This window comes from Streptomyces sp. x-19 (assembly GCF_046549115.1).
Lineage (GTDB): Bacteria > Actinomycetota > Actinomycetes > Streptomycetales > Streptomycetaceae > Streptomyces > Streptomyces albulus_C.
In genome coordinates this window covers 56,363-112,507 of the sequence record NZ_JAJPWK010000012.1, presented here as the reverse complement: position 1 = coordinate 112,507, position 56,145 = coordinate 56,363, and the positions used below count along the sequence as shown (strand labels likewise).

52 protein-coding genes and 7 tRNA genes (2 of these 59 only partly in view) are annotated in these 56,145 nt (G+C 71.9%); 16 read left to right on the top strand and 43 right to left on the bottom strand.

The features are described from left to right. The 7 genes from aroC to ACLJT4_RS25290 form a co-directional block, all read right to left on the bottom strand. Positions 1–442, bottom strand: partial view of a chorismate synthase gene (aroC, locus tag ACLJT4_RS25320; protein WP_233659718.1) — the 5' end (the start) only. 743 nt of this gene lie to the left of the window's left edge; only the first 442 of its 1,185 coding nucleotides appear in the window; its start codon is at positions 440–442; its stop codon lies beyond the left edge, outside the window. A 134-nt stretch (positions 443–576) separates the two neighbouring features. After that, positions 577–1,413 carry a shikimate dehydrogenase gene (locus ACLJT4_RS25315; RefSeq protein ID WP_411125465.1) on the bottom strand — a complete coding sequence of 279 codons (837 nt, stop codon included), beginning with the start codon at positions 1,411–1,413 and terminating at the stop codon, positions 577–579. 10 nt (positions 1,414–1,423) lie between these two features. After that, positions 1,424–3,292 (bottom strand): endolytic transglycosylase MltG, encoded by a 1,869-nt coding sequence (mltG, locus tag ACLJT4_RS25310; RefSeq protein ID WP_411125463.1) that lies wholly within the window; start codon positions 3,290–3,292, stop codon positions 1,424–1,426. 126 nt (positions 3,293–3,418) lie between these two features. Continuing rightward, positions 3,419–3,883: a Holliday junction resolvase RuvX gene (gene ruvX, locus ACLJT4_RS25305; RefSeq protein ID WP_016574290.1), complete on the bottom strand. Its 465-nt coding sequence runs from the start codon at positions 3,881–3,883 to the stop codon at positions 3,419–3,421. Positions 3,884–3,897: 14 nt separating this feature from the next. Continuing rightward, positions 3,898–6,567 carry an alanine--tRNA ligase gene (gene alaS, locus ACLJT4_RS25300; RefSeq protein WP_411125461.1) on the bottom strand — a complete coding sequence of 890 codons (2,670 nt, stop codon included), beginning with the start codon at positions 6,565–6,567 and terminating at the stop codon, positions 3,898–3,900. Beyond that, entirely contained in the window at positions 6,567–6,902 is a 336-nt protein-coding gene (locus ACLJT4_RS25295) for a DUF6167 family protein (protein WP_016574288.1), read from the bottom strand. Before ACLJT4_RS25295 ends, alaS begins: the two co-directional genes overlap by 1 nt. Before the next feature lie 8 nt (positions 6,903–6,910). After that, positions 6,911–7,342, bottom strand: coding sequence for a DUF948 domain-containing protein (locus ACLJT4_RS25290; RefSeq protein WP_411125458.1), 432 nt, complete (start codon positions 7,340–7,342; stop codon positions 6,911–6,913). 172 nt (positions 7,343–7,514) lie between these two features. Here ACLJT4_RS25290 and ACLJT4_RS25285 point away from each other — a divergent pair, with 172 nt between their 5' ends. Beyond that, complete coding sequence (locus tag ACLJT4_RS25285; protein ID WP_411125456.1) at positions 7,515–9,704, top strand: ATP-binding protein; 2,190 nt, start codon at positions 7,515–7,517, stop codon at positions 9,702–9,704. 21 nt (positions 9,705–9,725) lie between these two features. Here the strand turns inward: ACLJT4_RS25285 and rpsD are convergent, their stop codons facing one another. Beyond that, the gene (rpsD, locus tag ACLJT4_RS25280; protein ID WP_233659712.1) at positions 9,726–10,337 is read right to left on the bottom strand and encodes a 30S ribosomal protein S4; all 612 of its coding nucleotides are present in this window, start codon (positions 10,335–10,337) and stop codon (positions 9,726–9,728) included. Positions 10,338–10,519: 182 nt separating this feature from the next. On the opposite strand from rpsD, the gene ACLJT4_RS25275 reads away from it, so the two are divergent. Further along, complete coding sequence (locus ACLJT4_RS25275) at positions 10,520–11,272, top strand: DUF2470 domain-containing protein (RefSeq protein WP_411125648.1); 753 nt, start codon at positions 10,520–10,522, stop codon at positions 11,270–11,272. Between the two features lie 34 nt (positions 11,273–11,306). Here ACLJT4_RS25275 and ACLJT4_RS25270 read toward each other — a convergent pair whose 3' ends face one another. From ACLJT4_RS25270 to ACLJT4_RS25255, 4 genes are all read right to left on the bottom strand, one after another. Further along, complete coding sequence (locus ACLJT4_RS25270) at positions 11,307–12,665, bottom strand: replication-associated recombination protein A (protein WP_411125454.1); 1,359 nt, start codon at positions 12,663–12,665, stop codon at positions 11,307–11,309. A gap of 112 nt (positions 12,666–12,777) precedes the next feature. After that, positions 12,778–13,419, bottom strand: coding sequence for a vitamin K epoxide reductase family protein (locus ACLJT4_RS25265; protein WP_411125452.1), 642 nt, complete (start codon positions 13,417–13,419; stop codon positions 12,778–12,780). 196 nt (positions 13,420–13,615) lie between these two features. After that, positions 13,616–14,878, bottom strand: coding sequence for a histidine--tRNA ligase (gene hisS / locus ACLJT4_RS25260; protein WP_411125450.1), 1,263 nt, complete (start codon positions 14,876–14,878; stop codon positions 13,616–13,618). A 12-nt stretch (positions 14,879–14,890) separates the two neighbouring features. Continuing rightward, positions 14,891–15,607, bottom strand: a complete 717-nt coding sequence (locus ACLJT4_RS25255) for an MBL fold metallo-hydrolase (protein WP_044373799.1) — start codon at positions 15,605–15,607, stop codon at positions 14,891–14,893. Positions 15,608–15,768: 161 nt separating this feature from the next. Here ACLJT4_RS25255 and ACLJT4_RS25250 point away from each other — a divergent pair, with 161 nt between their 5' ends. Both ACLJT4_RS25250 and ACLJT4_RS25245 read left to right on the top strand, forming a co-directional pair. After that, positions 15,769–16,599, top strand: coding sequence for a peptidylprolyl isomerase (locus ACLJT4_RS25250; RefSeq protein WP_411125447.1), 831 nt, complete (start codon positions 15,769–15,771; stop codon positions 16,597–16,599). Positions 16,600–16,841: 242 nt separating this feature from the next. Further along, positions 16,842–18,071 (top strand): DUF349 domain-containing protein, encoded by a 1,230-nt coding sequence (locus tag ACLJT4_RS25245; protein ID WP_411125445.1) that lies wholly within the window; start codon positions 16,842–16,844, stop codon positions 18,069–18,071. A 102-nt stretch (positions 18,072–18,173) separates the two neighbouring features. Here the strand turns inward: ACLJT4_RS25245 and ACLJT4_RS25240 are convergent, their stop codons facing one another. The 15 genes from ACLJT4_RS25240 to pgsA form a co-directional block, all read right to left on the bottom strand. Beyond that, complete coding sequence (locus ACLJT4_RS25240; RefSeq protein WP_411125443.1) at positions 18,174–20,714, bottom strand: RelA/SpoT family protein; 2,541 nt, start codon at positions 20,712–20,714, stop codon at positions 18,174–18,176. A gap of 185 nt (positions 20,715–20,899) precedes the next feature. Next, a complete protein-coding gene (locus tag ACLJT4_RS25235) occupies positions 20,900–21,448 on the bottom strand; it encodes an adenine phosphoribosyltransferase (protein WP_020931183.1) in 549 nt (182 codons plus the stop codon). Beyond that, positions 21,445–22,578, bottom strand: coding sequence for a protein translocase subunit SecF (gene secF, locus ACLJT4_RS25230; protein ID WP_411125441.1), 1,134 nt, complete (start codon positions 22,576–22,578; stop codon positions 21,445–21,447). Before secF ends, ACLJT4_RS25235 begins: the two co-directional genes overlap by 4 nt. Position 22,579: 1 nt before the next feature. Then, on the bottom strand, positions 22,580–24,316 hold the full coding sequence (gene secD / locus ACLJT4_RS25225; protein WP_411125439.1) for a protein translocase subunit SecD: 1,737 nt from the start codon (positions 24,314–24,316) through the stop codon (positions 22,580–22,582). A gap of 154 nt (positions 24,317–24,470) precedes the next feature. Continuing rightward, positions 24,471–25,052: a preprotein translocase subunit YajC gene (gene yajC / locus ACLJT4_RS25220; RefSeq protein ID WP_411125437.1), complete on the bottom strand. Its 582-nt coding sequence runs from the start codon at positions 25,050–25,052 to the stop codon at positions 24,471–24,473. A gap of 161 nt (positions 25,053–25,213) precedes the next feature. Then, positions 25,214–26,302, bottom strand: coding sequence for a Holliday junction branch migration DNA helicase RuvB (gene ruvB, locus ACLJT4_RS25215; protein ID WP_016575945.1), 1,089 nt, complete (start codon positions 26,300–26,302; stop codon positions 25,214–25,216). Between the two features lie 79 nt (positions 26,303–26,381). Then, entirely contained in the window at positions 26,382–27,002 is a 621-nt protein-coding gene (gene ruvA, locus ACLJT4_RS25210) for a Holliday junction branch migration protein RuvA (RefSeq protein WP_411125435.1), read from the bottom strand. After that, complete coding sequence (ruvC, locus tag ACLJT4_RS25205) at positions 26,999–27,550, bottom strand: crossover junction endodeoxyribonuclease RuvC (protein WP_411125433.1); 552 nt, start codon at positions 27,548–27,550, stop codon at positions 26,999–27,001. The genes ruvA and ruvC overlap by 4 nt, the downstream gene beginning before the upstream one ends. Positions 27,551–27,685: 135 nt before the next feature. Further along, the gene (locus tag ACLJT4_RS25200) at positions 27,686–28,438 is read right to left on the bottom strand and encodes a YebC/PmpR family DNA-binding transcriptional regulator (protein WP_016574126.1); all 753 of its coding nucleotides are present in this window, start codon (positions 28,436–28,438) and stop codon (positions 27,686–27,688) included. Between the two features lie 97 nt (positions 28,439–28,535). Further along, positions 28,536–29,147, bottom strand: coding sequence for a pyridoxal 5'-phosphate synthase glutaminase subunit PdxT (pdxT, locus tag ACLJT4_RS25195; protein WP_411125430.1), 612 nt, complete (start codon positions 29,145–29,147; stop codon positions 28,536–28,538). A gap of 14 nt (positions 29,148–29,161) precedes the next feature. Next, the gene (gene pdxS, locus ACLJT4_RS25190; RefSeq protein WP_016574128.1) at positions 29,162–30,073 is read right to left on the bottom strand and encodes a pyridoxal 5'-phosphate synthase lyase subunit PdxS; all 912 of its coding nucleotides are present in this window, start codon (positions 30,071–30,073) and stop codon (positions 29,162–29,164) included. Between the two features lie 147 nt (positions 30,074–30,220). Beyond that, positions 30,221–30,766, bottom strand: coding sequence for a hypothetical protein (locus ACLJT4_RS25185; protein ID WP_411125428.1), 546 nt, complete (start codon positions 30,764–30,766; stop codon positions 30,221–30,223). Positions 30,767–31,408: 642 nt separating this feature from the next. Further along, entirely contained in the window at positions 31,409–32,548 is a 1,140-nt protein-coding gene (locus ACLJT4_RS25180; protein WP_411125426.1) for a glycosyltransferase family 4 protein, read from the bottom strand. Further along, a complete protein-coding gene (locus tag ACLJT4_RS25175; protein WP_411125424.1) occupies positions 32,545–33,483 on the bottom strand; it encodes a phosphatidylinositol mannoside acyltransferase in 939 nt (312 codons plus the stop codon). Before ACLJT4_RS25175 ends, ACLJT4_RS25180 begins: the two co-directional genes overlap by 4 nt. Continuing rightward, positions 33,483–34,136 carry a phosphatidylinositol phosphate synthase gene (gene pgsA, locus ACLJT4_RS25170; RefSeq protein WP_016574755.1) on the bottom strand — a complete coding sequence of 218 codons (654 nt, stop codon included), beginning with the start codon at positions 34,134–34,136 and terminating at the stop codon, positions 33,483–33,485. Before pgsA ends, ACLJT4_RS25175 begins: the two co-directional genes overlap by 1 nt. Before the next feature lie 267 nt (positions 34,137–34,403). Here pgsA and ACLJT4_RS25165 point away from each other — a divergent pair, with 267 nt between their 5' ends. Both ACLJT4_RS25165 and ACLJT4_RS25160 read left to right on the top strand, forming a co-directional pair. Continuing rightward, entirely contained in the window at positions 34,404–36,602 is a 2,199-nt protein-coding gene (locus tag ACLJT4_RS25165; RefSeq protein ID WP_411125421.1) for an elongation factor G-like protein EF-G2, read from the top strand. Positions 36,603–36,787: 185 nt separating this feature from the next. Then, entirely contained in the window at positions 36,788–38,446 is a 1,659-nt protein-coding gene (locus ACLJT4_RS25160) for a hypothetical protein (RefSeq protein ID WP_016574753.1), read from the top strand. Between the two features lie 102 nt (positions 38,447–38,548). Here the strand turns inward: ACLJT4_RS25160 and ACLJT4_RS25155 are convergent, their stop codons facing one another. From ACLJT4_RS25155 to ACLJT4_RS25130, 6 genes are all read right to left on the bottom strand, one after another. Further along, entirely contained in the window at positions 38,549–39,748 is a 1,200-nt protein-coding gene (locus ACLJT4_RS25155; RefSeq protein WP_411125419.1) for a hypothetical protein, read from the bottom strand. Next, entirely contained in the window at positions 39,748–40,557 is an 810-nt protein-coding gene (locus tag ACLJT4_RS25150) for a polysaccharide deacetylase family protein (protein WP_411125417.1), read from the bottom strand. Before ACLJT4_RS25150 ends, ACLJT4_RS25155 begins: the two co-directional genes overlap by 1 nt. 92 nt (positions 40,558–40,649) lie before the next feature. After that, positions 40,650–41,207, bottom strand: coding sequence for an HIT family protein (locus ACLJT4_RS25145; protein ID WP_016579182.1), 558 nt, complete (start codon positions 41,205–41,207; stop codon positions 40,650–40,652). Between the two features lie 77 nt (positions 41,208–41,284). After that, positions 41,285–43,264, bottom strand: coding sequence for a threonine--tRNA ligase (gene thrS / locus ACLJT4_RS25140; RefSeq protein ID WP_411125415.1), 1,980 nt, complete (start codon positions 43,262–43,264; stop codon positions 41,285–41,287). 101 nt (positions 43,265–43,365) lie between these two features. Next, a complete protein-coding gene (locus ACLJT4_RS25135) occupies positions 43,366–44,577 on the bottom strand; it encodes a hypothetical protein (RefSeq protein WP_411125413.1) in 1,212 nt (403 codons plus the stop codon). After that, positions 44,577–45,164: a DUF4365 domain-containing protein gene (locus ACLJT4_RS25130; RefSeq protein ID WP_037633201.1), complete on the bottom strand. Its 588-nt coding sequence runs from the start codon at positions 45,162–45,164 to the stop codon at positions 44,577–44,579. The genes ACLJT4_RS25135 and ACLJT4_RS25130 overlap by 1 nt, the downstream gene beginning before the upstream one ends. Before the next feature lie 227 nt (positions 45,165–45,391). Here ACLJT4_RS25130 and ACLJT4_RS25125 point away from each other — a divergent pair, with 227 nt between their 5' ends. Further along, entirely contained in the window at positions 45,392–46,117 is a 726-nt protein-coding gene (locus ACLJT4_RS25125; protein ID WP_411125411.1) for an exonuclease domain-containing protein, read from the top strand. 137 nt (positions 46,118–46,254) lie between these two features. Here the strand turns inward: ACLJT4_RS25125 and ACLJT4_RS25120 are convergent. The 3 genes from ACLJT4_RS25120 to ACLJT4_RS25110 all read right to left on the bottom strand — a co-directional run bounded on the left by ACLJT4_RS25120 (position 46,255) and on the right by ACLJT4_RS25110 (position 47,037). Then, a tRNA-Val gene (locus ACLJT4_RS25120) sits at positions 46,255–46,326 on the bottom strand. Positions 46,327–46,408: 82 nt separating this feature from the next. Then, the gene (locus ACLJT4_RS25115) at positions 46,409–46,879 is read right to left on the bottom strand and encodes an SRPBCC family protein (protein ID WP_016575875.1); all 471 of its coding nucleotides are present in this window, start codon (positions 46,877–46,879) and stop codon (positions 46,409–46,411) included. A gap of 86 nt (positions 46,880–46,965) precedes the next feature. Then, positions 46,966–47,037 (bottom strand) — tRNA-Val (locus tag ACLJT4_RS25110). A gap of 371 nt (positions 47,038–47,408) precedes the next feature. On the opposite strand from ACLJT4_RS25110, the gene ACLJT4_RS25105 reads away from it, so the two are divergent. Together ACLJT4_RS25105 and ACLJT4_RS25100 are read left to right on the top strand one after the other, a co-directional pair. Then, the gene (locus ACLJT4_RS25105) at positions 47,409–47,822 is read left to right on the top strand and encodes an SsgA family sporulation/cell division regulator (RefSeq protein ID WP_003959770.1); all 414 of its coding nucleotides are present in this window, start codon (positions 47,409–47,411) and stop codon (positions 47,820–47,822) included. Between the two features lie 224 nt (positions 47,823–48,046). Continuing rightward, positions 48,047–48,613, top strand: coding sequence for a CGNR zinc finger domain-containing protein (locus ACLJT4_RS25100; protein ID WP_038518300.1), 567 nt, complete (start codon positions 48,047–48,049; stop codon positions 48,611–48,613). A gap of 62 nt (positions 48,614–48,675) precedes the next feature. Here ACLJT4_RS25100 and ACLJT4_RS25095 read toward each other — a convergent pair whose 3' ends face one another. Together ACLJT4_RS25095 and ACLJT4_RS25090 are read right to left on the bottom strand one after the other, a co-directional pair. Then, positions 48,676–48,831, bottom strand: a complete 156-nt coding sequence (locus ACLJT4_RS25095; protein ID WP_016575873.1) for a hypothetical protein — start codon at positions 48,829–48,831, stop codon at positions 48,676–48,678. Positions 48,832–48,899: 68 nt separating this feature from the next. Next, a complete protein-coding gene (locus ACLJT4_RS25090) occupies positions 48,900–49,346 on the bottom strand; it encodes a hypothetical protein (RefSeq protein ID WP_411125408.1) in 447 nt (148 codons plus the stop codon). A 173-nt stretch (positions 49,347–49,519) separates the two neighbouring features. On the opposite strand from ACLJT4_RS25090, the gene ACLJT4_RS25085 reads away from it, so the two are divergent. Continuing rightward, positions 49,520–50,080 carry a DsbA family protein gene (locus tag ACLJT4_RS25085; protein WP_411125406.1) on the top strand — a complete coding sequence of 187 codons (561 nt, stop codon included), beginning with the start codon at positions 49,520–49,522 and terminating at the stop codon, positions 50,078–50,080. A gap of 62 nt (positions 50,081–50,142) precedes the next feature. On the opposite strand, the gene ACLJT4_RS25080 is transcribed toward ACLJT4_RS25085, so the two are convergent. Genes ACLJT4_RS25080 through ACLJT4_RS25070 form a run of 3 tightly spaced genes read right to left on the bottom strand, consistent with a single transcriptional unit; the run spans position 50,143 to position 52,903 of the window. Beyond that, the gene (locus tag ACLJT4_RS25080; RefSeq protein WP_411125404.1) at positions 50,143–50,973 is read right to left on the bottom strand and encodes a GNAT family N-acetyltransferase; all 831 of its coding nucleotides are present in this window, start codon (positions 50,971–50,973) and stop codon (positions 50,143–50,145) included. Positions 50,974–51,011: 38 nt separating this feature from the next. Further along, positions 51,012–51,836, bottom strand: coding sequence for an aminotransferase class IV (locus tag ACLJT4_RS25075; protein WP_411125402.1), 825 nt, complete (start codon positions 51,834–51,836; stop codon positions 51,012–51,014). After that, the gene (locus ACLJT4_RS25070; protein ID WP_411125400.1) at positions 51,833–52,903 is read right to left on the bottom strand and encodes a chorismate-binding protein; all 1,071 of its coding nucleotides are present in this window, start codon (positions 52,901–52,903) and stop codon (positions 51,833–51,835) included. The genes ACLJT4_RS25075 and ACLJT4_RS25070 overlap by 4 nt, the downstream gene beginning before the upstream one ends. Before the next feature lie 177 nt (positions 52,904–53,080). On the opposite strand from ACLJT4_RS25070, the gene ACLJT4_RS25065 reads away from it, so the two are divergent. The 5 genes from ACLJT4_RS25065 to ACLJT4_RS25045 all read left to right on the top strand — a co-directional run bounded on the left by ACLJT4_RS25065 (position 53,081) and on the right by ACLJT4_RS25045 (position 53,545). Continuing rightward, a tRNA-Gly gene (locus ACLJT4_RS25065) sits at positions 53,081–53,153 on the top strand. Between the two features lie 38 nt (positions 53,154–53,191). Beyond that, a tRNA-Cys gene (locus ACLJT4_RS25060) sits at positions 53,192–53,265 on the top strand. A gap of 1 nt (position 53,266) precedes the next feature. Beyond that, positions 53,267–53,338, top strand: a tRNA-Val gene (locus tag ACLJT4_RS25055). Between the two features lie 24 nt (positions 53,339–53,362). Beyond that, a tRNA-Val gene (locus ACLJT4_RS25050) sits at positions 53,363–53,434 on the top strand. 39 nt (positions 53,435–53,473) lie between these two features. Continuing rightward, a tRNA-Val gene (locus tag ACLJT4_RS25045) sits at positions 53,474–53,545 on the top strand. A 232-nt stretch (positions 53,546–53,777) separates the two neighbouring features. Here ACLJT4_RS25045 and ACLJT4_RS25040 read toward each other — a convergent pair. Beyond that, entirely contained in the window at positions 53,778–53,987 is a 210-nt protein-coding gene (locus ACLJT4_RS25040) for a hypothetical protein (protein ID WP_016577615.1), read from the bottom strand. A 607-nt stretch (positions 53,988–54,594) separates the two neighbouring features. Between ACLJT4_RS25040 and ACLJT4_RS25035 the strand changes: the two genes are divergently transcribed. Further along, positions 54,595–55,953: a protein kinase domain-containing protein gene (locus ACLJT4_RS25035; protein ID WP_411125398.1), complete on the top strand. Its 1,359-nt coding sequence runs from the start codon at positions 54,595–54,597 to the stop codon at positions 55,951–55,953. 42 nt (positions 55,954–55,995) lie between these two features. On the opposite strand, the gene ACLJT4_RS25030 is transcribed toward ACLJT4_RS25035, so the two are convergent. Next, on the bottom strand, positions 55,996–56,145 hold the 3' end of the coding sequence (locus tag ACLJT4_RS25030; RefSeq protein ID WP_411125396.1) for a TrmH family RNA methyltransferase. It continues 666 nt past the right edge of the window; the window shows 150 of its 816 coding nt (coding positions 667–816); its start codon lies off the right edge, out of view — the gene reads right to left on this strand; the stop codon is at positions 55,996–55,998.

The following is a 56,145-nucleotide window of genomic DNA, read 5'->3' as shown; positions in this document are numbered from 1 at the left end:
CGACCCGGGCCGCGGTCTCGCGGGCGGAGGCACGCTCCAGGATCGGGCGGGCCTCGTCGAAGCCGTACTTCTGCATGCCAGCGAGGTCGGCGTGGCCGGGGCGGGGGCGGGTCAGCGGGGCGTTGCGGGCCAGCTCGGCCAGCTCCGCCTCGTCCACCGGGTCGGCGGCCATGACCTGTTCCCACTTGGGCCACTCGGTGTTGCCGACCATGATCGCCACGGGGGAACCCAACGAACGGCCGTGCCGCACACCGCCGAGGAAGGTGACCTCGTCCCGCTCGAACTTCATCCGGGCACCGCGGCCATAGCCGAGCCGGCGGCGGGCCAGGGCGTCCGCCACCATCTCCGTGGTGATCGGCACGTCGGCGGGAAGGCCCTCCAACGTCGCCACGAGTGCGGGGCCGTGCGACTCCCCCGCCGTCAGCCAGCGCAACCTGCTCAACGGTGCTCCTCAGTACTGCTCACGTGCTGCTCATCCGCGTACGGTCTCCTCTGATCCTCCCACGTCGCGCGGGTCGCGCGGCGCGCCGTCCAGGGTGCGGACCACGGGGACCACCCAGCGGGCGGAGGGGCCGCTCAGCGAGCCGCGAGGGCCGCCTCGCCGGCCCGACGCATCGCGGCCAGCGGCGCCGGCGCCCGCCCGGTCATCTGCTCGACCTGGAGGACGGCCTGGTGGACCAGGAGGTCCAGGCCGCCGACGACGGCGCCGCCGCGGTCGGCCCAGGCGGTGGCCAGCGCGGTCGGCCAGGGCTCGTAGAGCACGTCGAAGAGGGTGCCGGGCCGGTCGGGGACGGCGGCGGCGAGCGGGTCGGTGCTGCCCGCCGGGGTGGTCGCGATGACCAGCGGCGCCGTGAAGGCCGCGGCGGCCTCGTCCCAGGGGGCGGTGCGGACCGGGACCCCCAGGCGCTCGCCCCAGCCGCGCATCTCGTCGGCGCGCGCGGCGCTGCGGACGTACGCGGTGACCTCGCCGGTGCAGATCCGGGCGAGCGCGGCCAACGCCGAGGAGGCGGTGGCGCCGGCGCCGAGCACGGCGGCCCGCTCGACCTGCTGGACGCCGCGTTCGCGCAGCGCCGCGAGCATGCCCGGGATGTCGGTGTTGTCCCCGCGCAGGCGCCCGTCGGGGGTGAACACGACGGTGTTGACCGCCTCGACGGAGGCCGCGGTGGGGGTGATCTCGTCCAGCAACGGGATCACCGCGCGCTTGAGCGGCATGGTCAGCGACAGGCCGGCCCATTCCGAACCGAGCCCGTCCAGGAATCCGGGGAGCCCCGATTCGTCGACCTCGTGACGGCCGTACTCCCAGCCGCTCAGCCCGAGTTCGTCATAGGCGGCGCGGTGCAGCACCGGCGAGAGGGAGTGCGCGATGGGCGATCCGAGGACCGCCGCCTTCTTGTGCTCAGGACTGTGGGACACCGGCTGGCCTTCAGTTTCCGTTCTGCTTCTGCTCTTGCTGCCGCTTGTTGAATTCCTGGACGAGCTTCTCGTGGTCGGCGTAGTTGGTGGTGAAGTCCGTCTTCTTGCCGTCCACCGAGATGAAGTAGAGCCACTTATCGGAGTTGTCCGGGTTGATCGTGGCCTTGAGCGCGTCCGCGCCGGGATTTCCGATCGGACCGGGCGGGAGTCCCCGGTAGAAGTACGTGTTGTAGGGATCGTCGTAGTGCCGGATCTCCTGCGTACTGATGTTGATCTTGCTCTGGTTCTTGAGGTAGTTGAACGTCGAGTCGAATTCCAGCTTCTGGTTCGTGGCCGTGTTGGTCGGAGCCAATCGGTTGTAGACGACGGCCGCCATCTTCCGGAAGTCATCGTGCGTCATGCCCTCGGCCTGGGTGAGGCTGGCGACGGTGATGAGCTGCAGCGGAGAATCCAGATGGAATTTCTTGGCGCTCGATTCGAGATCGTACTTCTGGTATTCCTGAGTGGCCCGCGAGATCATTTGCCGGAGCACGTCGGCGGGTTTTGCGTGCTCGCCGACGCTGTATGTCGAGGGGTAGAGGAAGCCCTCCAGCGGGTCCTTGATCTTCGGGGAGGCATCGGCCCAGGAAGGCAGGCCGAGGTTCTTCGCCTGGTTGTGCGCGATCTCCTTGGTGGTGCCCGCCGCGAGCTTGAGCTTCTTGTCGATCAGCGTGTAGACGGCGCCGGCCCGCAGCCCCTCTTGGATCGTCAGACCGTTGCGACTGCGCGGATCCGACATCATGGCCACGGCCGAGGCCGCGGACATCTGCTTGCGCAGCGAGTACGAACCGGGCTGGAGGAGCTTGTCCTTCTTGCTGTCGACCGCCGCTTCGGAGAACGCGTCGGCGCTCTTGACCACGCCCTCGCGCTTCAGGATCAGGCCCATCTGCAAGATGGTGGAGCCGTCGGGGATCTCGACCTGCACGGCCCCGCTGCCCTCGCCCTCGTAGTCGGGGGGCGAGGTGAAGTGGCGCATGATGAAGTCGTAGCCGAAGTACCCGACGCCGCCGACGACACCGGCCAGCGCCAGGGTCACGACCAGGCAGGCGCTACCGCTGCGGCGCTTGTTCTTCTTGTTCTTGCCCTTCCGCCCCCGGCGCTCACGGCCCGACCGGCCGCCGTCCTCGTCGTCGTAGCCGTCGTCCTCGGCGTCCGGTTCGTCGGCGAAGAACGGGTGGTCCGGTTCCCGCTTGCGCGGCTCCGGTCCGTCGGCGTCCGGCGTCGCCCGCCAGTCGTCGCCCTCGGCGGCCGGCTCCTCGAAGGGCGCCCCGGCCGGCGGGTGCTGGTGCGGGACGGACCCCGGCGGGTAGTCGCCCGGACGTTGCGGGTGCGAAGGCTGCCCGTACTGCTGCTGGTGCGGGTCGGCCAGCGCCTGCTCCGCCATCCCGTGGTGCTGCGGGGCCGGCGGCTGGGCCGGCATCTGCTGGGTCTCCTGGAGGCCGTAGCCGTCCGGCGCGCCGTAGTAGTCGTGCCCCTGACCCGCGTAGTTCTGGCCGGTCTGGTGCGGGGCGGGGTACTCCTGGCCCGGCTGGAGGTACGGGTCGGCCGGCTGCTGCTGCCCGTAGGGATCGTACGGGTCGTACGCCGGCTGGCCGCCCGCGTGCTGGTTGCCGTCCCAGGCGCCGTGGCCCGCGGGGTACTGCTGCTGGTGCGGGTACTGCTGCGGGGGGTGCTGGTCGTGCTGCGGGTGCTGGGGGTACTGCTGTTGGGGATACCCGGTGGGCTGCTGTCCGCCCCACTGCGGCTGCTGCTCCTGGCCTCCGTACGGACCACGGTCTCCGTAGAGCGGGTCGTCGGGATGCCACGGTTCGGAGCCGTAGCCCCGGCCATACTCGGTCATCGATCCCCTAGAGCCGAGAGGCGGGGCGCACCGTCCGGGTGGCGCCTGTCGTACCGATCCGCCTCTACTTGCACGCGCGGCTGTTCGAACCGCCGCCACAACGCGCGGAACGTTACCGTACCGCGATCAGGTGACCACTTCGACGTGCTCCCCGGGCGGTCGCCCGGACGTGCGTTCGGTTTCCAGTGCGCTCTGGAGGATGACCACCGCGGCGGCCTGGTCCACCACCGAACGGCCCTTCTTGCTGCGGACGCCGGAGGCCCGCAGCCCGTGGGTCGCGGTGACCGTCGACATCCGCTCGTCGACCAGCCGAACCCCCACGGGGGCGACGTTCCGGGCGAGTTCCTGGGCGAAGGCCCGGACCTTGGCCGCGGCCGGCCCCTCTCCCCCACTGAGGGAGCGGGGCAGACCAACCACCACTTCGAGCGGCTCGTACTCCTCGACGATCGCCTTGAGCCGTCGGTGCGCCGCCGGGACGTCCCGCCCCGGCACGGTCTCGACGGGGGTGGCGAGGACCCCGTCGGGGTCGCACGAGGCGACCCCGATCCGGGCGTCCCCGACATCCACGGCGATGCGGCGGCCGCGTCGCATCTCGCTCACGGGCGTCAGGCCGCCTCGGCCACGAGGCGCTCGACGGCCCCGATGGCCTCGGGCACCGCGGCGGCGTTCTGACCGCCGCCCTGGGCGACGTCGGGCTTGCCGCCGCCGCCACCGCCGAGCGTCTTGGCGGCGGTGCGGACCAGGTCGCCGGCCTTGATGCCGCGCTCGCGGGCGGCCTCGTTGGTGGCGATGACGGTCAGCGGGCGGCCGTTGGCCACGGTGAAGAGGGCCACGACCACGGCGCGGTCGCCCTGAATCCGGCCGCGCACGTCGAGGACCAGCTTGCGCAGGTCGTCGGCGGAGGTGCCGTCCTGGACCTGGGCGGCGACCAGGGCCACCCCGCGGACGTCCTTGGCGCCCTCGGCCAGGCCGGCCGCGGCCTGCAGCACCTTCTCCGCGCGGAACTTCTCGATCTCCTTCTCGGCGTCCTTCAGCTTGGCCAGGACTCCGGAGATCTTCTCGGGCAGCTCCTCCGGACGGCCCTTGACCAGCTCGGTGAGCTGCGAGACGACGGTGTGCTCACGGGCCAGGAAGCGGTACGCGTCGACGCCGACCAGCGCCTCGACGCGGCGCACGCCGGAGCCGATGGAGGATTCGCCGAGCAGCTTCACCAGGCCCAGCTGGGCGGTGTTGTGGACGTGCGTGCCGCCGCACAGCTCCTTGGAGAAGTCGCCGATGGTGACCACGCGGACCCGCTCGCCGTACTTCTCGCCGAACTCGGCGATGGCGCCCTGCTTCTTGGCGTCGTCCATGCTCATGACCTCGGCGTGCACGTCGAGTTCACGGGCCAGGACGTCGTTGATCTTCTGCTCGACGTCGGTGAGGACCGAGCCGGGCACGGCCGCCGGCGAACCGAAGTCGAAGCGGAAGCGGCCCGGGGAGTTCTCCGAACCGGCCTGGGCGGCGGTCGGGCCCAGGGCGTCGCGCAGCGCCTGGTGGGTGAGGTGGGTGGCGCTGTGGGCCCGGGCGATGGCCCGGCGGCGCTGGACGTCGATGACGGCGTACGCGGCGGAACCGAGCACCACCTCGCCGACCTGCACCACACCCTTGTGGACGATGACGCCGGGGACCGGCTGCTGGACGTCGCGCACCTCGACGACGGCGCCGCTGTCCAGCTTGATCCGGCCGGTGTCGGCGAGCTGGCCGCCGCCCTCGGCGTAGAACGGGGTGCGGTCCAGCACGACCTCGACCTCGTCGCCCTCGTGGGCGGCCGGCGCGGAGACGCCGTTGACCACGAGGCCGACGACGGCGGACTCGCCCTCGGTGTCGGTGTAGCCGGTGAAGACCGAGGAGCCGGAGCTGTCGGCGATCTCGCGGTACGCCGACATGTCGGCGTGGCCGTGCTTCTTGGCCAGGGCGTCGGCCTTGGCGCGGTCCCGCTGCTCCTTCATCAGGCGGCGGAAGCCGTCCTCGTCCACCGACAGGCCCTGCTCGGCGGCCATTTCGAGGGTGAGGTCGATCGGGAAGCCCCAGGTGTCGTGGAGCAGGAACGCCTTGTCGCCGGCGAGCACCGTGCCGCCGCCGGCCTTGGTCTCGGTCACCGCGGTGTCGAGGATGTTGGTGCCGGCCTTGAGCGTCTTGAGGAAGGCGGCCTCCTCGGCGAGGGCGACCGTCTCGATCCGCTTGCGGTCCTGCAGGAGCTCCGGGTACTGCTGTCCCATCGTCCGGATGACCACGTCGAGCAGGTCGCCGACGACCAGGCCGGTGGCGCCCAGCAGGCGCATGTTGCGGATGGCCCGGCGCATGATGCGGCGCAGGACGTACCCGCGGCCCTCGTTGCCGGGGGTGACGCCGTCGCCGATGAGCATCGTCGAGGTGCGCATGTGGTCGGCGACCACGCGCAGCGAGACGTCGGAGTCGGTGGCGGCACCGTAGCGGACGCCGGTGAGCTCACCGGCCTTGTCGATGACCACCCGGAGGGTGTCGGTCTCGTACATGTTGCGCACGCCCTGAAGGATCATGGCGAGGCGTTCCAGGCCGAGGCCGGTGTCGATGTTCTTCGACGGCAGCTCGCCGAGGATCTCGAAGTCCTCCTTGCCGAGGCCCGCGCCGCGCTCGTACTGCATGAAGACCAGGTTCCAGATCTCCACGTAGCGCTCGTCGTTGACGGCCGGGCCGCCCTCGACGCCGAACTCGGGGCCCCGGTCGTAGTTGATCTCCGAGCACGGGCCGCAGGGGCCCGGGACGCCCATGGACCAGTAGTTCTCCTTCTTGCCCAGTCGCTGGATGCGCTCCTTGGGCACCCCGACGACCTCGTGCCAGATCCGCTCGGCCTCGTCGTCTTCCAGGTAGACGGTGATCCAGAGCTTCTCGGGCTCCAGGCCGTAACCGCCGTCCGCCACGGGAGACGTCAGCAGCTCCCAGGCGTGCTTGATCGCGCCTTCCTTGAAGTAGTCCCCGAAGGAGAAGTTGCCGCACATCTGGAAGAACGTGCCGTGCCGGGTGGTCTTGCCGACCTCTTCGATGTCCGGCGTGCGCACGCACTTCTGGACGCTGGTGGCGGTCTTGAACGGGGGCTTGACCTCGCCGAGGAAGTACGGCTTGAAGGGGACCATGCCCGCCGGGACCAGGAGCAGCGTCGGGTCGTCCGCGATGAGCGACGCCGACGGCACGACGGTGTGCCCGCGCTCTTCGAAGAAGCGCAGCCAGCGGCGGCGGATTTCAGCCGACTCCATCAGTGGTCCTCATTTCCGGTCGGTCCGGTCAGTCCGGGGGTTCTCGTGGTTCGGTACGACGTGTGGAGCACCGCGCGGCGCGGTGCGGGCAGCTCGGGCGCCTCGACGGGCTCCGCGAGCCCGAGGGCGTCGTGCAGTTGCTCTTCACGGTCCGCCATTCCGGCCCGTACGTCCAATGCAAATTGACGCAACCGGTTTCCGGTCTCGACGGCCTTGTCCGCGGCCTGCGCGGCGAGGCTGTCGGGCTGCAGCTTGCGCAGCTTTTGGTGGACCTTGTTGGTGGCCCACACCCCGGCGGCGGCGCCGGTGGTGAACCAGAATGCGCGGCGGAACATCGCGGTGATCAGTCCTTGGAGCGACGGGAGCGGCGCCGGCCGCGGCGGGCGCCGGGCAGGGTGCGGCCGACGACGGTGCGGTTCGGCTCGGGCAGGCCCTTCTTGCCGATCGCCCGTCGCACGCCGTAGCCGAACGCCGCGACCTTGACCAGCGGTCCGCCGAAGGCGGTGGAGACGGTCGAGGAGAGCGCGGAGGCGTTGGCGGTGACCTCTTGCACGTCGGCGGCGATGGCGTCGACGCGGGCGAGCTGGGTGTGCGCGGAGCGGACGGTCGCGGACGCGTCGGCCAGGAGCGGAACCGCCTGCTCGGACACCTCGGTCACCATCTTCGTGGTCGCCTTGAGGGTCTGTGCGAGCCTCACCAGCACGAGGGCGAGGAACGACACGAGGATCGCCCAGAAGACGGCCACGAGGATCCCGGCCACCTCTCCACCGGACACGCTGGCACCACACTCCGACTGGTCTGCTCTGGTCTGGTCTCGTCCTGCTCGAACGGCAACCTTGACCTTATCGCGCCGTGACTGTCCGTCCGTACCGTGCTCCCGGTCCGGGCCGGGGCACCGGAAGGGGTGATTGTACGGTCTGCATCGCCACGAGTACGCTCCGTGTGCCATGCGACGCCTCACGCGCCCTGGCCCCGCCGCCCGCCGTTCCGCCCCGCGCCCGCGGGCCCGCGGGAACCTCCCCGCCGAGTTGAACCGCTTCGTCGGCCGCGCGGACGAACTCACCGCGCTCGACCGGCACCTGTCCGCCGGCCGGCTCGTCACCCTCATCGGCGTGGGCGGCGTGGGCAAGTCCCGGCTCGCCCGACACAGCGCAGCGATCTTGCAGGATCGCTTCTGCGACGGAGTGTGGCTGGTCGAGGTGTCCACGCTGCACGAGGCGCACCTGCTGGACCACGCGGTCGCCGAGGCCCTGGCGCTGGCCGATCACTCCGGCCGCCCGGTGCGCACGGCGCTCGGCGCCCACCTCGCCGACCGCGAGGCGCTGCTCGTCCTCGACGGCTACGAGCACCTGGTCGACGACTGCGCCGAGTTGACCGCCGAATTGCTGCGGCGCGCCCCCGGGCTGCGGGTGCTGGCCGCCGGTCGCCGCCCGCTGGAGCTGCCGGGCGAGCAGACGCTGTCGGTGCCCCCGATGGGCGGGTCGGACGCCGCCGCGCTGTTCGCCGACCGGGCCGCCGCCGTGCTGCCCGGCTTCGCCGTGGGGCCCGCCAACGAGCCGGCGGTCAGCGAGTTGTGCCGCCGCCTGGACGGCATCCCGTTGGCGCTGGAACTGGCCGCCGGGCGACTGCGGGCGCTCTCCCTGGAGCAGGTGCTGCACCGGCTCGACGACCGCTTCCGACTGCTGGTCGGCACCGCCCGCGGGACGCCGGCGCGCCACCGGACGCTGCGTACCGCGATCGGCTGGAGCCACGAGCTGTGCACGCCCGCCGAACGGTTGCTGTGGACGCGACTGTCGGTGTTCGCCGGGCAGTTCGACCTGGAGGCGGCCGAGTACGTCTGCTCGGGTCCGGAGCTTCCGGCCGACGAACTCCTCGACGTCATCGGGGAGTTGGTCGCCCAGTCGGTGCTGGTCCGGGAGGAGGCCGCGGCCGGGGTGCGCTACCGGATGCTGGACACCGTGCGGGCCTACGGCGCGGACTGGCTGGCGGCTGCGGGGGGCGGCGAACGGCTGCGCCACCGGCACCGCGACTGGTACCTGGGGCTGGCGACCTGGTGCGAGCTGGACTGGTTCAGCCCCCGGCAGGCCGAGATCGCGGCCCGGATCGACGCCGACCTGCCGAATCTGCGGGTGGCGCTGGAGCACAGCCTGGAGAGCCCCCGGGACACCCACCTCGGCCAGTACCTGGCCGGCACGCTGTGGTTCTACTGGGTGGGCTGCGGGCGCCTGTCCGAAGGCCGGTACTGGCTGGATCGGGCGCTGGAGCTGGACGGCGGCCACGACGACGCCCGGCTGAAGGCGTTGTGGGTGGCCGGTTACGTGGCGGTGCTCCAGGGGGACACCGTGAGGGCGCTGGGGATGCTCCAGGAGTGCCGCGAGGAGGCCGAGCGGACCGGCAACGCCACGGCCGCCGCGTACGCGCTGCACCGCACCGGCTGCCTTGCGCTGGTCTGCGACGACATGCCGCGCGCCGAGACGCTGCTGCGCGGGGCCCTGCACCGCTACCGGGAGATCGGCGAGCTCAACAGCAACGTGCTGATGGGGCAGGTCGAGCTGGCGATGGCGGTGGCCTTCCAGGGCGAGCTGGACGACGCGGTGCGGTTGTGCGAGGACGTCCGGGAGGTGTGCACGGACCACGGGGAGCGCTGGACCCTGGCGTACGCCCTGTTCGTGCTGGGGTACGCGGCGTGGTCGCGCGGGGAGGGCGCTCGGGCCCGCGAGCTGCTGGCGGAGGCGCTGGTGATCGACCATTCCTTCCACGACCTGCTGGGCGCGGTGCTGGCGATCGAGCTGCTGGCCCTGGTGACGCTGGGCGAGGGCGACGCGGCGGAGGCCGCGGTGCTCCAGGGCGCGGCGGGCCGGCTCTGGGGCTCGGTGGGGCTGCCGCTGTTCGGCTCGCGGCACTTCAACCAGCCGCACGCGCTGTGCGAACGGCAGGCCCGGGAGCGACTGGGCGCGGCGCGCTACGAGCGCTGCCGGCGGGCCGGCGGACAGCTGGACCTGGACGCGGCGGTGGCGCGGATCCTCAAGCCGGCGGACGACGTCCCGGGACCGCGCGGGCGGCTGCGGATCATCGCGCCCGCTCCGCACCGGCCCGCCGCCTCCCCGTCCGCGAGCGGAGGGGAGCCGGCGGGCTGAGCGGTGCGCCTGCCGAGTGGATCAGCGGGCGTAGTACTCGACGACGAGCTGCTCGTCGCAGATCACCGGGATCTCCTTGCGGTTGGGGTCCCGGTCCAGGCGGAACGCCAGCGCCTGGAGGTTGACCTCCAGGTAGCGCGGGGTCTCGCCGTCGGGGGCGTAGCCACCCTCGCGGGCCACCTGGAAGGGGTGCTTGTCGCGGCTGCGCTCGCGGACCATCACCACGTCGCCGGGGCGGACGCGGAACGACGGCTTGTCGACCTTGCGGTCGTTGACCGAGATGTGGCCGTGGACCACCATCTGGCGGGCCTGGTAGATGGTCCGGGCCAGGCCCGAACGCAGGACGAGCGCGTCCAGACGGCGCTCAAGCTCGACGATCAGGGCCTCGCCCGTCTTGCCATCGACCTTCCGAGCGCGGTCGTAGGCACGGGCCATCTGGCGCTCGCTGATGTCGTACTGAGCGCGCAGACGCTGCTTCTCCAGCAGTCGGACCTTGTAGTCACTGCTCTGCTTGCGGCCACGGCCGTGCTCGCCGGGCGGGTAGGGACGGGCCTCGAAGTACTTGACGGCCTTCGGCGTCAGCGCGATGCCGAGCGCACGGGACTTCTTGACCTTGGGACGCGACTGGTTCACGTGGAACGTTCCTCCATGTAAGTTAGGTGAGGCTTACCTTAGCGCGAGGAGAACGCATGTTTCGACCTGGGATCCCCCTGCCCGGCGCAGACAGCACCGGGACGGGTCAGCCGCGTCCCGTGGACGACGCCCAGCGGCCCTCGGCGGCTGAGCGCGTACGTACTCTCGTCGAGTCCAATGGTATGGGCTCACTCGACATCCCCGGAGTCGAGGACCCCGACGAGACCGGCCTCTCCGCTCCCGTCTGCCGGACGGTCACGCCCGAAGGAGACGTGCTGCTCCTGGTTCCTGGGGACTCCGCGGCCGCCCGGGCGGCGTCGCACGCCCAGGACGACGACCTGCCGGCCGTGATGGAGATCACGGACGTGGCGCCCGTTTCGGTGCCCCACCGGATCCGCGGACGCGCCTGGGTGGCCGGCTGGCTCACCCCGGTGCGCAACGAGCAGCGCGCCCGGGCCGCGATGCTGCTCGCCGAGCGGCACCCGGTCGGCGAGCTGCTCGGCATCGGCGAGGCACTCGCCCCCGACCCGGCCCCGGGCCAGTACGGGCGCCCCGCCTGGACGCTGCTGCGCCTGGAGGTCGGCGAGGGCACGGTGGACGACCTGTGGGGCGCGGAGTCCTTCGAACCGGAGGAGTTCGCCGGCGCGGTACCCGACCCGCTCGTCGCCCACGAGGCGGAGCTGCTCCAGCACCTGCACGCGGCCCACGCCGAACAGGTCCGCGGGCTGTGCGCGCTGCTCGGCGAGCGCGGCGAGGTCTGCGGGTTGCGGGAGCACGCCGTCCCGGTGGGCCTGGACCGCTTCGGGCTGCGGGTCCGCTTCACCGACGGCGCACACCGGACCTTCGACGCCCGCTTCGACTTCCCCGAGCCGGTCCGGGACGTCGTCGAACTGCGTCGGGCGATGCACGTGCTCTTCGAGGCCGCGGCCAGCTGACCGGCCGCCCACGGCCCCGGCGGCCGCACCCCGGTCAGTCGCCGTGCTCGCCGCGCAGCCGGTCCCGGACCCGCTCGGCGACGTCGGCGTAGCGCGCCTCGGCCCCGTGCCGGGTGGGGGCGTAGTAGCGCGTGCCGTGCACCGCGTCCGGGGCGTACTGCTGGGCCGCGATGCCGCCCGGCAGGTCGTGCGGGTACTGGTACCCCTGGCCGTGACCGAGCTTCTGGGCGCCCTTGTAGTGGCCGTCGCGCAGATGCGCGGGCACCGGCCCGGCCTTGCCGGCCCGGACGTCCGCCAGCGCGGCGTCTATCGCCAGGTACGCGGCGTTCGACTTCGGGGCGAGGGCGAGCGCGATGGTCGCCTGGCTGAGCGTGATCCGGGCCTCGGGGAAGCCGATCAGCGCGACCGCCTGGGCCGCGGCCACCGCGGTCTGCAGCGCCGACGGATCGGCCAGGCCGATGTCCTCACTCGCGGAGATCATCAGGCGCCGGGCGATGAACCGCGGGTCCTCCCCCGCCTCGATCATGCGCGCCAGGTAGTGCAGCGCGGCGTCGACGTCGGAACCGCGGATGGACTTGATCAGGGCGCTGGCGACGTCGTAGTGCTGGTCACCGGCCCGGTCGTACTTCACCGCCGCGCGGTCCACCGCCTCCTCCAGCGTCTGGAGGGTGATCTCCGGCTCCCCCTTCGCCAGCGCGGAACCGGCCCCCGCCTCCAGCGCCGTCAGCGCCCGCCGGGCGTCGCCCCCCGCGATCCGCAGCAGGTGCGCCTCGGTGTCCTCGGGGAGGGTGACCGCCCCGCCGAGCCCACGCCCGTCGGTCAACGCCCGGTGCAGCAGGCCCCGCAGGTCGTCGTCGGTGAGCGGTTCGAGGGTCAGCAGCAGCGAGCGGGACAGCAGCGGGGAGATCACCGAGAAGTACGGGTTCTCGGTCGTGGCGGCGATCAGCGTCACCCAGCGGTTCTCGACCGCCGGCAGCAGGGAGTCCTGCTGCGCCTTGCTGAAGCGGTGGATCTCGTCGAGGAAGAGGACGGTGTCCTTGCCGTAGCCGCCCGAGGCGCGGCGGGCGCCGTCGATGACCGCCCGCACCTCCTTGACGCCGGCCGTGATCGCCGAGAGCTCGACGAAGCGCTTGTTGGTCGCCTGGCTGACGACGTACGCCAGGGTCGTCTTGCCGATGCCGGGCGGCCCCCACAGGAACACCGACGACGGGCCGGCCGGGCCGCCGTTGCCCTCCCCCACCAACCGCCGCAGCGGCGAGCCGGGCTTGAGCAGGTGCTGCTGCCCCACGACTTCGTCGAGGGTGCGCGGACGCATGCGTACGGCGAGAGGCGACCCCGCGGGGTCCTTCTCCTGACGGTCTTCCGCAGCGGCGGTGAACAGGTCGGGCTCCACGTCTACGGAGCCTATGCCACACCACTGACAACGCCCCGGCCGCCGGGGTCGGCGGGCCGGGGCGCGGGGCGCGGCGGCGGTGCGGAGACGTCCGGGACGCCCCCGGGAGCGCTCAGATCAGGCTGCTCCAGTACGACCACCAGCGGGTCAGGATCAGCAGGGCGATCACGCCGTACCAGAGCACCGGAACCACCCAGTGGAACTCCACGACCGCGTCGCGCAGGCCCCGGGGCGCCGGGAGGATGCCGTGCTTGAGGTTGTGCACGGTGGTGTACCAGAACATCAGGATGGTCACGCACCAGGTGAGCGTGCACCACAGGCACAGTGCGTTGATCTCGTACAGCGACTGGGACATCAGCCACATGCAGAAGACCGCGGCGAGCAGGGTGCCCACGTTGAGGCCGAGCCAGTACCAGCGGCGGAACCGGGCGCCGGCCAGCAGGGCCATGCCGATCGCGATGACCACGGCGAACCCGACCAGGCCGGCCATCGGGTTGGGGAAGCCGAAGACCGCCGCCTGCTTGCTCTGCATGACGCTGCCGCAGGAGATGATCGGGTTCAGGCTGCAGGCCGGCTTGAAGTTCGGGTCCTTCAACAGCTCGAACTTGTCCAGGGTGATGATCCAGGCGGCCAGGCCACCGAGCGCACCGGTGATGACCAGGAGCAGGGCGAGGCCACGACCGGAGCCGATGGTCTCCGCGGCGCTCGCGCGGTCGTCGTCGGTGGACACGTCGTCAAGCGCTGTCGTCGTCATATGGCCGTTCCGTCGGTCCCGTGGGAGGTGGGGGCGAGGCCGGCGGTCCCGGCCGCATCCTTCATTGTGCCGCACCTCCCTGTGAACCCGGGGTGCCGAGAACGGATCCGGGGTGATTGCGCGTACCGGGGTTGACGCGCGGGGGCCCGGACGGCGCGCTGCCGTCCGGGCCCCCGCGGGGTCGGTGTCCGCCGGCTCAGGCGAGCGCCCGCCGGACCTCGTCGACCACCGCGTCCAGCGCGACCGCGGTCTGTTCGCCGCTCTGCAGGTCCTTGAGCTGGACCAGGCCCTCGGCCAGGTCCCGCTCGCCGGCCACCAGGGCCAGCCGCGCGCCGGAGCGGTTGGCGGACTTCATGGCGTTCTTCAGGCCCTTGCCGCCGTAGGCGAAGTCGGTGGCGACCCCGGCCAGCCGCAGCTCGGTGACCTTGCCGAACAGCACCCGACGGGCTTCCTCGCCCAGCGGGACGGCGTAGACGGAGGTAGCCGCCGGCAGGTCGAGGGTGATGCCCTCGGCCTCCAGGGCCAACACCGTGCGGTCGACGCCCAGCGCCCATCCGACGGACGGCAGCGCGGGCCCGCCGATCATCTCCGAGAGGCCGTCGTAGCGGCCGCCGCCGCCCACCGCGGACTGCGAACCCAGGCCGTCGTGAACGAACTCGAAGGTGGTGCGGGTGTAGTAGTCCAGGCCGCGGACCAGCTTCGGGTCGTCCTCGAAGGCCACGCCCGCCGCGGTCAGCAGCTCGCGCACCTGCTCGTGGTAGGTCTTGCACGCCTCGCAGAGGTAGTCGCGCAGCATCGGCGCGCCGATCAGCTGCTCCTGGACCGACTCCCGCTTGTCGTCCAGGACGCGCAGCGGGTTGATCTCGATCCGGCGGCGGGTCTCCTCGTCCAGCTCCAGCCCGCGCAGGAAGTCCTGGAGCGCGGCGCGGTAGACGGGGCGGCACTCCTTGTCGCCCAGCGAGTTGAGCAGGATCCGGAAGTCGCTGAGCCCCAGCGAGCGGTACGACTGGTTGGCCAGGATGATCAACTCGGCGTCCAGCGCCGGGTCCTCGACGCCGATCGCCTCGGCACCGACCTGCGAGAAGTGCCGGTAGCGACCCTTCTGCGGACGCTCGTAGCGGTAGTACGAGCCGGAGTACCAGAGCTTGACGGGGAGGTTGCCGCCCTTGTGGAGGTTGGCCTCCAGCGCGGCGCGCAGCGTGGAGGCGGTGCCCTCGGGACGGAGCGCGAGCTGGTCGCCGCCCTTGGTCTCGAAGGCGTACATCTCCTTGGTGACGATGTCGGTGGACTCACCGACACCGCGGGCGAAGAGCTCGACGTTCTCGAAGCCGGGCGTCTCGATGTAGCCGTACCCGGAGTTCCGCAGCGGTGCGGCGATCGCCTCGCGCACCGCGAGGTACGTCGCGGACGACGGCGGGATCAGGTCGTAGGTGCCCTTGGGTGCCTGAAAGGTGCTCACGGAAGGTTCTCGTCACATTCCTCGTCGCGGAGCGGCGGTCGGGGTGCCGTCTCCGAGGCCGGCGGCCACCTGCCTGAGGAAGGGGTTGGTGGCGCGCTCGTGGCCGATGGTGGTCTGGGGGCCGTGGCCGGACAGGACGACGGTGGAGTCCTCCAGGGGCAGGCACACGCGTGCCAGCGACCGGAGGATCTCGGCGGAGTCGCCGCCCGGCAGGTCGGTGCGTCCGATGGAGCCGGCGAACAGCAGGTCGCCCGAGAAGAAGACCGGCGGAACATCCGCCTGCTCGGGCATCCGGAAGGTCACCGACCCCTTGGTATGGCCCGGGGCGTGCGCGACCGAGAACTCCATCCCGGCCAGCTCCAGGACGCCGCCGTCGGCCAACTCCTTGACGTCGTCCGGCTCGCCCACGGTCAGCTCGCCCATCAGCTGCTGCCCGAGGGACCGGCCGAGCGCCTTCTCCGGATCGCTCATCATGGCGCGGTCCTCGGGGTGGATCCAGGCGGGGACGCCGTGCGCACCGCACACCGGGACGACCGACGCGACGTGGTCGATGTGGCCGTGGGTGAGGATCACCGCGACGGGCTTGAGCCGATGCTTCTTGAGCGCTTCCTCGACGCCTTGGGCGGCCTGGTGGCCCGGGTCGATGATCACGCACTCCTCGCCGGCGGCGGGGGCGACCAAGTAGCAGTTGGTCCCCCAGGCCCCGGCGGGGAACCCGGCAATCAGCACGTTCGTCCTTAAAGATCGGCGGGGTGCGGGCCTGCGGGACCGCGCCCGGAACATCTCGGCAGCTCCAGAGCCTACCGGCGGGACTCCCGGCAGGGCGAACCCGTATACGGTACGGCCACGGCAGACGGCCGCGATCGAGGCTGAGGACAAGGAGACGACCGGTGGTCAGCAAGGACCGGCGGCGGCGCGAGCTCGCCCGACAGAAGTACGCGCGCCAGCAACAGCGGCGGGACGAGTCCGTGCGGCGCACCAAGCGCCGCAACGTGATCGTCGCCGGCGTCGTGGCGGTCGCACTGGCCGCGGGCGCCACCGCGTACGCCTCCGTCACGCTGATCGGCGGCGACCGCAAGGGCACCACCGACGACGCCGCCCCGACTCCGTCCGCGACCGCCGACCCGTGCGCCCGGCCCGCCCCGGGCTCGCCGTCGAAGAAGACCTGGCCGAAGGAGCCGGCGATGACCGTCGACGCCTCGGCGTCGTACACCGCCGATCTGGCCACCACCTGCGGGCGGATCACCTTCGCCATGGACGCGGCCAAGGCGCCGCACACCGTCAACTCGTTCGCGTTCCTGGCCGGGCAGGGCTACTTCGACCACAGCCGTTGCCACCGCCTCGTCGACCAGCGGATCTACGTGCTGCAGTGCGGCGACCCGAAGGGCACCGGCGAGGGCACGCCCGGCTACACCCTCCCGGACGAGAACCTCAAGGACCCGCGCCTGAAGGGCGACGTCTACCCGGCGGGCACGGTCGCCATGGCCAACCGCTACGACGGCACCGACCCCAAGACCCGCAATTCCGGCGGCAGTCAGTTCTTCCTCGTCTACCAGGACAGCCCGCTGCCCCCGAACTACACGCCGTTCGGGCGGATCACCGGAGGGATGGACGTCCTGAAGAAGATCGCCGCCGCCGGTTCGCGCCCCGATCCGGCGACCGGCAACACCGCGCCGAACGCCACCGTCGTCATCGACAGGGCGGTGGTTCGGAAATCCTGATCCGAGGTGGCCGGTACGGGGGAACGCCCGGTCGTCCCCACCGAATTTCGGTCGTGCTGGATGCGGACAGCCGACCGCCGGTCGCCTAGATTGGCGTTGTGTAGGGTGCCTGATCCGACGGCCTGCCACCCTCACCGCAATACAGCCCGTCGGACCGGTCGGGGCGCTGCCCCGCCGGACAGAAACTGTGGACGATGCCGGGGGGCCACGGGCCCGCGTCGGCATCATGTTGAGGAGGCGCTGTGAGCAGCGACCCGTGGGGCCGCGTCGATGAGACGGGGACCGTGTACGTGCGTACCGCCGACGGAGAGCAGGTCGTCGGATCGTGGCAGGCGGGCACTCCCGAAGAGGCCCTCGCCTACTTCGAGCGCAAGTATGAGGGCCTGGTCGTGGAGATCGGCCTCCTGGAGCGACGGGTCAGGACCACCGACCTCTCGGCGAAGGACGCCCAGATCGCGATCGACCACCTGCGCCAGCAGGTCGACGAGCACCACGCGGTGGGTGACCTCCAGGCGCTGAAGAAGCGGCTGGACGCCCTCGTCAGTGCGGTCGAGTCGCGGCGCGAGGAGCGCCGGGCGGCGAAGGCCCGGCAGACCGACGAGGCCCGCGAGTCCAAGGAGAAGCTGGTCGTCGAGGCCGAGGAGTTGGCGGCAAGCGAGCAGTGGCGGGCGGCCGGCGAGCGCCTGCGGGCGCTGGTGGACACCTGGAAGGGCCTGCCGCGCCTGGACCGCAAGACCGACGACGAGCTGTGGCACCGCTTCTCGCACGCCCGGTCGGCGTTCTCCAAGCGGCGCAAGGCGCACTTCGCCACGCTGGACGCGCAGCGCGAGGACGCCCGCAAGGCCAAGGAGAAGCTGGTCGCCGAGGCCGAGTCGCTGTCCGGCTCCACGGACTGGGGGACCACCGCCGCCCGCTACCGCGAGCTGATGCAGGACTGGAAGGCCGCCGGTCGCGCCCAGCGCGAGCACGAGGACGACCTGTGGAACCGCTTCCGCGGCGCGCAGGACGTCTTCTTCCAGGCGCGCAGCGAGGTCTTCGCGGAGCGCGACGCCGAGCAGCGGGAGAACCTGACCCGCAAGGAGGAGCTGGCCGCCGAGGCGGAGAAGCTGCTCCCGGTCACCGACCTGAAGACGGCCCGGGCCGCGTTCCGGGGCATCAACGAGCGGTGGGAGGCCATCGGTCACGTGCCGCGGGACGCCCGTCCCAAGATCGAGGGCCGGATGCACGCCGTCGAGCGGGCCATCCAGGAGGCCGAGGAGGCCGAGTGGCGGCGGACCAACCCTGAGGCGCGGGCGCGCGCCGCGGGGCTGACCGGCCAGCTCCAGGACGCCGTCGACAAGCTCCAGAAGCAGATCGACGCGGCGCGCGCGGCCGGCAACTCCGCGAAGGCCGACAAGCTCGGCCGGGAGCTGGAGGGCCGCAAGGCGCTGCTGGACCAGGCGCTCAAGGGCCTGGAGGAGTTCGGCGGCTGATCCGCCGCACGACAGCAGGACGGCCCGCCGGGGATTCCCGGCGGGCCGTTCCGCGTTGCGGGCGGGGGCGGGAGCCGCTCGACGGCCGCCCCCGCGCCCCGGTCAGGGACGCCGGGCCGAGGTCACCCGGTAGACGTCGTAGACCCCCTCCACGCCCCGCACCGCCTTCAGGACGTGCCCCAGGTGCTTGGGGTCGCCCATCTCGAAGGTGAAGCGGGAGGTGGCGACCCGGTCGCGGGAGGTCTGCACCGCCGCCGAGAGGATGTTGACGTGCTGGTCGGACAGCACCCGGGTGACGTCCGAGAGCAGCCGGGAGCGGTCCAGCGCCTCCACCTGGATGGCGACGAGGAAGACCGACGACTGGGTCGGCGCCCACTCGACTTCCAGGATCCGCTCGGGCTGGCGGGACAGCGAGTCCACGTTCACGCAGTCGGCGCGGTGCACCGAGACGCCGCTGCCACGCGTGACGAACCCGATGATGGGGTCGCCGGGCACCGGGGTACAACAGCGGGCCAGCTTGACCCACACGTCGTCCACGCCCTTGACGACCACGCCCGGGTCCGCGCTGGAACGGCGCTTGGAGCGCGGCCGGATCGGCGTCGACTCGGCGATGTCCTCGGTCGCCTCGTCCTGTCCGCCGAGCGCCTGCACCAGCTTCTGGACGACGCCCTGCGCGGCGACGTGGCCCTCGCCGATGGCGGCGTAGAGCGAGGAGATGTCCGGGTAGCGCATCTCGTGCGCCAGGGTCACCAGCGAGTCGCCGGTCAGGATCCGCTGGATCGGCAGGTTCTGCTTGCGCATGGCCCGCGCGATGGCGTCCTTGCCCTGCTCGATCGCCTCGTCGCGGCGCTCCTTGGAGAACCACGCACGGATCTTGTTGCGGGCGCGCGGGGACTTCACGAAGCTCAGCCAGTCGCGGGACGGCCCCGCGCCGGGCGCCTTGGAGGTGAAGACCTCCACCAAGTCGCCGTTGTCCAGCGTCGATTCGAGCGGCACCAGGCGGCCGTTGACCCGCGCGCCTATGGTGCGGTGGCCGACCTCGGTGTGCACCGCGTAGGCGAAGTCGACCGGGGTGGCGCCGGCGGGCAGCGCTATCACGTCGCCCTTGGGCGTGAAGACGAAGACCTCGTTGCGGGAGAGGTCGAAGCGCAAGGACTCCAGGAACTCGCCCGGGTCCTCGGTCTCCTTCTGCCAGTCCAGCAACTGCCGCAGCCAGGCCATGTCGTTGACGGTGTCCTGGCCGACGCCCTTGCCGCTGCTCTTGGGCGCGTCGGTGCGCACCTTGGAGGCGCCGGCGACCGCCTCCTGCTTGTACTTCCAGTGCGCGGCGATGCCGTACTCGGCGCGCCGGTGCATGTCGAAGGTGCGGATCTGGAGTTCGACGGGCTTGCCGCTGGGACCGATCACCGTCGTGTGCAGCGACTGGTACATGTTGAACTTGGGCATCGCGATGTAGTCCTTGAACCGGCCGGGGACCGGGTTCCACCGCGCGTGGATGGTGCCCAGGGCCGCGTAGCAGTCCCGGACCGTGTCGACGAGGACGCGGATGCCCACCAGGTCGTAGATCTCGGCGAAGTCGCGGCCGCGCACGATCATCTTCTGGTAGACGCTGTAGTAGTGCTTCGGCCGGCCGGTGACGGTGGCCTTGATGCGCGCGGAGCGCAGGTCGGCCTGCACCTCGTCGGTGACCACCGCCAGGTACTCGTCGCGCTTGGGGGCGCGCTCGGCGACCAGCCGGACGATCTCGTCGTACATCTTGGGGTAGAGGATCGCGAACGCGAGGTCCTCCAGCTCCCACTTGATGGTGTTCATGCCCAGCCGGTGCGCCAGCGGGGCGTAGATCTCCAGCGTCTCGCGGGCCTTCTTCTCCTGCTTCTCCCGCTTGAGGTAGCGCATGGTGCGCATGTTGTGGAGCCGGTCGGCGAGCTTGATGACGAGCACCCGCGGGTCCTTGGCCATCGCCACGACCATCTTGCGGACCGTCTCGGCCTGCGCGGCCTCCCCGAACTTGACCCTGTCCAGCTTGGTCACGCCGTCGACGAGCAGCGCGACCTGGTCGCCGAAGTCCCGGCGCAGGGTGTCGAGCCCGTACTCGGTGTCCTCGACCGTGTCGTGCAGCAGTCCCGCCATCAGCGTCGCCGGGTCCATCCCCAGCTCGGCGAGGATGGTGGTGACCGCGAGCGGGTGGGTGATGTACGGGTCGCCGCTCTTGCGCTTCTGGCCGCGGTGCCAGCGCTCGGCGACCTGGTAGGCCCGCTCGACCTGGCGCAGCGTGGCGGTCTCGATCTTGGGGTCGTTGCTGCGGACGGCCCGCAACAGCGGCTCGAGGACCGGGTTGTACGGGCTGGAGCGCTGCACTCCCAGCCGGGCGAGGCGGGCCCGGACGCGGTTGGGCGAGCCGGAGCGGCCGGCCGCGGTGGTCGACAGCGATCTGCTCGGCGGCTGCGGCGCGGGGGCCGGTCGGGACCGGCCGGTGGGGGCCTGGGGCGCGGCGGGCGCGGCGGTGCCGTCGGCCGCGTCCGGTCGCTCGGGCTGCGGCGCGTCGGAGGAAGCCGCGGGCTGCGGCTTCGGCTCGTCCGGGCGTGCGGCGGGGGTTTCCGCCGGACGCGGTCCGGGGGAGAGCGGCTGAGCCTCGTCTGGCAAGGGCACTCCTCATGCGGGTACGGACCCCAGGGCCTCGAAGCGGCCGGGGTGCCATGGTATCGAGCCCATGGCCATGGCTGCCGCGCGGCCATGGGTCCGTACATGGCACAGCAGCGGGGGCACCCGGAATGTTCCGGATGCCCCCGCTGCTCCCGTGCGGGTGCCGGACGGTGCCGGCGGGCGGCTCAGACCGTGATCAGGGCCTCCAGCGGAGCGCCCTTCAGACCCGGCTCCAGCCGCTGCCGGCCGTCCAGGAAGCCCAGCTCCAGCAGCACCGCCAGGCCCGCCACCTCGGCACCGGCCCGGCGGATGAGCTGCAGCGACGCGTCCGCGGTGCCGCCGGTGGCGAGCACGTCGTCGATCACCAGGACGCGGTCGCCGGGGGCCAGCGCACCGGCGTGGATCTCGATCTCGGCGGTGCCGTACTCCAGCTCGTACGCCTGGCCCAGCGTCGCGCCGGGCAGCTTGCCGGCCTTGCGGACCGGGACGAAGCCGACCCCGGCGGCCACCGCGACCGGGGCGGCGAGGATGAAGCCGCGGGCCTCCAGGCCCACCACCTTGTCGACCCGGAAGCGCTCGCACAGGTCGACGAAGGCGTCGGTCAGCGCGCGGAACGCGGCCGGGTCGGCGAGCAGCGGGGTGATGTCCTTGAAGACCACGCCCGGCTGCGGGTAGTCCGGCACGTCCGAGATCCGGCTCAGCAGCAGCTCGCGCAGTGCGGCGGGGACGCTCATCGACGCCTCCCCGACGGGCGACCGCGGCCGCCGCGGTTGCGGGGTTCGGGCTGGGTGCGCGGACCGACGACGGCGGCACCCTCGGCGTCCTCGGCGTCCTCGGCGGCTCCTGCGTCCGCTTCGGCGTCGCCGCCCTCCTGGCGGGCCGCCTCCTTGGCCGCGGCCGAGGCACGCTTGGCGGCGACCCGCTTGGCCAGCGCCTTCATCTGCGGCTCGCCGTTCTTCAGGTCGGCGACCAGCGGCGTCGCGATGAAGATCGACGAGTAGGCACCGGCGGCCAGACCCACGAACAGCGCCAGCGAGATGTCGTTGAGCATGCCCGCGCCCAGCACGCCACCGCCGACGAACAGCAGGCCGGCGACCGGGAGCAGCGCCACGACGGTGGTGTTGATCGACCGCACCAGGGTGCCGTTGATGCTGCGGTTGGCGATCTCGCTGTAGGTGAAGCGGGTCTGCTTGGTGATGTCCTTGGAGGCTTCCTTGAGGCTGTCGAAGACGACGACGGTGTCGTACAGCGAGTAGCCGAGGATCGTCAGCAGACCGATGACCGTGCCCGGGGTGACCTCGAAGCCGACCAGCGCGTAGACGCCGACCGTGATCGTCAGGTCGTGGATCAGGGCGACCAGTGCGGCCACCGCCATCCGCCACTCGAAGGCGACGGCGAGGTAGAGCACCACCAGGACCATGAAGATCCCCAGGCCCAGCCACGCCTTGTTGGCGATCTGCTCGCCCCAACTCGGGCCGACCAGCTGGGTGTTGACGTTCTGGACCGGGACCTTGAGGTCCTTGGCGATCTCCTCCTGGACGGGCAGCGACTGCTTGGTGTCCAGACCGCTGATCTGGATGCGCAGCGCGCCGCCGCCCAGCTTCTGCACCATCGCCTGGTGGCCGGGGGCGGCCGACTCGGCGTGGTGCTGGGCCTCCTCGGTGGAGACCGAGGTCTTCGGGGTGGTGAAGACCGCACCGCCGGAGAACTCGATGCCCATGTTCAGACCGCGCACCGCCAGGCCGACGATGGCCGTGATGGTGATCAGGATCGAGACCCCGTACCAGATCTTCCGCTTGCCGATGAAGTCGTAGCCGACCTCACCGCGGTAGAGCCGGGCGCCGAGGTTGCCGAGCTTCGACATCTCACGCCTCCTTCGTCTGGTTGGGGGCGGTGCGACGACGGCGCAGCGGCGGCTTGGCGCCCAGGCGCTTGGGGTCGAGGCCGGACCAGGAGTGCCCCTCGGAGAAGAACTTCCGGCGGGCCAGCAGCGTCATCAGCGGCTTGGTGAAGAGGAAGACCACGACCACGTCGAGGAGGGTGGTCAGGCCGAGGGTGAACGCGAAGCCCTGCACCTTGCCGACGGTGACGATGAACAGCACCGCGGCCGCCAGGAACGACACGAAGTCGGAGACCAGGATCGTGCGGCGGGCCCGCGGCCAACCACGCTCGACGGCCGGCCGCAGCGTGCGGCCCTCGCGGATCTCGTCCCGGATCCGCTCGAAGTAGACGATGAACGAGTCGGCGGTGATACCGATGGCGACGATGGCGCCGCAGACCGCCGGGAGGTTCAGCGCGAACCCGATGCCCGGGCCGAGCAACGTCATGATCGTGTAGGTCAGGACCGCGGAGACCCCGAGGCTCGCCAGCGCGACCAGCGCCAGCCCCCGGTAGTAGGCGACCAGGTAGATGACGACCAGCGCGAGGCCGATGGCGCCGGCGATCAGACCGGCGTGCAGCTGCTCGCCGCCGAGCGCCGCGGTGACCGTGGTCTCGTCGTCGATCTTGAAGGAGAGCGGCAGGGCACCGTAGGACAGCATGTTGCCGAGGTCCTCGGCGGACTGCTGGGTGAAGCCGCCGGAAATGGTGGCGTTGCCGCCGTTGAGCCGCTCGCTGACGCGCGGGTCGGAGACCACCGCGCCGTCCAGCACGATCGCGAACTGGTTCTGCGGCTGCGCCTTGGCGGCGAGCTTGCCGGTGACGTCCGCGAACTTCTTGCCGCCGTCCGAGGTGAAGTCCATCTGGACGATCCAGCCCTGGCCCTGCTGGCTGTCGAAGACCGCCTTGGCGTCCTTGACGTCCGTGCCCTCGACGCCGACCGGGCCGAGCACGTACTTCTGGGAACCGTCGTCCTTGCAGGCCACGACCGGGTCGGTGGGCTTGGTGCCGGCAGCCTGCTCACCGGCCTGGGCACGGCCCGCCTTGGTGGAGCAGTCCAGCGCCGCGAACTGCTTCTGCACGGCCGGCGGGACGTCCGCACCACCGGGGGCGGGCGGCGTCGGCTGGGCCGAGGGCTTGTCCGACGCGGAGGCCGACGGCGAGGCGGACGGCTTCTTCAGCGCGTCCGTGACCGCGCGGCCCTGGGTGGAGGCGCCGGCGCTCGGGGTCGGCGAGGAGCCCTTGCCGCCGGTGGCCTTCTCGCCGGTCTTGCCGCTCGCGGAGGGGCTGGGCTTGGGCTCGGGGGTCTTGGCACCCGCGGCAGTGGTCAGCACCGGCCGGAACGCGAGCTGGGCGGTGGTGCCGACCTGCTGGCGGGCCTGCTTCGCGTCCGTCCCCTTGGGGATGTTCACGATGATGTGGTTGCTGCCCTGCGTCTGGACCTCGGACTCGGATACACCCAGACCGTTGACCCGCCGCTCCATGATGCCGGCGGCGGTGTTCATGTTGGTCTCGTTGATCGCGTTGGGCTTGCCCGGCTGGTTCTGCGCCGCCAGCGTGAAGCTGGTGCCGCCCGCCAGGTCGATGCCCAGCCGGGGCGTCATCGTGCCGGAGTAGAACATGCCTCCGACCAGCGCCGCCATCGCGATGAGGACCAGGATCAGGGTGCGCCCTGGATGCCCCTGGCTCGTGGGCGCCCTGCGGCCCTTCTTCGGTGCTGCCACCTTGTCGTTTCTCCCTGTCCAACCCCTCGGCCTGGGGTGTCTGCCGAGCGGCCACGAAGTCTTGTGGGGACGTGCCCCCGCCGGAGCCTAGACCGTCCGGGAACCGCGGTGCGTCCGATCGGGAACGTGCCGCGGCTCCCCGCTGCGGAACGGACTACTTCGCGTCGGCGCCGCCGGCCTTCTTGCCGTCCTTGGCGTCGTCGCCCTCGGCGGTCGCCTCGTCGGCCTCGGCGGCCTTGTCCACCTTCTCGGACTTCTCGGACTTCTCGGCCTTCTCAGCCTTCTCGCCCTCGGCGTCCTCGGCCTTGTCGGCGGCGGGCTCGGCGTCGTCGCCGGCCTCGGCCTTGCCCAGGTCGATCTTGCCGGCCTTGTCACCCTTTTCGGTGGCTTCCGCACCGGTCAGCGACGAGACGTCGTCCGGAACGACCGGGCCGTCCTCGCCGGTGATCGGGTCGGCGCCGTCCAGAATGCGGTTGTACTCCTCATCCGCGAGCACCGCGCCGATGGCGTTCTTGGCGTAGATGGCGTGCACGCCGGGGGCGACCTCCAGGAGGACGGTCTCCTCGTGGATCTCCTTGACGGTGGCGAACATGCCGCCGATCGTCCGGACGCCGGTGCCGGGCTGCATTTCTTCGCGCATCTGCTGGGCCGCCTGCTGCTTCTTCTTGGCGGACCGCGTCATCAGGAACATGGCCCCGATGAGGACGATGAACGGGAGGAGAGTCATGATACTCACGGGACGGAAATCCTTCGCACGACCGCTTCTCCGCGGTCTCATATACAGAGGTGGATATACCGTCCATACGGGCGGCATCGGCGGAGTCTAAGCGAGTCCGCACCAGTGGAACAACGCCCAGCATCGCACCGCAGTTCCTGACCGGGCGAGTCTCCGCGCCGTCATGCCTCGAACAGTCCACGCTGTCCGCTTCCGCCCGCTTGCTGCGGGGGCACCAGCCCGAGGTGGGCCCAGGCCGCGGGGGTCGCGATCCGGCCGCGCGGCGTACGGGCCAGCAGCCCCTCCCGCACCAGGAAGGGCTCGGCGACCTCCTCGACGGTCTCACGCTCCTCCCCCACCGCGACGGCCAGGGTGGACAACCCCACCGGGCCACCGCCGAACAGCTTGAGCAGGGCGGTGAGCACCGCGCGGTCCAGCCGGTCCAGCCCGCGAGCGTCGACCTCGTAGACCCCGAGGGCCTGCGCGGCGACCTCGCGGGTGATCACGCCGTCGGCCTTGACCTGGGCGTAGTCCCGGACCCGGCGCAGCAGGCGGTTGGCGATCCGGGGCGTGCCCCGGGAACGGCCGGCGATCTCGGCGGCCCCTTCCGGCTCTATCTCCACATCGAGCAGACCGGCCGAGCGGCGGATGACGCGCTCCAGCTCGACCGGCGCGTAGAACTCCATGTGGCCGGTGAAGCCGAAGCGGTCGCGCAGCGGCGGCGGCAGCAGACCGGCCCGGGTGGTCGCCCCGACCAGGGTGAACGGTGGGAGCTCCAGGGGGATGGCGGTCGCGCCCGGCCCCTTGCCGACGATCACGTCGACCCGGAAGTCCTCCATCGCCATGTAGAGCATCTCCTCGGCGGGCCGGGACATGCGGTGGATCTCGTCGAGGAAGAGGACCTCGCCCTCCTGGAGGGAGGAGAGGATCGCCGCCAGGTCGCCGGCGTGCTGGATGGCGGGGCCGGAGGTGATCCGGATCGGGGCGCCCATCTCGGCTGCGATGATCATGGAGAGGGTGGTCTTGCCCAACCCGGGCGCACCGGAGAGCAGCACGTGGTCGGCGGTGGCGCCCCGGGCGCGGGCCGCCTTCAGCACCAGGTCGAGCTGTTCGCGGACCCGCTCCTGGCCCACGAACTCGTCGAGGTCCTTGGGCCGCAGCGCGGCCTCGACGGCGTTCTCCTCGCCGTCGGCGTCGGCTGCCACCAGCCGGTCGGCCGGGACGTCGGCGGTCTCCTCGGCGGTGGACGGTGCGGTGTCGTCCCAGTTCACTGCGGATTGCCTCGCGGGGTCGGGGCGGCCGGGCCGCCTGCGGGGTGGTGCGGTCGGGGGTGCGCGGGCGCGGCGCCGGTCATCGGGCGCGGTTGAGGGTCTGCAGCGCCGCCTTCAGCAACTGCGGCACCTGCGGCGTGCCGCCCGCGGCGGCGGTCGCCTCGGCCTGCGGAGCCACCGCGGTGACCGCCTCGTCGGCCTCCCTGGCGGCGTAGCCCAGACCGACCAGCGCGGCCTGGAGCTGATCGCGCCAACCGGCCGGTGCCGTCGCTCCGGCCACCGGACGGGCCGTGCCGACCGGTGCGCCGAGCCGGTCCTTGAACTCCAGCAGCAGCTTCTGCGCGCCCTTCTTGCCGATGCCCGGCACGGCCGTCAGCGCCTTCTCGTCGCCCGTGGACACCGCGAGCCGCAGGGCGTCCGGGGAATGCACCGCGAGCATCGCCTGGGCCAGCCGCGGGCCGACCCCGCTGGCGGTCTGCAGCAGTTCGAAGGTCTGCCGCTCGTCGTCGTCGGCGAAGCCGTAGAGGGTCAGCGAGTCCTCCCGGACGACGAGGGAGGTGGCGAGCTTGGCGTGCTCGCCGAGCCGGAGGCCGGAAAGGGTGTTCGGCGTGCACTGGACGGCCATGCCGACGCCGCCGACCTCGACGACGGCGGTGTCCGGTGCCAGGGCCGCGACCGGGCCGGAGACGAAGGCGATCATCGGGTGCCCTTCAGCGTGCGTACGGGGACGGTGGTGCGGCGGGCGGCAGCCTGGGCCTGCTGGAGGCGGTTGACCGCGGGGGCGCGCCAGATGTGGCAGATGGCCAGGGCGAGGGCGTCGGCGGCGTCGGCCGGCTTGGGCGGTGCGGAGAGCCGCAGCAGACGGGTCACCATCGCTCCGACCTGTGCCTTGTCGGCCCGTCCCGAGCCGGTCACCGCGGCCTTGACCTCGCTGGGGGTGTGCAGTGCGACCGGCAGCCCGCGGCGGGCGGCGCACAGCATGGCGACCGCGCTGGCCTGGGCGGTGCCCATGACCGTACGGACGTTGTGCTGGCTGAAGACCCGCTCCACGGCGACGTACTCGGGGCGGTGGGTGTCGAGCCACTCCTCCAGGCCGCGCTCGATCAACACCAGGCGGTGGGCGACGTCCGCGTCCGCCGGGGTCCGCACGACGCCGACGCCGACCATGGTCAGCGGCCGCCCGGCCACCCCGTCCACCACGCCGACCCCGCAGCGCGTCAGCCCCGGGTCCACCCCCAGCACCTTCATGGGCCCCGCCCCTCGCCGTCGTTCGGTCGTCTGTTCCTTACGTTCCTGCAGGTTAGTGGCTGCCACTGACAAACCGACGGGCCGGCGGGGTGTGTTCCCCGCCGGCCCGTCGTACGACCGGTTAGCCCGCGACCGTCAGGCGTCGACCTTGGCCATGACGTCGTCGGACACGTCGAAGTTGGCGAAGACGTTCTGCACGTCGTCGCTGTCCTCCAGGGCGTCGATCAGCTTGAAGATCTTGCGCGCGCCCTCTTCCTCCAGCTCGACCTGCATAGTCGGGACGAAGTTGGCCTCGGCCGAGTCGTAGTCGATGCCGGCCTCCTGGAGCGCGGTGCGCACCGCGACCAGGTCGGTGGCCTCGCTGAGCACCTCGAAGGACTCACCGAGGTCGTTGACCTCCTCGGCGCCGGCGTCCAGGACCGCACCCAGAACGTCGTCCTCGCTCAGCTCGCCCTTGGGGACGATCACCACGCCCTTGCGGTTGAAGAGGTACGACACCGAACCCGGGTCGGCCATCGAGCCGCCGTTGCGGGTCATCGCGACGCGGACGTCGGACGCGGCACGGTTGCGGTTGTCGGTGAGGCACTCGATGAGCACCGCGACGCCGTTGGGACCGTAGCCCTCGTACATGATCGTCTCGTAGTCGGCGCCGCCGGCTTCGAGGCCGCCACCGCGCTTGATCGCGGAGTCGATGTTCTTGTTCGGGACCGACTGCTTCTTCGCCTTCTGCACGGCGTCGTACAGCGTCGGGTTACCTTCCACGTCGACGCCGCCCATCCGCGCCGCGACCTCGACGTTCTTGATCAGCTTCGCGAAGAGCTTGCCGCGCTTGGCATCGATCACGGCCTTCTTGTGCTTCGTCGTAGCCCATTTAGAGTGGCCGGACATCCGCCTGTCTCCTTCGCGTAACCCATGTCAGAAACGATCGCCCCAGATCCTACCGGGAGGGCGGCCGGTCTCCCGAACTCCGCCCCTCACGCAGCGCTTACGCGCGCTCCCCCTGAGGGGTCACCGCACGGACCATGTCCACGAAGAACCCGTGGATCCGGTGGTCACCGGTCAGCTCCGGGTGGAAGGACGTGGCGAGCACGTTACCCTGCCGCACTCCCACGGTATGTCCACCGTACGTCGCGAGGACCTCCACGGAGGCGCCGACCGACTCGACCCAGGGCGCCCGGATGAAGACGCCCTCCACCGGGCCGCCGTCGATCCCGGCCACCTCGACGGCCGCCTCGAACGATTCGTTCTGCCGCCCGAAGGCGTTGCGGCGCACGATCATGTCGATGCCGCCCAGCGTCTCCTGGTCGTCCCGGGCGTCCAGCAGCTTGTCGGCCACCATGATCATGCCGGCGCAGGTGCCGTAGACCGGTCGTCCCGCCCGCACGAACGCGCGCAGCGGCTCCAACATGCCGAACACGACCGCCAGCTTGGACATGGTCGTGGATTCGCCGCCCGGAATGACCAGGCCGTCGATTGCGTCGAGCTCCTCGGGACGACGGACCGGCAGCCCCCGGGCGCCGGCGTCCGCGAGCGCCTTGAGGTGCTCGCGGACGTCGCCCTGGAGCGCCAGCACGCCGATGATGGGAGTGGTGCTCATCAGTTCCTGCGTCCTTACCAGCCGCGGTTGGCGTAGCGCTCGGCCTCGGGGAGGGTGTCGCAGTTGATGCCGACCATGGCCTCGCCCAGGTTGCGGGAGACGTCCGCGATGACCTTCGGGTCGTCGTAGAAGGTGGTGGCCTTCACGATCGCGGCGGCGCGCTTGGCCGGGTCGCCGGACTTGAAGATGCCGGAGCCGACGAAGACGCCCTCGGCACCGAGCTGGCGCATCAGCGCGGCGTCGGCCGGGGTGGCCACACCGCCGGCGGAGAACAGCACGACGGGGAGCTTGCCCAGCTCGGCGACCTCCTTCACCAGCTCGTAGGGGGCGCGCAGCTCCTTGGCGGCGGCGAACAGCTCGTTGTGGTCGCAGCCGCGCAGCTTGGCGATCTCGCCCTTGATCTGACGCAGGTGGCGGACCGCCTCGACGACGTTGCCGGTACCGGCCTCGCCCTTGGAGCGGATCATGGCCGCGCCCTCGGCGATCCGGCGCAGCGCCTCACCGAGGTTGGTGGCGCCGCAGACGAACGGGGTGGTGAAGGCCCACTTGTCGGAGTGGTTGACCTCGTCGGCCGGGGTGAGGACCTCGGACTCGTCGATGTAGTCGACGCCGAGCGACTGCAGGACCTGGGCTTCGACGAAGTGGCCGATCCGGGACTTGGCCATGACGGGGATCGAGACCGCGTCGATGATGCCGTCGATCATGTCCGGGTCGGACATCCGGGCCACGCCGCCGTCCTTGCGGATGTCGGCCGGGACCCGCTCCAGGGCCATGACGGCGACGGCACCGGCGTCCTCGGCGATCTTCGCCTCTTCCGGCGTGACGACGTCCATGATCACGCCGCCCTTGAGCTGCTCGGCCATGCCGCGCTTGACGCGCGCGGTTCCGGTCTCGGGGGTCTGGGGCGTAGTGGGCGTGCTGGACACGTTGACCTCACTCAGTGCGGGTGGTTGCGCTTCGGCGCCTACACAACCGTGGGTCGGCGACCTGGGAAAAGGGCCAATTAGAGGCCGGTGGCTTGCCGACCTCGACCGTCCCACCAGCCGGACGGTTTGCTTCCGCTTCGTGGTCGGTCAGTTCCCGGCCGAGCGATCGTCCAAGACGGCCGGCGGCTCGTCGTCCATCTCGAACGCCATCGGGAACGGCGCATGCCCGGCCAACCGCAGATAGCGCACCACCCGATGCCGACGAACCGCCCGCGCCGCCCGCACCGCATCGTTGTGGAACCGCCGCGCCATCGGAACCCGACGCACCGCCGCAGTCAGCTCCACAACCGTCCGCTCCCCGCCCGGCGCCTCCCGCACCGCCGCCAACTGCGCCTCGTCCTCGAAGACCGCCCGCAACGCCTGGCTCAGCTCGCTCTCCGCGACCTCGCGCTGCTCCTCCACCGCCTGCCGGGCGTCATGCGCGGCCTGGTAAAGCACGATCGAAGCCGCCGGATCCAACACCCCCGACGTCCCCACCTCCTGCGCAACCGAAGCCCGCCGCAACAGCTGAGCATCCAACGCCGCCCGCGCCGCGTCGATCCGCGCGTGCAGCCGGTCGAGCCGACCGGCCGTCCAACTCAAGTAGAGGCCGATGAGGACGATCGCCACGGCGATCCAGATAAACGTTGTCACGCCGAGTCACGCTATCGCTTGCGCGTTGCCGTTGCCGTTGCCGTTGCCGTTGCGCGGGGCGTCGTCGTACGTCGCCGGCGTTCCCGCCGTGGGGGTTTCTGTTTGCGCCTGCGGCGCGGGGCCGCTGCGCGGGGCTGTTGGGTGCGGTGCCGGGGGTGGGGGGGGGGGGGGGGGGGGGGGGGGGGGGGGTGTTGGAGCCCCCCCCCCCCCCCCCCCCCCCCCCCCCCCCGACCCCTCCCGTATGAGGTGGGAGGGGGAGACGGTGGGGGTTCGCGTCGGTGGGTTGGCGCACGTTGTGGGTGGCCTGGTGCGGGAGGGAGCCGGCACTCCCCCTGCGGCTTGGCACGGCGATACGGGACGTACGGCGCTCTGCTACGAGGATTCGAGCCCCTTTGCCTTGATGCCGACCCGCACCAACCCACCCACACCAGGCCCCACCCACCCGTCTTTCAACCCACCCCCTCCGGCCCGTCACCGGCACCCAACAGCCCCGCGCAGCGGACAACGCCCCGCGCCGCAGGCGCAACGGCAAAAACCCCCACGGCGGGAACGCCGACAACGCCCGCGCCGCCAGGCGCAAACGCCAACCCCCACGGCGGGAAAGCCAAAAACGTGGGAAGCCAACCAAGCGCAGCGAAACCGTTAGCGCCGCCGTCCCACCCGTTCGTCCGTCGCCACGGCTGAGGCGCCAGCCGCCACCGTCTCGTAGACGGCGAGGATGTCCGCGCCGACCGTGGACCAGTCGAAGCGGCGGACGTGTTTGCTGCCGCGTTCGCTGAGTTCGGTGCGCCTGTCGGGGGTGTTCAGCAGGCGGATCGCGGTGGTGGCGAGCGCCTCGGCGTCTTCGTTGGTGAAGAGTTCGCCGGCTTCGCCCTGGTCCAGGACCTGGGCGAACGCGTCGAGGTCGCTGGCCAGTACGGGTGCGCCGGCGGACAGCGCTTCGACGAGGATGATGCCGAAGGACTCGCCGCCCGTGTTGGGTGCGACGTAGACGTCGACGCTGCGCAGCAGGCGTGCCTTGTCCTCGTCGGAGACCATGCCGAGGAACTCGACCCGGGGGCGCAGGTCGGCGGGGAGGCCGGCGACTGCTTCGTCCTGGTCGCCGCGGCCGGCGACCAGTAGTCGGGCGTCGGGGACCGCGGCGAGGATCGCGGGCAGGGCCTTCATGAGGACCGGCAGGCCCTTGCGGGGTTCGTCGATCCGGCCGATGAAGCCGATGGTGCGGCCCTGCCACTCGGGCCGCGGCTCGGCCCGGGCGAAGAAGTCGACGTCGACGCCGTTGGGGATGACCACGGCGTCGCCGCCGAGGTGCTCGACCAGGGTGCGGCGGGCGTACTCGCTGACGGCGATGCGGGCGCTGATCTTCTCCAGGGCGGGTTGGAGGATCGGATATGCGGCGATCATGGCCCGGGAGCGCGGGTTGGAGGTGTGGAAGGTCGCGACGATCGGGCCCTGTGCCGCCCAGCAGGCGAGCAGGCCCAGGGAGGGCGAGGCGGGCTCGTGGATGTGGATGACGTCGAAGGCGCCGTTCTGGAGCCAGCGGCGGACCCGCGCGGCGGAGAGGAAACCGAAGTTGAGGCGGGCGACCGAGCCGTTGTACGGCACGGGGACGGCCCGGCCGGCCGGCACGACGTAGGCGGGCAGCGGGGTCTCGTCGTCCGCGGGGGCCAGCACGGAGACCTCGTGGCCGAGGCCGATCAGGTGCTCGGCCAGGTCGCGGATGTGGAACTGCACGCCGCCGGGGACGTCCCAGGAGTACGGGCAGACGATGCCGATCTTCACGCGGGCTCCGTTCCGGGGGTGCCGTCGCGCGGCGTCAGGTCGGCGAGCCACAGCCGCTGGAGCATGTGCCAGTCCTCGGGGTGGTCGGCGATGCCGCCGGCGAAGGCGTCGGCGAGTGCCTGGGTCATGCGGGCGGCCTTCTCGGTGCGGGTGCCGTCCTCGGGCACCTCGATCTCCGGGTGGACGCGGCCGCGCATGACGGGGGTGTCGTCGTACCAGAGGGTGACGGGCAGCAGCATCGCGCCGGTCTGGAGGGCGAGCATCGCGGGCCCGGCCGGCATCTTCGTCTCCTCGCCGAAGAACGTCACCGGTATTCCGGAGCTGGACAGGTCACGGTCGGCGACCAGGCAGACCAGGCCACCGGCGCGCAGCCGCCGGGCCAGCGTGCCGAAGGCGGCGCCGCCGGTGTGCGGCAGGACCTCCATGCCCAGTCCCTCGCGGTAGGCGACGAACCGGTCGTAGAGGGATTCCGGTTTGAGGCGCTCGGCGACGGTGGTGAACGGGGTGTTGAGCTTGGTGGTGACCCAGACGCCGGCGAGGTCGTAGTTGCCCATGTGGGGCAGGGCCAGGATCACCCCGCGGTCGCTCTTGAGGCCGTCCTCCAGGTGGTGCACGTCCTCGGGGGCGAAACCGCCTTTTATCCGCTGCTCGCTCCACGCCGGCAGCCGGAAGGACTCCATCCAGTACCGCATGTACGAACGCATCCCGGCCCGGGAGAGCGCCGCCAGCCGCTGCGCGGAGGCGCCCGGGACGACCCGCGCGAGGTTGGACTCCAACCGTTGCACGCCCTTGCCGCGGCGCCGCCAGGCGACGTCGGCGAGCTGCCGGCCGAGCTGCACCGCGACGCCCTCGGGGAGCCGCTTGACGGTGCTCCAGCCCAGGCCGTACAGCCCGTCCACGAGCTTCTCGGTGTCGATCAGCTTCCGGCCCCCCATCAGCCGTTCCCCCCTTGGGCGAGGGCGTCGGCCTCGGCCGACTCCCGTCGTACGGTCACCACGCGCTGGCCGAGCGTGACGGCGCTGCCGACGGCGACCACCCACAGGGCGATCGGCAGCAGCACCTGGACGCCCGGCACGCCGAACGCGTGCAGCCCGGACAGACCGCAGGCGACCAGCGAGATGACCAGCCGCTCGGCCCGCTCCACCAGGCCGTTGACGTTCACCGGCAGCCCGATGGCCTCGCCCCGCGCCTTGGTGTACGAGACGACCTGGCCGCTGGCGAGGCAGAAGATGGCGATCGCGCAGAGCGCCAGGCTGTCGCCGCGGCCGGCGTACCACAGGGCCAGCCCACCGAAGATCGCCGAGTCCGCGACCCGGTCGAGGGTGGAGTCCAAGAAGGCGCCCCAGCGGCTGGAGCGGCCCAACTGGCGCGCCATGTTGCCGTCGACGAGGTCGGAGAAGACGAACAGCGTGATCACGACCGTGCCCCAAAAGAACTCGCCCTGGGGATAGAAGATCAGGGCACCGGCCACCACACCGCCGGTCCCGACGAGGGTGACCGCGTCCGGGCTGACCCCGAGACGGATGAGCAGGGCGGCGAACGGTGTGAGAACACGCGTGAAGAACGCACGCGCGTACTTGTTCAGCATGACCTTCCCGGAAAGTCGATACGGGCCGCGCGGTCGATGGGCCACCGGCTGGCCCATCGTAGCCAGGAGGCCCCGGGGCACCACGAACGCATCGCGGCGCGGGGTACATCACACGGCTCGGGCCGCCCGCCGCGCGCCCGCACGGCGGCCCGTGGAAACCCCGCCGCGTGGCCGGTCGGCACCGGCCGCACGTGCCACGTATGGACGCATCCTGAACCCGGTGGAAAGCTCGAATCACCGCAAAGTGTCGACCTGGAGGCGAGACACATGAGCGAGAAGTCGAGTACGAACCCAGGAGCCGCCGGAAGGGCACCGGCGGCCGACCGGCCCGCTGCCCTGCGCAATGTGGTGCTGGTCGGCCACAGCGGCTCGGGGAAGACCACCCTGGTCGAAGCGCTCGCGCTGGCTTCGGGCGCGGTCAACCGCGCGGGCCGCGTCGAGGACGGCGGCTGCCTCTCCGACTACGACGAGATCGAGCACCGGCAGCAACGCTCGGTGCAGCTCTCCCTGGTCCCCGTGGACTGGGGCGGGATAAAGATCAATCTGTTGGACACCCCCGGGTACGCGGATTTCGTCGGGGAGCTCAGGGCCGGTCTGCGCGCGGCGGACGCGGCCCTCTTCGTCGTCTCGGCGGCCGACGGCGTGGCCGGTGCGACCCGGATGGTGTGGGACGAGTGCGCGGCCGTCGGGATGCCGCGCGCCCTGGTCGTCACGCACCTGGAGGCCGCGCGCGCCGACTTCGACGAGATGACCCGGCGGTGCGCGGTGACCTTCGGCGGGGACGACCTGGACGCCGTCCTGCCGCTGTACCTACCGCTGTACGGCCCCGCGGGCGCGGACGGCCACGCCCCCGTCGACGGCCTGATCGGCCTGCTGTCGCAGCGCGTCTTCGACTACTCCTCCGGGGAGCGGACCGAGCGCGCCCCCACCGACGAGGAACTCCCGCTGATCGAGGCGGCCCGGAACCGCCTGATCGAGGGGATCATCGCCGAGAGCGAGGACGAGTCGCTCATGGACCGCTATCTCGCCGGTGAGGAGATCGAGCTCAAGACGCTCGTCGGCGACCTGGAGACCGCGGTCGCCCGCGGCTCCTTCCACCCCGTGCTGGCCGCCGCCCCGGCCGTGGAGGGGGCCAGGCAGGGGCTGGGCACCGTCGAACTGCTGGAGCTGATCACCGGCGGCTTCCCCACCCCAGCGGAGCGCGAGGCGCCCGCCGTGACCAGTCCCGACGGGGCCCCGCGGCCGGGGCTGGGCTGCGACCCGGAGGGCCCGCTCGCCGCCGAGGTCGTCAAGACCTCCTCCGACCCGTACGTCGGCCGGCTCTCCCTCGTCCGGGTCTTCTCCGGCACGCTGCGCCCCGACGACACGGTGCACGTCTCCGGTCACGGCCTGGAGGACCGCGGGCACGAGGACCACGACGTCGACGAGCGGGTCAGCGCGCTGTCCGCGCCGTTCGGCAAGCAGCAGCGTCCGCTCACCCGGGCCATCGCCGGCGATCTGGCCTGCGTCGCCAAGCTGACCCGCGCCGAGACCGGCGACACCCTGTCCGGCAAGGACGCGCCGCTGCTGATGGAGCCGTGGGCGATGCCGGACCCGCTGCTTCCGGTCGCCATCCGGGCGCACAGCAAGGCCGACGAGGACAAGCTCTCGCAGGGCCTGGCCCGGTTGGTCGCCGAGGACCCCACGATGTGCCTGGAGCACAATCAGGACACCCGCCAGGTGGTCCTGTGGTGCATGGGCGAGGCGCACGCCGACGTGGCCCTGGAGCGGCTGCGCTCCCGTTACGGCGTCCAGGTCGACACCGTCGACCACCGGGTCGCGCTGCGGGAGACGTTCGGCGGGCCCGCGTCGGGCCGCGGCCGGCACGTCAAGCAGTCCGGCGGCCACGGCCAGTTCGCGATCTGCGAGATCCAGGTCGAACCGCTGCCGGGCGGCTCCGGCATCGAGTTCGTCGACAAGGTCGTGGGCGGTGCGGTGCCCCGGCAGTTCATCCCGTCGGTGGAGAAGGGCGTCCGTGCCCAGGCCGCCCGCGGGATCGCCACCGGGCATCCGCTCGTGGACGTCCGGGTCACCCTGCTCGACGGCAAGTCCCACTCGGTCGACTCCTCGGACGCGGCGTTCCAGACGGCGGGCGCCCTGGCCCTGCGGGAGGCCGCCGCGCAGACCACGATCGACCTGCTGGAACCGGTCGCCGAGGTGCGCGTCCTCGTACCGGACGAGTACGTCGGGCCGGTGCTCAGCGACCTCTCCGGCCGCCGTGGCCGGGTCGTCGGCACCGAACAGTCCGGATTCGGCCGCACCCTGGTCCGCGCCGAAGTGCCGGAGATCGAGATCGGGCGCTACGCCGTCGACCTGCGCTCGCTCTCGCACGGCACCGGACGCTTCGGCCGCGGGTACCTGCGGCACGAGCCGATGCCCGGCCAGCTCGCCGCGCGGATGCGGGCCGAGGAGACGGTCACGGCGTAGGTAACGGCCGGTCAGCCGCCGTCCCGGACAGCCCACTTGGGTCGGGCCGGCGGCTGTACGCTGGGGCCTTGAGCCGCTGCGCCGCGCGTTCCGGGCCAACCTGCGAGCACACCGGCCCAGCAGGTGTGCGCCAAACCGTAGTCGGGTAGAGCGCATCAGCGGATACGCGCGTGATGGGGGCGGTAGTGGCAGACGGCTTTGACTTCAGTCCGGGGGCGCAGGTCCCCATCTCGGGGGGCGCCGGACAGACGGCGGCGACCCAGGCGTTGGCCTCGGCCGCCTACCGGGACAGCCCGCTGGCCGACATCTCCAAGGCCGACTCCGACTCCGGCACGTCCGAGATCAAGAAGCCCAAGCTGTCGCTGTTCGCGCCCAACCTCGGCGAGGCGTTCGCCCGCGCCGTCCAGGTGCGGATGCTCGGCGGCGGCCGCGGTCCGTTGATCCAGTCCTTCGGCACCGAACCGCAGACGGTCGTCGAGCACTGCCTGTCGGCCACCCGCATCCGCAAGCAGCGCGACGCCCAGCTGACGGTCCTGATGGTGGTGTGCGGGCTGCTCTTCCTGCCCGGCGTGCTGCTGTGGCTCGGCGCCTTCCAACTCCGCAAGATGTTCTCCAAGGACGGCGAGGGCAACGGCATCTCGCCGCTGGGCGGCGTGCTGCTGGCCCTGCTGGCCGCGGTCGGCCTGTTCTTCATGATCAAGCTGCCGCTCAACGGCTTCTGGCCGCTGTACGCCCGGGGGATGCTCATCGCCCCGGTGGTCGGCTGGTGGCTGGCCAAGCAGATCTGCGAGCGGACGGCAGTGACGCTGCGGGAGGCGTGGAAGGGGCTGCTGGAGGGCGGCGGCGTCGCCGCGAAGATCCCCGAGGCGGTGCCGCAGGACCCGAACCACACCTCCGCCGAGACCCTGCGCCACAACCTCGCCAAGGTCTCCGCCGAGCAGCGCAGCAACGTCGTCTTCTACGCCGGCCCCAAGGGCATACTCGGCATGGGCACCCGGTGGGGCACCTGGCAGCTCGCCGAGGAGCTCCGGCCGGCCCAAGAGGGCACCGACATCCACCCGTTCCGCAGCTGGGACGTCATCCGCGCGATCCACGACCGGCTGCGCCTGCTGGAGCGCAGCCCGCTGCACACCGGCGGTTTCCAGCAGCCGCCGTCCGTGCGCCACTGGATCGTCTCCCCCGTGGGCGAGAAGGCCAAGGCCGTCTCCCGCCCGGAGGGCACGCACGTCGACGGGTACGAGGTCCGCGACCACGAGATAGCGCGGATCTGCAACGAGCAGCAGTTCGGCAGCGGCGACCGCCACTACCTCGGCGTCCAGTTCGTCCTGTGGGACGGCCAGTTGGTGCTCACGCTGATGATCACCGTCACCGTCCTGCACGAGACGCTGCGCATCGAGGTCAGCGGCCACGCCCTCGGCCCGGTCAACTCCCTGTTCACCGGCAAGCCGTCGCCCAAGACCAAGGAAGTGGCCAAGGTCGTGCGGTTCTGGGAGACCAAGACCCAGACGTTGCCGCTGATCGAGCCGTCCGAGGTGGTCCGGCTGGCCGCCCGCGCCCCGCTGACGTGGTTCCCGCCGGTGCTGGACTTCCTCGGCGGCAAGCTCGCCCTGCCCGAGCCGTTCGGGCTGCGCCACGTCTGGGCCGACAAGCCCTGGCGCCACCGCTTCATGGCCGATGACGCGCTGCGCGCCGCGACCCCGGTCCTGCGGGCCGTGCACGCCGCCGCGATGAGCGTCCTGAAGGAGAACGGCGTCGACGTCGAGCGGTTCGACAACCGCTCCCTGGTGCTCAGCGGGATGGTCCAGAGCGCCGAGCCGAAGAAGGCCGACGAGTACAACGCGTAGGGCACGGCCCCGCGCTCCGTGTGCACACGGGCGCGCGCCCGGCTTCCCGCCGGGCGCGCGCCCGTTTCCGTTCCGCCGCCGGTCGGATCCGGCGGGCACGTCCTAGCGGAAGATCCCGGTGTGCCCCAGCGAGTACCGTCCCGGCTGCGGGTAGACCGCGAGCCCGTGTGGCCCGACGCCCACCCGGATCTTCGCCAGGGTCTTCCCGGTGTGCGTGTCGAGCGCGTAGACCTCGGAGTTGTACCGCCCGGACAGCCACAGCACGTTGCCGTCCGCCGAGACGCCGCCCATGTCCGGGCTGCCGCCGCCGCGGATGTGCCACTTGTTGACGAGTTCCCCGGTCTTGAAGTCCAGCAGCGAGATGGATCCCTCGCCCCGGTTGGAGACGTACATGGTCCGGGAGTCGCGGCTGACGTAGAGGCCGTGGGCGCCCTTGCCGGTGGGCAGCAGCTTCGGCCGGTCGAAGGTGTCGCCGTTCAGGATCCAGACGCCGTCGGCCATCATGTCGGCGACGTACCAGGTCTTGCCGTCCGGCGAGATCTTCACGTCCTGCGGCATCGCCCCCTCGAACGGGAGCTTCTGCTGGGCGATCACCGTCATCTTCGCGGTGTCGACCTTGAGCAGTTCACCGGAGAACTCGCAGGAGACGATGAAGTACTTCCCGTCCGGCGAGAAGTCGGCGTGGTTGACGCCCGCGCAGCTGACCGGGAGGGTCTTGCGGATCGCCATGGTGTGCGGGTCCCGGAACACCAGCTGACGGTCCATCGACGCCATGACGACCGCGTACTTCCCGTCCGGAGTGAAGTAGAGGTTGTACGGGTCGTGGACCTTGACGGGCTTGCCGGCCTTGCCGGTGGCCGGGTCGATCGGGGTGAGGTCGTGCCCCCGGTTGTTGTTGACCCACAGCGTCTTCATGTCCCAGGACGGCACCACGTGTTGCGGCTGCACGCCCACCGGGATCGTCTCGATCACCTTGTAGGTCTTGGGGTCGATGACGGTGACCGTGTCGGAGCCGGTGTTGGGCACGTAGATCCGCGACGGGAAGTTCTTGACCTGCGGCGCCAGCCGGTTGGGCCGGTCCGCGGCGTACAGGTCACGCGCGTCCAGCACGGGCGGCATCCCGGGCAGCCCCTGGACGACGGCCTTGTGCGGCGAGGCTCCGGCGGACCGCGCGGGGGCGGTCTGCTCCCCGCCGCCGGCGCAGCCCGCCGCCACCAGGGCGCAGGCCGCGACGAGCAGCGCGGCCCGCCGGGTGGGCCGGGAGCCGGGCGGGCGGGGGTGGGTACGGTTCCGGTCAGCCATCAGGTCACTAGCTCCGTTGTCGTCACCGCGCGCAGACCGCGCCGGCGGAGGCCGTCGAGGATCGGGGGCAGCGCGGCCACCGTGCCGGCGTGCCCGAGGTGGAGACTGACGACCGACCCCGGCCGGATGCCGTCCAGGACCATGCGCTGGACGGCCGGGGCGCCGGGGTCGTTCGCGTCGAGGGAGTCCACGTCGTACGACAGGACGTGCGGGTAGCCGACCTGACGGGCCAGCCGGATCACCTGGGGGGTCGCCCGTTGGGTCTGCGAGGGGCGGAACCAGCTGCCGATGCTGCCGGTGAGCCTGCGCAGCCGGTCGGCGCACTGGCTGATCTCGGCGAGCGCGGCGGCGGCCGGCAACGCGCAGATGTTGCGGTGGTGCATGGTGTGGTTGCCGAGTTCGTGGCCGCCGTCCAGGACGCGGCGGGCCATCGCGGGCTGCTCGTCGAGCCACTCGCCCACGGCCAGCACGGTGACCCGGGCGCCGGCCCGTTCGGCCTCGCCGAGCAGCGCCCCGGCCAGCTTGGGGTCGCCCCTGCCGTGGAACGTCAGGGCCACCGCGTGGCCGTCGCGCGGTCCGTGTTCGATCTCCGCGGGCAGGCCGGGGGCGCGGGTCGGCGGCCGGGCGGCGGGCTGCCGGGCGGGGGCGGACCGGCCCGTCCCCTGGGGGGTCGGGCCGCCGCCGGCCGGTCGGGAGGCGGAGTCGTCCGCCGATCGCTTCGGATCACAGCCCGCCGTGAGCGCGCCGGCGGCCGCGGCCGCGGCGGCGGCGGCGGCGCGCAGCACGAAGCGACGATCTAGGGAAGTCACCACCCCATTAGAGGCGCAAAAATTCCCAATCGGTGCGATATGTACGATTCATTCGGGTGCGTGTCGCCGCGTTCACCCGACGCGCACCCCTGCTACACCGGCCATGCCGCGGCCAGCATCGCCCTGGTGTCGGCGAGGAGTTGGGGCAGGACCTTGGTGTGGCCGACCACCGGCATGAAGTTGGTGTCGCCGCCCCAGCGGGGGACGACGTGCTGGTGGAGGTGGGCGGCGATCCCGGCGCCGGCCACGCTGCCCTGGTTCATCCCGATGTTGAAACCGTGCGCCCCGGAGGCGGTGCGCAGCGCCGTCATCGCCCGCTTGGTGAAGTCCGCCAGCTCCGCCGTCTCCGCCTCGTCGAGGTCGGTGTAGTCGGCGACGTGGCGGAACGGGACGACCATGAGGTGCCCGCCGTTGTACGGGTAGAGGTTCAGCACCGCGTACACCCGCTCACCGCGGGCGACGACCAGACCGTCCTCGTCCGACTTCGCGGGAATGGTGCAGAACGGACAGCCGTCGTCGGCCCCCGGGCCGCTCGGCTTGTTCTCCCCCTGGATGTACGCCATCCGGTGGGGCGTCCACAGGCGCTGGAAGGCGTCCTGCGTCCCGACTCCGATCTGCTGTTCCGGCTCACTCGTCATGTTGCGAAGCATATTCTCCCGGGCCGGCGGGGGAAGCGGCGAGGGGCGGTCCCGATCGGGACCGCCCCTCGTGCGTGCAGGCCGTCGCGTCACACCTGGGCGCGACGCTCCACCGCGTCCAGCAGCTTGGCCAGCGCCGCTTCCTTCGGAATGCCGTTCTCCTGCGAACCGTCGCGGTAGCGGAACGACACCGCGCCGGCGGCCAGGTCCTCGTCACCGGCGAGGATCATGAACGGCACCTTGGCCTTCTGCGCGTTCCGGATCTTCTTCTGCATCCGGTCCGAGGAGGAGTCGACCTCCAGCCGCAGCCCCCGGGCCTTCGCCTCCGCGGCGAACTCCGCCAGGTACGGGACGTGCGCGTCGCCGATCGGGATGCAGGTGGCCTGCACCGGGGCCAGCCAGGCCGGGAAGGCGCCGGCGTAGTGCTCCAGCAGCACCGCGAAGAACCGCTCGATCGACCCGAACAGCGCGCGGTGGATCATGACCGGCCGCTGCTTGGTGCCGTCCGCCGAGGTGTATTCGAGGTCGAAGCGCTCCGGCAGGTTGAAGTCGAGCTGGATCGTCGACATCTGCCAGGTGCGGCCGATCGCGTCCTTGGTCTGGACGGAGATCTTCGGGCCGTAGAAGGCGGCGCCGCCCGGGTCCGGGACCAGCGGGAGGCCCTGCTTGTCCGCGACCTGGCGGAGGGTCTCGGTGGCCTCCTCCCAGACCTCGTCCGAGCCGACGAACTTCTCCGGGTCCTTGGTGGACAGCTCCAGGTAGAAGTCGTCCAGACCGTAGTCGCGGAGCAGGTTCAGCACGAAGGTGAGCGTCCGGTCCAGCTCGTCGGCCATCTGCTCGCGGGTGCAGTAGATGTGCGCGTCGTCCTGCGTGAAGCCGCGGGCCCGGGTCAGGCCGTGCACGACGCCGGACTTCTCGTAGCGGTACACCGTCCCGAACTCGAAGAGGCGCAGCGGCAGTTCACGGTACGAGCGGCCGCGCGCATCGAAGATCAGGTTGTGCATCGGGCAGTTCATGGGCTTGAGGTAGTAGTCCACGCCCTCGTCGAGCTGCATGGGCGGGTACATGCCGTCGGCGTACCAGTCCAGGTGGCCCGAGGTCTCGAAGAGCTTCCCCTTCGTCGCGTGCGGGGTGTAGACGAACTCGTAGCCCTCTTCCTCGTGGCGGCGCCGCGAGTAGTCCTCCATCACGCGCCGGACGATGCCGCCCTTGGGGTGGAAGACGGCCAGGCCGGAGCCGATCTGCTCCGGGACGGAGAACAGGTCCAGCTCGGCACCGAGCTTGCGGTGGTCGCGCTTCTCGGCCTCGGCGAGGAAGTCCAGGTAGCCCTTGAGCTCGTCCTTGGTCGGCCAGGCGGTGCCGTAGATGCGCTGGAGCTGCGGGTTCTTCTCGCTGCCGCGCCAGTAGGCGGCGGCCGACCGCATCAGCTTGAAGACCGGGATGGCGCGGGTGCTCGGCAGGTGCGGGCCGCGGCACAGGTCCTTCCAGCACAGCTCGCCGGTCTTGGCGTCGAGGTTGTCGTAGATGCTCAGCTCGCCCGCGCCGACCTCGGCGGAGGCGCCCTCGGCGGCGTCCGCGGCGGAGCCCTTGAGGCCGATCAGCTCCAGCTTGTACGGCTCGTCGGCCAGCTCCGCGCGGGCCTCCTCGTCGGAGACCACGCGGCGGGAGAACTTCTGCCCGCGCTTCTGGATCTCCTGCATCTTCTTCTCGATGCGCTTGAGGTCGTCCGGGTGGAAGGGCTTCTCGACGTCGAAGTCGTAGTAGAAGCCGTCCTTGATCGGCGGGCCGATGCCGAGCTTGGCCTCCGGGAAGAGCTCCTGAACGGCCTGGGCCATCACGTGCGCGGCGGAGTGCCGCAGGATGTTCAGGCCGTCCTCGGAGGTGATCTCGACGGGCTCGACCTCGTCGCCGTCGGCCAGCTCGTGGGCGAGGTCCTTCAGCTCGCCGGCCACCCGTGCGGCCACGACGCTGCGCTCGCCCTGGAAGAGGTCGGCGGCCGTAGTCCCCGTGGTCACCACGCGTTCTTCCCGCTCGGAATCGCGTTGGACGGTCACACGGACGTCTGACACCGGTCTCTCCTGACTCATGTCTTTCGCGCGTCAGCGTTTGCTGCGCCCCCGAATCGTACCGAGCCGCGGGACCACACCGCGAAACGGTGCCGGCCGCCCGCTCAGCCGTCCGCCGGCGGCACGTCGCACACCTCCTCGGCGTCGTCGAAGCCGTCGTCGCCGCCTTCCGTCGGCGCCTGTGCCAGCGCCTTCATCAGCCGGTCCCGATCGGCCGGATCGACCTGGACGGGGGTGACGTCCCGACCGCCGGTGATCCGCCGGAAGCCGCCCCGGCTCTCCAGCCGGCCGCTCACCCGGATCGGCAACCCGGCCAGGTGGGCGTGGCCGGCGATCCGGTAGTCCTCCTCCTCCAGCGCCGCCCGCACCTGCCCCACGTCGGCCCCGCTGATCACCCGCAGCCGCACCGACCCCGGACCGTCCGGACGCTCCCGGCGCAGCCGGACGACGGAACCGGTCACCCGCACCGGCAGCGACGGCTCGGCACGGACGTAGCGCCGGGCGGCCCGCTGGAGCGCGGGCAGATCGCCGGGCGAGAACTCCACCGGTTCGGGGCGGGCCGCGAAACCCGCCGGGGCGCCGGCCGCCGGCGACCAGCACAGGGTGATCCGGACCCCCTCCGCGCCCCGCACCAGCGCGATCAACGCCTGCACCAGCTCGTGGCAGACGCCCAGTCCGACCGCCGCGTCGAACGCCTCCATGCCGCCGGCGGCCCGCTGGTAGTCGGTGGCGTCCCGGGCCGCGTGCAGGGCCCGCTGGAGGCCGGTGACCACGCCCCGTCCGGCCCGTACGGGCACGAACGCGGCCAGGTGCCGACCGGCCGGGCCCGGGCCGACCAACACCTGGCCGAGGAACCCCTCGGCCCGCCGTTGGTGCCGGGCGCCGTAATAGCCGGCCCGGGCGTAGCTGCCGAGCGCGCCGGCGGTCAACAGCGCGCGGGCCGCGGCGCGCAGCTGCTCCTGCGCCACCCAGTGCGCGGTGCCCGGCCCGCCGTCCGGGGCCTCGCGCTCCCAACGGACCTCGTCGCTGGGCACCGCGAGCCCGACCAGCACCTCGCGGGCCGACGGTGCGGCGCTCCGCTCCAGCGCGGCCAACGCCTCCGCCAACAGCTCGGCGCTGTCCGGAAATCGCCGGTCCTGGGGCACCAGCAGACTGGTCCCGCCGGCCCCGTCGGGCGGGGTCCAACGGGCGTAGTGGCCGGCCGCGCCGCTGCGGCGCCGCCACCCGTGCCGGGCCAACAGGGCCGCGAGCACCGTCGGGTCGAGCCGCGCCGGATCCGGTGGTGCCGCACCGTAGTCATCGGTGGACCGCGCCATCAGGGTCTCCCTCCCGCCCCGACCCGCGTCATGATCTCGCGGAGCGCGCGGTCGTCGAAGATCCGCGTGGTCGGGATCCGCACAGTGGTCCGGCGCCGGCCGGTCACCGGATGGCCGGCGAGGTTGGTCCAGTAGCAGCAGTGCCGCAGTTCCAGGTGGTCGTGTCCGGCCCGCAGCCAGTCGTCCGGGTCCCGCGGGACGAGCATCACGACGAGGATCTTGTGCACCGCCACCGGCGAGCGGGCCAGCTTCACCAGGTGGTCGTTGTCGAGCGTGAAGGCGAACGTCGGCCCCGGTGGGCGCGGGGCGGTCTGGTAGGTGCACTTGAGCTGCACCTTGATGGTGACTTCGTCGTCGACGGTGTGACCGGGCGCGGCATGGCTGACGTGCCAGTCGATGCCGTTGTCCGGGAAGGGCTGCGCCAGCGAGCAACCGGCCGCGGCGGCGACCGCGTGCAGGTAGCCCACCTGGAGGGTTTCCATGCAGGCCGTGGTGGCCAGGCCACCGCGCTGCGGTGTGGGAGAGGGCCGGGGGTACCGCCCGCTTGCGGGGGACAGCCCGCCCGGTTCGGGCTGCGCGAGGGTCATCGCGGATGCCTTCCGGGCCGTGCCGAATCGTCTGTTTCCGGGCGGCGGGGCGGGGTCCGGCGCTCGGGAGCCGCCGGACCGCGCACGGTGCGCCGGCCCGTCACTGTCGTTGTCTCCGCGTCAAGCGGGCCGCAAACAAGGGCGGTTCGAGCCGACTGCAACTCGGGTATCACCAGCACGGATGACGTCGCACCGCCATCCCCCGTACGACCGCGAGGAGTTGGATGATGCCGCGCTGGTATGACGGTCCACTTGCCGCCTTCGACACCGAGACGACGGGCATCGACGTCGAGCGCGATCGCATCGTCTCCGCCGCCCTGGTGATCCAGGAAACCCCGCGCGCCGCCCCGCGCGTCACCCGCTGGCTGGTCAATCCGGGCGTGGAGATACCCGAGGCCGCGACGGCGGTGCACGGACTGACGGCCGACCACCTCGCCCGGCACGGCCGCTGGCCGGCGCCGGTGCTGGAGGAGGTGGCCCGGGCGCTGGCCGCCCAGGCGGTGGCCGGCCGGCCGTTGGTGGTGATGAACGCCCCGTTCGATCTCACGCTCCTGGAACGGGAGTTGAAGCGCCACCGCGCCAGCTCGCTCGACGCCTACCTGGGGGCGCACCCCCTGCACGTCCTCGACCCGCGGGTCCTGGACAAGCACCTGGACCGCTACCGCAAGGGCCGCCGCACCCTCACCGACCTCTGCGCGCACTACGAGGTCGAACTGGCCGACGCCCACGAGGCGGCCGCGGACGCACTGGCCGCACTGCGCGTGGTCCGGGAGGTGGGCCGGCGCTTCGCCGACCGGCTGGACGGGCTGCAACCCGCCGAGTTGCACACCCGGCAGGCGGTCTGGTTCGCCGCCCAGGCGCGTGGCCTCCAGGCGTGGTTCGCCCGCAGCGGTTCCCCGGAGTCGGTCGACCCGCATTGGCCGTTGCGGCCGGAACTCCCCACCGCCGCCTGATTACCCATCAGAATTCCGTCGGGAATTCCCACGAAGTCCACCGGGAAGGGAACGGAATCACCGTTCCGAAGACGAAGCCGCACCGGGCCAATGAAAAGAACCGGACCGCCTCTTGGCGGCCCGGTTCAGGATTCCGGTGGGCGATACTGGGTTCGAACCAGTGACCTCTTCGGTGTGAACGAAGCGCTCTCCCACTGAGCTAATCGCCCGGGTTCCGGCGGGGTTTCCCCCGCGAACGACCTGAACGATACAGGTCGTCACGCCCTTCCATCAAATTCCCCGCCGAGCCCCTCATCCGCGGGCCAGCCAGGCCGCCAGCCCGCGCCGTCCGGCCCGCATCATCAGCGCGTGGTTGATCCGGAACAGCGGCCGCCCGACCAGCGCCCACCGCCGCAGCGCCGGCTTGCGGAGCTCCACGTCCTGCTCGAAGACGACCCGGGTGCCGCCGGCCCCGGGCGCGACCGTCCAGCGCGCCCGACCGACCAGGTCCCCGCCCATCTCGACCTCCAGCACCCCGCCCCCCGGATCCCGCCGGACCTCGGTCGCCACCACGGCCAGCTCGTACGGCAGGGAGGACCGGAACCGCGCACTGGCGCTGCGATCGTCGAGCGGAACGACCTCGCGCACCTGCGGCCACCAGCGGGGATACGCCTCGCCCCGCTCCAGGACCGCATAGACGACGGTGGGCTGGGCGCTCAGCTGCCACACGCTACGGAAGTGGTAGCGGTGGAGCCGGCCGGGCGGACCGGAGGGGGCGAACATGATCCCAGTGTGCGCCCCGGCACCCGGGAAACCCCTCAACAACCGCGACGGCCCGGAGACTTGAGTCTCCGGGCCGTCGTCCGGGGTGGGCGATACTGGGTTCGAACCAGTGACCTCTTCGGTGTGAACGAAGCGCTCTCCCACTGAGCTAATCGCCCGGGCGCATCGCCAACATTACCGCACGTCGGAGGCGCTCCCGACCACGGCGGCACCGCAGACCTCCGCACACCCGGAGCAGACGCCACCCCCGCCCGTTCGTCGGCGCGGCCGTCGCGTCCGGCACGCCGAACCGACGGAGATCATCGCAAAGCACCCCCCGCTCCGTTACTCTGCGTATTCGTCACGCCTGCGCAACGGACGGGATCGCCTGGCGAAATTACCGCCGGGGACGCTCACGCAATCCGCCGTAAGAGGTACCTGAAGCCACCCAAAACCGTCAGAGGGGTTTACAACGGCACCGTAGGTGGCATGTCGATTTCGCCGACGTGCGAATCCCCGAGCGCACACTGAGCGAAAGGCCCTGGCGCTTATGAACACCACGGTCAGCTGCGAGCTGCACCTGCGCCTCGTTGTGTCGAGCGAGTCCTCACTGCCTGTACCCGCGGGCCTGCGGTATGACACGGCCGATCCCTATGCCGTGCACGCCACCTTCCACACCGGAGCCGAGGAAACGGTTGAGTGGGTCTTCGCCCGCGACCTCCTCGCCGAGGGCCTCCACCGGCCCACGGGCACCGGCGACGTCCGCGTCTGGCCGTCCCGGAGCCACGGTCAGGGCGTCGTCTGCATCGCCCTGAGCTCCCCGGAAGGAGAAGCCCTGCTGGAAGCCCCGGCACGGGCGCTGGAATCGTTCCTGAAGCGAACGGATGCCGCCGTACCGCCCGGTACGGAGCATCGCCATTTCGATCTCGACACGGAGCTCTCCCACATCCTGGCGGAGAGCTGAGACGCAGCACGCAACCCACCGCATCCACCCGCTCACACTTGCGACCGTCCGACTCGGGGAGACGGCGCAGGACCGACAAGTTCACACGGCACACTTCGGCGCCGTCACCGCGGACCCACCGCGGGGACGGCGCCGAAGCTTGTCCCAGGCGCTAGAGTCGGCGACCATTCGCCAACGACACCGGGGCGGCACCGGCCGACCCCACCCGGCCAGGGAGCGGAACCGTGCTGATCACCCATGACACCCGGTGCGCGCTGGACGCGGTCGTCGACCTGTTGAACACCGCTCCCGAGGGCGACTCCCCCGGTGCCCCGGACAGCCTCACCGACCTCCCGGCCCTCACCGAGTTCGTCCGGCGCAACGAGGTCAGCGGTGTGGGATCGCTCGGTCCGGACGACCTGGCCGCCGTGCGGGCCGTGCGGGCACGGTTCGCGGAGATCTTCGCGGCCGGCGACGACCACACCGCGGCCGCGCGGTTGAACGCGCTGGTCGCCTCCGCGGGCACCACGCCGCAGCTGACCGACCACGACGGCTACGACTGGCACGTCCACTACTTCGCGCCGGGCGCCACGGTCGCCGACCACCTGGCCGCGGACGGCGGGATGGCGCTGGCGTTCATCCTCGTCGCCGGGGAGCGCGAGCGGCTGCGGCGCTGCGAGGCACCGGACTGCCGGCACGCCTTCGTGGACCTCTCCCGCAACCGCTCGCGGCGCTACTGCGACAGCCGGACCTGCGGGAACCGGCTGCACGTCGCGGCGTACCGGGCACGGCGGCGGGAGGCGGCGGGCTGACACCGGCCGAGGAGCCGCGACCCGCCCCCGGGCGGAGCCGTCACATCGGACGGCTCCGGGGGTCAGAGGATGTAGAGGTCGTGCACCGCTCCCAGGAGGAGCAGCAGGCCGATCACGGCTAGGAAAAGCATCAGCGGCGGCTGGGACAGCGCGAACAGGCAACCGCGCGGTTCGGCGGACGGGGCGTCGTCTTGGGCGAGGGCGCACTCATCGTTCATCTCGCGCGCATCATCGCGCAGATGATCGTCTCGGAGCCCGCAATGGGCCCCTCAGCAGGGGGAGTTCATCAGATCCCGTGCTTTTTCAGGATCGCTTCGATGTCCGAGAAGTCATCCTTGGGAGCGCTGCCGGCGCTCGGGGCCGCGGCGCTGGCGGGAGCCTTCCGACCGGTGCCCAGGGACGGCGCGGAGGCTGCCGGGGCCACCGCCGCCACTTCGGAACCCGCCGCGGCCCGGCGCTCCTTGCGGCCCGCCACCCCACGGCGCCGCTCCACCAGCCTGGTGAGCGCGAACAGTGCCGCGGAGACCGCGAGCACCCCGAACCCGGCCCAGACCGTGGGCTTGAAGACGATGCTGGTGACCCAGTCGACGACGCCCGTCATGACCAGGCCGATCGGGATGAGGGCGAAGGCGGCGATCCGGGTCGCGGCCAGGAAACGCTTGCGGTAAGCGGTCAGCGCGGCGATGCCCAAGCCCGCTGCCGACACCGCGGCACAGACTGTCGAGGTCAGCATCCGGTCCTCCTGCCGGTCGAAGGGGCGAGCGGGCGTTCCGCGCGCTCTTCCATCCTGCCCTCTCGGACCCCGCCCAGGCCACGTTCCGACCAGGACCTCAGGGAGATCTCCGGGTCGCCCTCCTCCGCAGGTCCGGGTTCCTCCCCGGGTCGACGGGCTGGAAGACTGGCCGCATGAACGACGCCGCCGCCTCCGGCCCCAGCAACCCCGTCAGCTCCACCCGCCCCGTCCGCCCCGTGCTCGACGTGTGGTGCGATCTGCAGTGCCCGGACTGTGCCACCGCTCTGACGGACGTGCGGGCGCTGCGCGAGCGCTTCGAGGACCGGCTGGAGATCCGGCTGCGCCACTTCCCGCTGGCGAAGCACAAGCACGCCTACGCGGCCGCCCAGGCCGCCGAGGAGGCCGCCGGGCAGGGCCGAAGCTGGCCGTATGTCGAGGCGGTGCTGGCGCGGACCGACGAACTCGGCAAGCGCGGCGAGCAGGCGCTGGTGGACATCGCCGCGGAGCTGGGGCTGGACGCCGAGGAGGTCGACACCGCGCTCGTCGACGGACGGCACCTGCTGGTCGTGGACGCGGACCAGGCCGAGGGCAAGGCGATCGGCGTGACCGGCACCCCGACCTACGAGGTCGGCGGCGAACGACTGGACGGCGGCAAGAGCCAGGACGGACTGCGCGCGCGGATCGAGGAGATCGTCGAGCGGCTGCTGGCCGAGCAGGACGCCGCGGCGGGCTGACGCACCGGGAAGAGCGGCCGGGCCGGGCCGGGCCGGCTCGGCCCGGCCCCGCGGGCTGCTGCTCAGAGGATCGGCTTCCACATGCGGTAGGCGGTGGTCCGGTAGCCCAGCGACCGGTAGAGGCCGAGGGCCGGGACGTTGTCGGCGGCGACATTGAGGGCCAGGGAGCCGCGGCCCGCGGACAGGGTCTCGCGCTCGGCGACGAGCATCAGGCTGCGGCCGTGGCCCTCGCCGCGGTGCTCCGGCGCCACCCGGACGTCCCGCACGTAGCCACCGGGCTGCCCGGGCAGCCGCAGGGCGAGCCAGAGGGTGCCGACGTCCCTGCCCTCGTGGGCGAGGACCCGGAGGACCTGACCGGGGGTGGCCGCGCCCTCGGGGAACAGCGCGTCGTGTTCGGCGACCGTGATCCGTTCGGCGTGTGCGAGGGGCACTCCCTGGGCGGTCTCCGACCGGATGCGCTCGGCGACCGCCGCGTCCCGCCAGGCCGGGTACTCGGCCTCGGACATCGGCCGATCGACGCTGCCGTCCGGGAGCCCGCCGGGCCGGGTCAGGGCCCGTGCCATGGTGCGGCTGCGCTCGGTGTAGCCCAGGGCCGCCGAGAGGCGCACCGCGGCCTCGGCGTCCGCGGGCACGGTGAGTTCGATCTGCCGGCACCCCCAACCGCGCAGCACTTCCTCGGCGGCCAGCGCGGCGACCGTGGCCCGGCCGCGGTGCCGGTCGGGCGCGTCGACCCCCAGGGCCTCGATCCGGCCGGCCGTGGGCCCGAACCGGGCGTCGGTGGCCAGCTGGATCCCGCCGACCCGGCGGCTGTTGACGCAGATGTCGTAGGGGCGGGACCGGCGGCCGTCGTCGTGTCGTACTTCGGGGCCCGCGGGGCGCAGCGTAGTGGTCACGAGGACTTTGTACTCGCCCGCCCGCGGGCCCGTCACCCTCAGCGGGGGTCGAAGTCCGCGGCCGCCTCCCGGTCGAAGATCCGCATCGCCTCGGCGGTCACCGGGCCCGGCACGTCGGCGAGTTGGCGGTCGTCGATCCGCGTCACGGCCTGGACGTCGCGCAGTGTGGAGGTCAGGAAGATCTCCTCGGCGCTCTCCAGGACGTCCCACGGCAGGTCCGTCTCCTTGGCGCCGGCCCAGGCCACGGTCAGCGCCCGGGTGATACCGGCCAGGCAGCCGGAGGCCAGCGGCGGGGTGTGCAGTTCGCCGTCGAGGACGACGAAGACGTTGGAGCCGGTGCCCTCGCAGAGCGCACCGACGGTGTTGGCGAACAGCGCCTCGGAGGCGCCCCGTTCGCGGGCGCGGGCGAGGGCGACGACGTTCTCCCCGTACGAGGTGGTTTTCAGGCCGGCGAGGGCACCGCGCTCGTTGCGCGTCCAGGGGACGGTGACCGCGGCGGTGGTGTCGGACCGCCGGGCGGCCTCGGAGGCCGCGACGACCAGGGTCGGGCCGGCCTCGCCGCGATCCGAGCCGAGTGGGGAGAGGCCCCCGGTGTAGGTGATCCGCAGCCGCCCCAGCGCCATCGGGTTGGCGTCCAGGACGGCCGTGCAGCCGCGTCGCACCTCGTCGAGGTCGGGGGCGGGCAGGCCGAGGCCACGCGCGGAGGTGGCCAGCCGCTCCAGGTGGCGGGTGAGGGCGAAGGCCCGCCCCCGCTCCGCCTTGACCGTCTCGAAGACCCCGTCGCCGACCGTCAGGCCGTGGTCGAAGACCGAGACGCGGGCCTCCCCGGCGTCCTGCAGTTCGCCGTCGAGCCAGATCTTCATCGGTTCAGTCCTCCGCTCACTTCGTGCTCACCGGACGCTACCGCGAGCAGTCGGCGCGCCTTCAACTCGGTCTCCGCCCACTCCCGGTCCGGATCCGAGTCCCAGATGATCCCGGCGCCGGCGCCGAACCTGAGCACCGGGCCGGCGGGGGCGGCGCGGTCGATCCAGAACGTGCGGATGCCGACGTTGAGCCAGCCGGTACGCCGGTCGGCGTCCACCCAGCCGATGCCGCCGCAGTAGGGGCCGCGCGGGGCGGTCTCCAGCTCGTCGATGATCCGCAGGGCGCTGGACTTGGGGGCTCCGGTGACCGAGCCCGGCGGGAAGGTGGCACCGAGGAGATCGGCCCAGGCCGTCTTCTCGTGGGTCTCGGCCAGTTCACCGCGCACGGTGGAGACGAGGTGGACCAGGCCGGGGTGCTCCTCCACCGCGCACAGGGCGGGAACGGTGACCGAACCGGTGGCGCACACCCGGCCCAGGTCGTTGCGGACCAGGTCCACGATCATCACGTTCTCCGCGCGGTCCTTCGCGGAGAGGTCCGCGGCGGTGCGACCGGTGCCCTTGATGGGGCCGGACTCCACGGTGCGGTCGTCCCGACGCAGGAAGAGCTCAGGGGAGGCGGTCGCGATCTCGACGCCGTGCGCGGGCAGCCGCATCGTTCCGGCGTACGGCGCGGGGTTGCCCCGGGCGAGGACGGCGGAGAGCGCGTCCACGTCGGCGCGGTCGGGGTCGGGCAGCGGCACGGTCAACACCCGGCAGAGGTTCACTTGGTAGACCGTGCCGGCCGCGATGTGGTCCCGGATGCGCCGGACGCCGTCCGTGTAGGCGGTGCGGTCCATGGAGCTGCACCAGTCGGCCGGGGTGGGGCCCCGCCAGGCGTCGGGCGCGGGGGCGTCCGCGGCCGTGGCCGGGCGGACGTCGCCGAAGCGGGCGCAGACCACGCCCCCCTCGAAGTCGGCGGTCACCGCCCACCAGCCCGCGGAATCCAGTGCCGCGGGATCGCTGGTCACATCGCGCAGGTCGGTGGCTATCAGGCCGCCGAAGCGGGCCATCGGAGCGAAATCGTGCACGTCAGTGAGTCTATGGCCGGGCACCGTCGATCGCCCGGGCCGAGCGAGCAGCGCAGCACGCTGCACAAACGCGTTTTTGTACTGGCCCAGGAATCCGCTAGAGTTCAACACGTCGCCGGGACACGAAAGCGCCCCGGAGGCCAGGTAGCTTCCCGACCTAGTCAGGGAGAGCCACCCGCGGACGTAGCTCAGTTGGTAGAGCACCACCTTGCCAAGGTGGATGTCGCGAGTTCGAGTCTCGTCGTCCGCTCGATGTGGGGGATCATCCCGAACCCCCTGCACACTCCTGGTGGAGTGGCCGAGAGGCGAGGCAACGGCCTGCAAAGCCGTCTACACGGGTTCAAATCCCGTCTCCACCTCCAAGGACGATTAGCTCAGCGGGAGAGCGCTTCCCTGACACGGAAGAGGTCACTGGTTCAATCCCAGTATCGTCCACTGATCCGGTATCGCCGGATCCCCGCGCGATTAGCTCAGCGGGAGAGCGCTTCCCTGACACGGAAGAGGTCACTGGTTCAATCCCAGTATCGCGCACGCAGTACCCGCGGTGATCTTCGAGATCCGCGGTCCCGAGGACGATTAGCTCAGCGGGAGAGCGCTTCCCTGACACGGAAGAGGTCACTGGTTCAATCCCAGTATCGTCCACACCGCAGGTCGAGGGCCGGAGCTGATGCTCCGGCCCTCGGTCGTTGTCGCCGACAGCACCGGGTCGACGGGGACAACTCCCCCGGGCCCGCCGGTCGTTCCCGAAAAACCCGATGGCCGGGCATCTCCCCAGATGCCCGGCCAATCGTGCCGTCCGCCGCACCCCCGTCCCCACGGGGTTTCGGTCGGAGGTCCCCGTCCCGGGCCGCTCTCCCAGGACCGGGGCGCCCGCTCAGCGCCCCAGCATTCCGACCACGGACGACGCCTGTGTGACGACGGCCTCCCAGCCGCCGAAGACCACGGCCAGGAGAAACGCCAGCGGCAGCACCATGGCGACCGCTATGAGGGGATGGCGGGTACCGGTGGGTCGGCTGCCGCCGAGCGCGTTGGTGGCCCGGTGGCCCCGCGCCCGGAGGGCCGTCCGCCCCGTCGTGTCCGCCATCGCCCTGCTCCTGTCATGATCCGGAGCGGCGGGCGTCTGGCCTCGGGGGACGAGTGCTGCGCCCGCCGCTTGATCTCAAGCCTAGGCGCGCGGGCGGGGCCGGGCGTCATGCCGTCGTACCGCTTGACCGGCCTCCAGGAGGATGACGGGAGGGGGCCCGGCGTACTCCCCTGGGTGGAGAGGGAGCGCGGCGGCCCCGGGACATCCCCGAGAAGGACGCGAGGCGGGTGCTGCCCGGTCCGGGGGCCGAGAGGGCCGATCGTGCACGAGCGTGATGAAACGGTGACTTCGATCACTCGGTGTGCTGCGCCGCGCGGGGTCCCCGCGCCCGTGACGCGGGGTCCGCGCGCCCCCTGGCCCGCGCCGCCCGCGCACCTTTCACACCGTCAAAGTCCGCTGGGAAAGGGATCTTTGGGGGGCGGCGCGGGTAGCGGAGCCGGGGGCCGGGCGGAATTCCCGCCGTGCGGCGGGGATCGGAACGTCCGCGGGCAATCCGGTTGCCGACGCATGCGCGGCCTCTCAGCACAGCGAGCCGTCAATCCGTAAGCTGTGCCACGTCAGACGGTTGAGCGGAGTGGGGCCTCCCCACCGCAGGCAGGGGACGGACATGGCGATGATGCGGCTCCGACGCGAGGACCCGCGTGTCGTCGGATCGTTCCGGCTGCACCGCCGGCTCGGCGCGGGCGGGATGGGCGTGGTCTACCTCGGCTCGGACAAACGCGGGCAGCGGGTCGCCCTGAAGGTGATCCGGCCGGACCTGGCGGAGGATCAGGAGTTCCGGTCGCGGTTCGCCCGCGAGGTGTCGGCCGCCCGGCGGATCCGCGGCGGTTGCACGGCGCGGCTGGTGGCGGCCGATCTGGACGCCGACCGCCCGTGGTTCGCGACCCAGTACGTCCCCGGCCCCTCGCTGCACGACAAGGTGAACGAGGAGGGGCCACTCTCCCCGGCGCAGGTCGCCGCCATCGGTGCGGCGCTGTCCGAGGGTCTGCTGGCCGTCCACGACGCGGGCGTGGTGCACCGGGACCTGAAGCCGTCCAACATCCTGCTGTCGCCCAAGGGGCCGCGGATCATCGACTTCGGGATCGCCTGGGCAACCGGCGCCAGCACCCTGACGCACGTCGGGACGGCCGTCGGCTCGCCGGGCTTCCTGGCGCCGGAGCAGGTGCGCGGCGCGGCGGTCACGCCGGCGACCGACATCTTCTCGCTGGGCGCCACCCTGGCGTACACCTGCACCGCGGATTCGCCGTTCGGGCAGGGCAGTTCGGAGGTCATGCTCTACCGCGTGGTCCACGAGGAGGCGCACCTGGCCGGGGTGCCGGACGCGCTGGCGCCGCTGCTCGCGGCGTGCCTGGCGAAGGATCCGGCGGACCGGCCCAGCACCCTGTCGCTGTCGCTGCGGCTGAAGGAGATCGCGGCCCGTGAGGCGCACGGGCTGTCGGGCGGGAGCTGGGACCACGGTTCCGGCGGCGACGAGGACTGGGGGCGCGCCGAACGGCGGCCGGCGGAGCGTCCGTCCGGTCAGCGGGCCGAGGAGTACGCCCGCCAGCGGACCGAACGGCGGACCGGCGGCGCGTCGGCGCCGCGGCCCCGCCCGGCCCGGCCGGCGGCCTCCCGGGACGCGGCGCCCCGCGACGCGTCTGCCCGGGCGCAGGGGCCGGCGTCGGGCACCGGTCCGCGGACCGGTGGGCGGGACGCGGGGCGGGGCCCGGCCTCCCGCCCCACGGGGCGAAACGGTTCGCGTCCCGCGGTGCGCACCGGTTCGGGCGGCCGGCGGCCGGGCCCGGACCGGCGGTTGCTGCGGCAGCGGGTGGTGGTGTTCGTCGTGGTGACGCTGCTGGTGGCGCTGGGCATCGCGGCGGCCCAGGGATGTCAGGGGCCGACCCGCGGGCTCGGTGGGGAACGGCCGGTGAGCGTCGCGTCGTACCACGGCGGTGGCGCGGCCGGCGGGGACGCCCGGCCGCACTGAGGCCGGACGGCCGGGCGGCCGCCACCGGGCGGGCGCCGGGGGCTACTCCGGGCGGGACGTGGTGACCGCGTAGAAGGCGACTGCCGCCGCGGCACCGACGTTGAGGGAGTCCACGCCGTGGGCCATCGGGATGCGGACCCATTCGTCGGCGGCGCGCAGCGCACCGGGCGTCAGGCCGCCGCCCTCGGCACC

Bases quoted from the DNA above. Each gene is read 5' to 3' on its own strand.
- mltG (WP_411125463.1), bottom strand. From the start codon at position 3,292: ATGACCGAGTATGGCCGGGGCTACGGCTCCGAACCGTGGCATCCCGAC.
- ruvX (WP_016574290.1), bottom strand. From the start codon at position 3,883: ATGCGACGCGGCCGCCGCATCGCCGTGGATGTCGGGGACGCCCGGATC.
- alaS (WP_411125461.1), bottom strand. From the start codon at position 6,567: ATGGAGTCGGCTGAAATCCGCCGCCGCTGGCTGCGCTTCTTCGAAGAG.
- ACLJT4_RS25295 (WP_016574288.1), bottom strand. From the start codon at position 6,902: ATGTTCCGCCGCGCATTCTGGTTCACCACCGGCGCCGCCGCCGGGGTG.
- ACLJT4_RS25285 (WP_411125456.1), top strand. From the start codon at position 7,515: ATGCGACGCCTCACGCGCCCTGGCCCCGCCGCCCGCCGTTCCGCCCCG.
- ACLJT4_RS25275 (WP_411125648.1), top strand. From the start codon at position 10,520: ATGGGCTCACTCGACATCCCCGGAGTCGAGGACCCCGACGAGACCGGC.
- ACLJT4_RS25265 (WP_411125452.1), bottom strand. From the start codon at position 13,419: ATGACGACGACAGCGCTTGACGACGTGTCCACCGACGACGACCGCGCG.
- ACLJT4_RS25235 (WP_020931183.1), bottom strand. From the start codon at position 21,448: ATGAGCGTCCCCGCCGCACTGCGCGAGCTGCTGCTGAGCCGGATCTCG.
- secF (WP_411125441.1), bottom strand. From the start codon at position 22,578: ATGTCGAAGCTCGGCAACCTCGGCGCCCGGCTCTACCGCGGTGAGGTC.
- ruvA (WP_411125435.1), bottom strand. From the start codon at position 27,002: ATGATCGCCTTCGTCTCCGGCCCGGTCGCGGCCCTGGCACCGGACACC.
- ruvC (WP_411125433.1), bottom strand. From the start codon at position 27,550: ATGAAGGTGCTGGGGGTGGACCCGGGGCTGACGCGCTGCGGGGTCGGC.
- ACLJT4_RS25200 (WP_016574126.1), bottom strand. From the start codon at position 28,438: ATGTCCGGCCACTCTAAATGGGCTACGACGAAGCACAAGAAGGCCGTG.
- pdxT (WP_411125430.1), bottom strand. From the start codon at position 29,147: ATGAGCACCACTCCCATCATCGGCGTGCTGGCGCTCCAGGGCGACGTC.
- ACLJT4_RS25175 (WP_411125424.1), bottom strand. From the start codon at position 33,483: ATGGGGGGCCGGAAGCTGATCGACACCGAGAAGCTCGTGGACGGGCTG.
- pgsA (WP_016574755.1), bottom strand. From the start codon at position 34,136: ATGCTGAACAAGTACGCGCGTGCGTTCTTCACGCGTGTTCTCACACCG.
- ACLJT4_RS25165 (WP_411125421.1), top strand. From the start codon at position 34,404: ATGAGCGAGAAGTCGAGTACGAACCCAGGAGCCGCCGGAAGGGCACCG.
- ACLJT4_RS25155 (WP_411125419.1), bottom strand. From the start codon at position 39,748: ATGGCTGACCGGAACCGTACCCACCCCCGCCCGCCCGGCTCCCGGCCC.
- ACLJT4_RS25145 (WP_016579182.1), bottom strand. From the start codon at position 41,207: ATGCTTCGCAACATGACGAGTGAGCCGGAACAGCAGATCGGAGTCGGG.
- ACLJT4_RS25135 (WP_411125413.1), bottom strand. From the start codon at position 44,577: ATGGCGCGGTCCACCGATGACTACGGTGCGGCACCACCGGATCCGGCG.
- ACLJT4_RS25130 (WP_037633201.1), bottom strand. From the start codon at position 45,164: ATGACCCTCGCGCAGCCCGAACCGGGCGGGCTGTCCCCCGCAAGCGGG.
- ACLJT4_RS25125 (WP_411125411.1), top strand. From the start codon at position 45,392: ATGCCGCGCTGGTATGACGGTCCACTTGCCGCCTTCGACACCGAGACG.
- ACLJT4_RS25115 (WP_016575875.1), bottom strand. From the start codon at position 46,879: ATGTTCGCCCCCTCCGGTCCGCCCGGCCGGCTCCACCGCTACCACTTC.
- ACLJT4_RS25105 (WP_003959770.1), top strand. From the start codon at position 47,409: ATGAACACCACGGTCAGCTGCGAGCTGCACCTGCGCCTCGTTGTGTCG.
- ACLJT4_RS25095 (WP_016575873.1), bottom strand. From the start codon at position 48,831: ATGAACGATGAGTGCGCCCTCGCCCAAGACGACGCCCCGTCCGCCGAA.
- ACLJT4_RS25090 (WP_411125408.1), bottom strand. From the start codon at position 49,346: ATGCTGACCTCGACAGTCTGTGCCGCGGTGTCGGCAGCGGGCTTGGGC.
- ACLJT4_RS25085 (WP_411125406.1), top strand. From the start codon at position 49,520: ATGAACGACGCCGCCGCCTCCGGCCCCAGCAACCCCGTCAGCTCCACC.
- ACLJT4_RS25075 (WP_411125402.1), bottom strand. From the start codon at position 51,836: ATGAAGATCTGGCTCGACGGCGAACTGCAGGACGCCGGGGAGGCCCGC.
- ACLJT4_RS25040 (WP_016577615.1), bottom strand. From the start codon at position 53,987: ATGGCGGACACGACGGGGCGGACGGCCCTCCGGGCGCGGGGCCACCGG.
- ACLJT4_RS25035 (WP_411125398.1), top strand. From the start codon at position 54,595: ATGGCGATGATGCGGCTCCGACGCGAGGACCCGCGTGTCGTCGGATCG.